Raw genomic sequence first — 42,909 nt, 5'->3', positions numbered from 1 at the left:
GACTCACCCGAGACTGACAGCGTTAACCGGCCAACAGTCCACCACGGACGGAAATTAGCCGGATAATGCACCGATAAAGACCCCGATGAAGACCTCGGCGTGGAAGATGCCCAGCAGCGCTCCGTCGTACGACCCGGCGCCGCGCTCGACCTCCAGGTAGCCGTTCCAGCCGACTAGCACGGCCGCCAGGCCGACGAAGCTGTGCAGCAGCGCGATCAGCTCGGGCATGCCGGTCATCTCGACGACACGGGCACGCCACAGTCCGATCACGCCACCGACGGCGACCGCGAGCACCAGGAGGAGGATCGACAGACCGTCGCCGACGTTCGCGACGAGCCCCACCGTGGCAGCCAGGGCGATCGACATCCCGGCGATGCCGAAGACGACACCTCGCCGGGAGGACTCGTGACGAGACAGCCCTGCCAGGCTGAGGATGAACAGCAAGGAAGCGACGATGTACGCCGCGACGGCAATGCTCTCCGCGCTCATGGGAGGTGGTCAGCCTTTCGAGAACATGCCGAGCATGCGTCGGGTGACGGCGAAGCCGCCGAAGACGTTGATGCTGGCGAGGAGGATCGCGACGACGGACAGGGAACGGATGAGGGCGTCGTCGTGGGCGATCTGCAGCATTGCACCCACGACGATGATCCCCGAGATCGCGTTGGTCACCGACATCAGGGGCGTGTGCAGCGCATGGTGCACCTTGCCAATCACGTAGTAGCCCACCACCACGGCGAGCATGAGCACGGTGACGTGCTCCGGCAGCGGGGCGGGCGCGAAGGCGTTGACGAGGAACAAGGTCGCGACACCCGCGGCCATGAGCACGGTCCGGCGCACGCGTCGGGAGAGCGCCGGGGCAGGCGGCGATGGCGTAGGAGGTGCAGCGACCGGAGCCGGCGGAGCTGCCGAGACCTGGAGGGGCGGTGGCGGCCAGGTGACCTCACCGTCCTTGACGACGGTCACCGCCCGCTGGACGGCGTCCTCCAGGTCGAGGAGCAGGTGGCCGTCCTTGCCGGGGGTGAGTAGCGCGAGCAGGTTGACCAGGTTGGTGCCGTAGAGCTGCGAGGCCTGCGTGGGCAGGCGGCCGGCCAGGTCCGTGTAGCCGATGACGGTCACACCGTTCTCGGTGACGACGACGTCCCCGGGGCGCGTGCCGGCGACGTTCCCGCCCTGGGCGGCGGCCATGTCGACGACGACGCTCCCCGGCTTCATGCGGGCCAGGACGGCCTCGGTGATGAGTCGCGGTGCGGGCCGGCCGGGGATCAGCGCGGTGGTGATGATGATGTCCGCCTCGGCTGCCTGCTCCGAGTAGATCTCGGCGGCGCGCCGGTCGTACGCCTCCGACGTGGCGCGGGCGTACCCATCGGTGCCCTGCTCCACCTCGACGTCGACCGGGAGATACTCGCCGCCGATCGACTTGACTTGGTCGGCCACCTCGGGCCGGGGGTCGGTCGCCCGGACCACCGCACCCAGGCTGCTGGCGGCGCCGATGGCGGCGAGCCCCGCCACCCCCGCGCCGGCCACGAGGACCTTGGCCGGCGGTACCTTGCCCGCCGCGGTGACCTGCCCCGTGAAGAAGCGCCCGAACGCGTGCGCCGCCTCGACGACCGCCCGGTAGCCGGCGATGTTGGCCATCGAGCTGAGCACGTCCATGGACTGGGCCCGGGAGATCCGGGGCACGGCGTCGAGCGCGAGGGCGGTGAGCCCGCGCGCGGCCAGCTTCTCCAGCAGGTCGGGTGCGAGAGCCGGGCTGAGCAGGCTGACCAGGGACGCGCCGGACCGCAGCATCGCGATCTCGGCGTCGGTGGGCGCGTTGATCTTCAGCACGACGTCGGCGGCCCAGGCGTCCGCGCGCGCACCGATCCGGGCACCCGCCTCGGCGTAGGCGGCGTCGGAGAACTGGGCGTCGGCCCCGGCCCCGCCCTCGACGACCACGTCGTACCCGAGCGCGGCCAGGCGTCGGACGGTGTCGGGCGTGGCCGCGACCCTGCGCTCCCCCGTCAGTTGCTCGGCGACGACCCCGACCAACTGGCGGTCGACCCCGACCGCCTCGGTCGGCTCGGCCTCTCGTACCTCAGGCTCAGGCTCCATGCGACGACGTCTCCTCTGAGCTGGGTTCGGCCTCGGACCAGAGCGCTGCGGAGGCGACCGGTGTCGGCGACTCCGGTGCGGCTTCTGTCCACGGCGGACGCCGGAGGCCGTCGTCGACGATGCTGTGCAAGCCCGCGACGACGGTGCCGCTGGCGCTGACGAGGTAGGGATGGTCCACCACGACGAGCCCCGCCTCGACGGCCTCGGCGAAGGACGCGACGACGCTCACGCAGACGTCCTCGTCGCCGAGCAGGTCCTGCCACTCGGCGGCGGTCCTGCTGGCGAAGATCCGCTGCAGAGCCGCGATCACCGGGGCCAGGGCGGTCGTCCGTGCCGCCAGCTCCGGGTCCAGGCCCACCAGCTCGGTGAGCCGGGCCCAGAACTTGTCCTCGAGCGCGGCGACGGCGAGGTGCCGCCCGTCGGCGGTGGCGTAGATGCGGTACCGGGGGCTGCCGCCGGTCAGCAGCTCCTGCGAACGCTCCGGCCAGCCGCCTCCCCCCTGGTGGGTGGCGACGTAGCCGTACGCCAGCACCTGCAGGTTGTGCGTCATCGAGATGTCGAGGTATGCACCCCGGCCGGTGCGGTCCCGACGCCGCAGCGCGAGCAGGATGTTGACGAGGGCGGGGTAGGTGCCGCCCGCGAGGTCGGCGATCACGGTCGGCGGCAGCGTCGGGCTGTGGTCGGCGCCCCCGACAGTGCCCAGCAGCCCGGACTCAGCGAGGTAGTTCAGGTCGTGGGCAGCACGGCCGCGCTGCCGGGACGCCTGCCCGTAGCCGGAGATCGAGCAGTAGACGACGCCGGGATTGCGCTCGCGCACGGCGTCGTAGCCGAGGCCGAGCCGGTCGGCGACCCCCGGGCGGAACTGCTCGAGCACGATGTCGGAGCGCGCGGCCAGGTCGAGGACCGCCGCGAGGTCAGCGGGGTCCTTGAGGTCGGCCGTCACCACGTTCTTGCCGCGGTTCAGCAGCGCGTAGTTGGCACTGACCGCTCCGAGGCGGGGCCGGTAGCCGCGCATCTCGTCGCCGGCGCCCGGGCGCTCGACCTTGACCACGGAGGCACCGGCCTCGTGCAGCGCCAGAGTGGTCATCGGACCGGGCAGCAGGGTCGAGAGATCGAGGACCCGGAGGCCGTCGAGCGGCAGGTCGTCGTTCATGCCATCGCCCCCGCCAGGCTGCGCGCAATCGCGCCAGCCGGGGACCAGGCTCGCAGTGACACGGCGTCTCGCAGCAGTCGCTCGGCGGGGTACTCGGCGAGGTAGCCGTAGCCCCCGTGGCACTGGAGCGCGTCGGCACACACGTCGATTGCCCGCTCCCCGGCGTCGAGGGCCGCCTCGACCACCTCGGCCAGCGTGAAACTGCCCGCGGACAGCACGTCGCCCCACGCCTGACCGGCAACCCGCGCCTGGCCGTCGAGGGACGCCCGGACCGTAGGCAGGTCCGCGATCGGCCCGCCGAACTGCACCCGGCCCGCGGCATAGGACGTCGCCTGCGCGGCTGCGGCCGTCGCCACCCCGGCTGCGGCCGCCAGGGCGCCCACCGCCAGCAGGCGTCGTACGACGCCGGTGTCGACGCCGTCGAGCGGCTCGGAGTCCTGAGGCCCCGCCGGGAGGAGCAGGGTCCGCCCTCCGTCGAAGCCGGTCGTCGGCAGCTCGCGCGCCGTGCCGTCAGGACGGATCACCGCCGCCGCACCGCCCTGCAGGACGACCACCAGGCCGAGGTCGCCGACCAGATCCACCCGCGTCCCCTCGTGGGCGGCGCCGTCGGGGTCGAGCCGGTGTCCTGCCTCGACCGCCGCCGCGCCGAGATCGCCGGCGACGATCGCGGCGAGTTGGTCCGACCGTGCCGGGTCGCCCGCGAGCGCGCCCGCCGCCGCGTGCGCCTGCACGAGGGAGACGGCGAGAGCGGCACTCCGGCTCGCGACCCGGGCGACGACGAGGCCGAGCATCGCCTCGTCGGCGCCGCCGCCCCCGGCACTCTCGGGGATCCCCAGCGACCAGAGGCCGGCGTCGGCCAGCGCCCGCCGGGTCTGCACGACCGCGGCTGCGGTCAGGGGCTGCGGCAGGTCGCCGATCACCTCGTCGACCAGGGCGAGGAGGTCGCCCTGGTCGGTGTCGCGGGTCGTCCTCACGACCAGAACCGTTCCGGATCCGGCGCCCGGCGCTCGCCGAAGGCGGCGTTCGTCTCGTGGGCCTCGTCGGTCGTCAGGTAGAGCGTCAGCAGCTGATCGTGCGCCAGGCGCGCCTGCCCGGAGACACCGTTGTGCCGCGCGGAGAAGGCCGTCTTGAGCGCACCGATGGCCATCGGGGAGCGCGAGGCGATCTCGCGCGCCACCTCGGCGGCGCGCTCCATCAGCTCCTCCGGCTCCACCACGTCGTTGACCAGGCCCATCGCGAGCGCCTGCTCGGCGGAGTACTTGCGATTGAGGTACCACATCTCCTTGGCCCGCTTCCGGCCGATCGTGTCCTCGAGGTACCAGGTCCCGTAGCCGGCGTCGAAGCTGCCGACCATCGGACCCACCTGGCGGAACACCGCGGTGCGGGACGCGACCGTGAGGTCGCAGACGGTGTGCAGGACGTTGCCGCCGCCGACCGCGAAGCCGTTCACCGCGGCGACCACGGGCTTCGTGACCGTGTCGATCGCCTGGTAGACGTCGATGATCGGGATCACCTGCGACTGGTCGAGGCTCGTCGCGTGGTCGTGCTCGCCGCCGATGCAGAAGAACTTGTCGCCGGCGCCGGTCAGGACCGCCGCCCGCAGCGCGGGGTCGAGCCGGAACCGCTGGAGCGCGTCCACGAGCTCGAGGCAGGTCTGGGCCCGGAGCTTGTTGCCGGCGTCCTGCCGGTCGATGGTGAGCGTCAGGACGGGCCCGTCCTGCGCGACGTGGATGTCGTCGTACTCGGTCATGCCTTCTCCCCCGTTCGGAAGCCCTCGCCGGACTTGTTGCCGAGCCGGCCGGCGGCCACCATCTGGTGCAGCAGCGGCGGTACGGCGTACGCCGGGTCGAGCGTCGCAGCGTAGGCGCTACCCGTCGCGTGCCGGTGGACGTCGAGGCCGATCATGTCGAGCAGCTCGAGCGGCCCGAGCTTGTAGCCGAGGCCCAGCTTCAGCGCCACGTCGATGTCCTCGGCCGTGGCGAGCTCGTCGTCGTAGGCCTGGACCACGTCGTTGAGGTAGGGCATCAACAGGTGGTTGACCAGGAACCCGGGTCGGTCCTTGACCACGACCGGGTCCTTGCCGAGCGACTGCACGAAGGCCTCGAGCCCGGTCACGACCGACTGGTCGGTGCGGACCGCGCGCACCACCTCGATCACCTTCATCAGCGGGGCCGGATTGAAGAAGTGGAGCCCGGCGAAGCGACCCGGCTCGCGGACCGACGTGGACAGGTCCGTGACCGAGAGCGCCGAGGTGTTGGTGACCACCACGGCGTCGGTCGAGACCACCTCGTCGACCGCGCGGAACAGCTCGGCCTTCGCGTCCCGCTGTTCGGTGATCGCCTCGATGACCAGGTCGGCGTCGGCGAGATCGGCGACGGTCAGGGTGCCGGTGATCCGGCCCAGCACCGCGTCGCGCTCCTCGGGGCTCGTCTTGCCCCGGGCAACGCCTTTCTCGAGGAAGTCCTCGACGAACCGGCGACCGGCGGCGACGCGGCCCTGCTCGGACTCGAGCACGGTGACCCGGACCCCGGACTGGGCGACCAGCTGCGCGATCCCGGCTCCCATGGTGCCGAAGCCGAGGACGGCGACGTGGGCGAACTCAGGCATGTCGTACCTCTCCCTGGATCTCTCAGGACCCGAACAGCGTGGTGTCGTCGTAGATGTAGAAGCCGCGCCCGGTCTTGCGACCGAGGTCGCCGGCGGCGACCATCCGCTCGACGAGTGGCGGCGGGAAGAACCGTGGCTCACGCAGCTGCTCGTAGAGCCGCGTCGCGACCTGCTGGTGGATATCGAGCCCGACGATGTCGAGCAGCCGGAACGGGCCCATCGGGTGGCCCAGCGCGCCGGTCACCGCCGTGTCGATGGACTCCTTGGTGCCGAGCCCGGACTCCAGTGCGGCGATGCACCGGTTCTCCCAGGGGATGAGGAAACGGTTGACGATGAACCCGGGCCGGTCCTTGGTGATCACGGTGGTCTTGCCCACCGTCTCCAGGAACTCGATGGTCCGGGCACGCGCCGCAGGGCTGGTGTGCAGCCCGTCGGCGACCTCGACCAGCTTCATCAGCGGGGCCGGGTTGCAGTAGTGGGTGCCGACCACTCGCTCCGGGTGGCGGGACCCCGAGGCGATCGCCGTGACCGAGAGCGTGGAGGTGTTCGTGTGGAGCAGAGTGTCCTCGGCGACGACGTCGTCGAGCCGGGCGAACAGGTCCTTCTTCAGCTGCAGGTCCTCGTAGACCGCCTCGATCACGACGCTGCTTCCCGCCAGGTCGCCGAGGTCGGTGGTCCCGGACAGGTTCTGCTTGGCCGCGGCCGCCTGGTCCTCGGTGAGCTTTCCGAGCTGCGCACTGCGGGTCAAGAACCCCTCGACCGTCGCGAGACCGCGCGCGAGACCCTCCTGGTCGACGTCGTACAGCAGCGTACGGAGTCCCGCGCGTGCCGAGACGGTCGCGATGCCCGATCCCATGGTTCCGGCGCCGACGACGGCGACCGTCCTCCCCTGGTCGACCATGTGCTCGATGTCCTTTCTGCTGGGCTGTCAGTCGGCCGATGGGGCCGAAGCGGTCCGCATGCGGGTCGCCGTGTCGCGGCCGATGAGGAGTCGCTGCACCTCGTTGGTGCCGTCGTAGATCTGGGTGACCTTCGCGTCGCGCAGGCAGCGCTCGACCTCGAGCGACCGGATGTCGCCGTACGGCCCGAGGATGCGGACCGCCTCGACGCCGGCGCGGAAGCCAAGGTCGGTGCACTGCTGCTTCATGACACCGACGTGGGCGGTGTCCGCGTCGCCGGTCTGGTCGATCTGCCGCGCGGTCGCCCACAGCAGCAGCCGGGCCTGGAGGATGCGGCCGCGCAGATCCGCCATCGCGAACGTGGTCTCCGCGGGCCAGGCCGGGCCGTGGAGGGCGTTGAGGACGTGCGCCGCACGGGCGTAGGCCGCACGCGCCAGGCCGACGCCCTGCGCGGCGGCGCTCACCCGCGACTTCACGACCGACCTCATGACGATCGCCCAGCCGCCGCCCTCGTCGCCCAGCCGGCTCCCGACAGGCACCGCGACCCGGTCGAGGAAGAGCTCTGCCGTGGTGGAGCCGTGCATGCCCAACTTGTCGAACGGGCGCCCGCGGGTCAGCCCCGGCGCCGCGCCGTCGAGGGCGAACGCCGTGATGCCGCGCCGGCCGAGCGAGCGGTCCACGGTCGCGAACAGGACCACGACGTCGGCGCGGTCGCCGCTCGTGATGAACGTCTTCGAGCCGGTGATCTCGTACGCGTCGCCGGCGCGCACCGCGGTGGTGCGCAGCCCCGAGACGTCGCTGCCGGCGTCGGGCTCGGTGATCCCCAGGGCGCCGATGACCGTGCCGTCGGCGAGGCCGGGCACGTAGCGCTCGCGGACCTCGGGCGACCCCGCCGTCATGATCGGGTACGCCGCATGCATCTGGGTCATGAACACCAGGCTGGTCGCGGCGCACGCCGCGGCGATCTCCTCCATCGCGACCGCGTAGGCGACGTGGCTGTCCCCGGACCCGCCGAGGTCGCACGGCACCAGGATGCCCAGCAGTCCGGCGCGCGCGATCGCGGCGATGCTCCCCTCGACGAACCGGTGCTCGCGGTCGGCGACCTCCGCACCCGGGGCCACGTCCGTGGCGCACAGCTCGCGAAGCGTGCGCCGGACCTCCATCTCGCGGGGCGAGAGGAGCCCGTCGGCGACCGACTCGTCGAGCACGTCGTGCAACGCGACGTACCCCACGGGGTCGGCCGCCAGGCCGGTCAGGCCGGTCATGCCGAGGGAGCCGTCCGCGGAGCGAACTGCGCGGGCCGCTTCTGCAGGAACGCACTGATGCCCTCGCCCGCCTCGGTGCCGATCGTCGCGAGGGCGGCCAGCGACGTCTCCTGGGCAAGAGCGCTGTCCAGCGCCTGGCCCTCGCCGGAGCGCACCGCCTGCAGGATGGCGGAGACGGCACGCGGACCCTTCGACGCGATCGAGTCGGCGATCGCGCGGGCCTCGTCGAACAGCCGCTCGGGTGCGACCGGAGGGACCGGGCTCAGCCCGAGCTGGTAGGCCCGGTCGGCCGTGAGCCGCTCCCCCGTCAGCATCACGTGGAGGGCGGCGGCCGACCCGATGCGCCGCGGCAGCCGCTGCGTGCCGCCGTACCCCGGGATCAGGCCGAGCCCGGACTCAGGCAGGCCGAGGGCCGCCTTCGTCGACAGCACGGGGAAGGTGCAGGCGAGGACCAGCTCGAAGCCGCCGCCGAGGGCGAGCCCGTTGACCGCGGCGATGACCGGGATCGGACCCGTCTCGAGCGACCGGAAGGTCGCCTGCCCCTCCGCGATGGCGGCCGGAGCCACATCGGCGGTGTGCCGGGAGATCTCGTCGAGGTCGGCCCCGGCGCTGAACGCGCGGTCGCCCACACCGGTGATGACGACCACCCGGCACCCGGGATCGACCGCCAGGCTGCGGTACGCCGCACGCAGTCCGCCGAGCACGCCGGAGTTCAGGGCGTTGAAGACCGCGGGCCGGTTGATGGTGATCACCGCGATCGGGCCACGCTCCACGAGGACGGGGTCGTCGGACATCAGGATCTCCCTCGCGCGTTCGTCTCCGGTGCCGGCAGCCCTGCCAGCACCTCATCGGTGTGTTCTCCGAGGCCGGGGTGGTGTCGTACGGTCGGCGGCTCGGTCGACAGCAGCCGGAACGGTGCGTGCACGCCGACCAGCCTCTCCTCGCCGGGGGTGGGCAGCAGTGCCCCGCGCGCCACGACCTGCGGGTCGATGACGACCTCGCCGAGGCTCTGCACGATCGAGGCGGGCACGTCGGCGGCCGCGAGGGTCGCGAGCCAGTCGGCGGACGAGCGGGTGCGCAGCGCCTCCTGGACCTTCTCGGCCAGCTCGGTCCGCCGCGCCCGTCGAGCGGCGTTGCCGGCCAGCCCCGGGTCGCTGCCGAGCTCCGGCAGGCCGATGGCGTCGCAGAAGCGGCGCCACATCGCGTCGGTGCCGATCGCGACGACCAGGTCGCGGTCGGCGGTCGCGAAGGTCTGGTAGACCGCCAGCACTGAGTCCGTACCGCCCGACGGCGCGGGCTCGGGCTCGCCGGCGAGGAACGACGCGAGGCGCGGAGCCATCAGCGCGAGGTCGGAGTCGAGCAGCGACACGTCGATGACGTCGCCCCGGCCGTGCGTGCCGCGGCCGACCAGGGCGGCGGCGATGGCGAGCGCCGCGCACATGCCGGTGACGACGTCCGAGAGTGCCGTCGACACGCGCTGCGGCGGGCCGCCCCGCGTCCCGGTGACCGACATCAGGCCCGAGCGCGCCTGGGCGGCCAGGTCGTAGCCCGGCAGGCTGCTCGCCGGGCCGTCGGCACCGAAGCCGGAGATGCCGCAGTACACGAGGCGCGGGTTGAGCTCGGTCAGCCGGTCGGCCCCCAGGTCCATCCGCTCGACCTTGGCGGGGTTGAGGTTGTGCAGGAAGACGTCGGCCTCGGCGATCAACGCGACCAGCGCATCGGCGCCGTCGGGGGTCCGGAGGTCGAGGCAGACCGAGCGCTTGCCGCGGTTGGCCGAGGCGAACCACGCCGACTCGCCGTCCACGAACGGCGGGCCCCAGCTGCGCGCGTCGTCACCGCCGGGCTTCTCCACCTTGATCACGTCCGCCCCGAGGTCGGCGAGGTACATCGAGCACGTCGGCCCGGCGTACGACGTCGAAAGGTCGATCACCCGCATCCCGGCCAGCGGTGGAGACGGTGGGGCGGCAGCCATGGCTCCATAATGTCGGACATTTACTGAACCTGCAACAGTCCGACATTAAGTACCCTCAGCGGACGGCGCACTGTGCCGGCGGAGGTACTCGAGGTGCTCGATGATCGCGGCCTCGCCCCCGTCGGGGTCCCGGTCGGCGATCGCCGTCAGGATGTTGCGGTGCTGCCGCACGGTCTGCCGGCCGACCTCCGGCGTGAGGGCCAGATAGTGGACCGGCTCGGTCTCGTGGTGCAGCGCCTCGACCAGCGCCGACAGCACCCGATTGCCGCTCGCCTGGGCGATGAGGGAGTGGAACTCCTCGTCGAGCTTCGGCACCTCCGGGTCGTCGACCGTGGCGGCGGTCTGCCGCTCGACGATGGTGGCCAGCTGCTGGAGATGCTCGTCGGTGCGGTTGACCGCCGCCAGCCGGACCGACGGCACCTCGAGGTACTGCCGGACCAGGGAGACCTCGGTGAACTGGATGCTGCCCAGCTCGAGCAGGTTGCGCATCGAGTCGATAATCACGGTGCCCAGCGAGCGGTGGTCGATGGTCCGCACGAAGTTGCCGCCGCGCGCACCAGGCACCTTGGCGATCAGGTGCTGGGTCGTCAGCGACCGCAGCGCCTCGCGCAGCGTGGTGCGGCTGACCGCGAACTGACGGGCCAGCTCCGCCTCGGGCGGCAGCATGTCACCGCTCTTGAGCTCGCCCGACATGATCGCCGCACGGATGCCCTCCTCGACCTGCTGGCGTGGCCGGAGCACCTTGCTTCCGATCACCTTCGGATCAGCCGGATCCTTCATCGTGCTCCGTCCCTCGGGTCGTCACCAGTTGATGAAGGAGTCCAGCTCACGCCACGACCCCTCCGCCTGTCCGAGCCGCTCGGAGGCCGGGCCGCCCACCTTCACACCGACGGTCGTCACGAGGAGGTTGCACAGCGCCAGCGTGCCGACGTTGCTCTCGAAGGCGCCGCGGGTCTCCGTCGACACGAGCATGACCGCATCGGCGAGCGGCACGATCGGCGAGACGGCGCTGTCGGTGACAAGGGCCGTCCACACGCCTGCCGAGCGCGCCTGCTGGGCGGCACGGACGACCCACCGGTCGTAGGGCCGCACCGAGAACACGATCATCACGTCGCTGCTCCGCAGGCGCGCCAGGTTGCGTCCGATGACGACGTCGTTGCCGTCCAGGAGCCAGACCTCGTCACGCAGCGCGTAGAGGTTCGTCATGAACTCGCGGGCCACGCCGGCCGCCGCCTCGCCCGCGACCACCACGAGGCGACGGTCCAGGTCGGCCATCGCGTCCGCCACCTGACCGAGGACCTCCGGATCGACGTTCTGCAGGGTCTGGTAGACGTTGAGCGTCTCCGCGGCGGCGATGTCGCTGAGGGACTCGTCGAGCGCGATGTGCTTGATCCGCGCGGACGGCGGCTCGAGGTCGCGCGAGAGCTCCTGCTGGACCGCGGCCTGCAGCGAGCTGAACCCGTCGAACCCGATCTTCACCGCCAGCCTCAGGATCGTCGACGCGCCCACACCGGCTACGGCCGCGTTCTCGGCGACGGTGCCGAACGCCACCCGCTGACGATCGGAGAGCAGCGCATCCGCCGCCTGCCGCTCGGCCGCGGTGAGGCTGGAGCTCACCTCGGCGATGCGGTCGGCGACTGTCATGGCGAACACCCTAGAGCGCCACGCCCGCGCGGGTTCACCTCGACGGCGACGGAAGACCAGTGATCGCGACGCCCGCATGGGTCTTGTTGCGGATGTTGATGCCGATCAGGACGGCGGTGATGCCCTCGACCAGGCGGCTCATCTCGAGCCTGCCGGCGTCGACGACCTGGAGGCCGTCGATGCGTCCGAGCACCGAGGCGACGTACGCCTTGTCGGCCGCGACGTCGCCACACAGCAGCGTCGCCTGGTCCAGCGGGTACGCCAGGTCCTCCAGCAGCGCCGCGCTGAGCGTGTGGAGGCCGGACACCAGTCCGACGCCCGCCGGGATCGCCGCCGCGGCCTGCTGCGCCGCCGAGCCGTGCCAGAGCCCGACCACCTGGGTCGGGCCGCCGCCGACCGCGGGCGCGAGCGGCACGGTCGTGTCCAGCACGACCTGGCCCTCGCGGAGCGCCGGCGCGATCGACTTCAGGGTCGAGACCTGTGAGGACAGCGGTACGGCGAGCACCACCAGTCGCTCCGCAGCGGTGACGGCCTCGCCGTTGACGAGCCCCATGACGTCCGCGCCCAGGACGTCGGCCCGGAGCCGGTCTGCTGCCTGCACAGCGCGCTCGGCGTCCCGCGAGCCGATCGCGAGGGACACACCGGCTGCCGCCAGCCGGACCGCCGCGCCGTACCCGAGTGCTCCGGTACCGCCGACGACGGCGACCCGCCCCTCCGTTCCCGTCACAGTGCCTCCAGCAGCGTCGCGTTCGCCTGGCCGCCGCCCTCGCACATCGTCTGCAGGCCGTAGCGCTGGCCGCTGTCGCGCAGGTGGTGGACCAGGGTGGTCATCAGCCGGGCGCCGCTGGCGCCGAGCGGGTGGCCGAGTGCGATCGCTCCGCCGAGGGGGTTGACCCGGTCCTGGTCGACGTCGAACTCCGCGCACCAGGCGAGCACGACGCTCGCGAAGGCCTCGTTGACCTCGAACGCGCCGATGTCCGTGAGCGACAGGCCGCTGCGCTCGAGCAGCCGTCGCGTCGCGGGGATCGGCCCGGTGAGCATCGGCATCGGTGGTGACCCGACGACGATGCTGGTGTGGACGCGGGCGAGGGGGCGAAGTCCGAGCTGCGCTGCTCGCTCCGAGGTGGTGATGAGCAGGGCGGCGGCGCCGTCGCTGATCTGCGAGGCGTTGCCCGCGGTGACCACGCCGTCCTCGCGGAAGGCGGACCGGAGCGAGGCCAACTGCTCGATCGAGGTGGACCGCCGGACGCCCTCGTCGACGGCGGCCCGGTCGCCCGAGCCGAGGTCGACGGCGACGGTCTGCGCGCCGAACGCACCCGCGTCGATGGCCGCCGCCGCGCGCGCGTGCGACCGGAGGCTGTACTCGTCGAGGTCGGTGCGGCCGATCCCCCACTCCCGGGCGATCTGCTCGGCGCCCACGCCCTGGTGGGGCGCCTCGGGCCCGTAGCGGGCCACGTAGCGCGGCCCGAACGGCGTGCCCCCGACCTCGCCGGCGGAGCCCATCGGGACGCGGGTCATGCTCTCGACGCCGCCGGCCACCACGACGTCGTAGTGCCCGGCGATGACGCCGGCTGCCGCGAAGCTGATCGCCTGCTGCGACGACCCGCATTGCCGATCGACGGTGGTGCCCGGCACCGACTCGGGCCACCCGGCCGACAGGACCGCAGTCCGCGCGATGTCGAAGCTCTGCTCGCCGACCTGACTGACGCATCCCCAGACGACGTCCTCGACCAGCGCGGGGTCGATCCCGGTCCGGTCCACGATCGCGCCGAGAGTGGTCGCCGACAGGTCCGCCGGATGGACCTCGGCGAGCATCCCGCCCCGTCGGCCGACCGGCGTCCGGACGGCCTCCACGATCACTGCATCCCTCATCGACATGTCTCCTCTAGCCCGGTGGGCTGTCCAGTCACAGCCCGGCCGACCGGGCGATGACTTCCTTCATGACCTCGGTGGCGCCGCCGTAGATGCGGGACACGCGGCCGTCGGTCCACGCGCGGGCGATGGCGTACTCCTGCATGTAGCCGTAGCCGCCGTGCAGCTGGACGCAGCGGTCCAGCACCCGGCCCTGCAACTCGGTGGTCCACCACTTCGCCTTCGCGGCGTCGACGGCGTCGAGCTCGCCGGCGTTGAGGTCGAGCACGCACTGGTCGACGAACGTCTGCGCGATGTCCACCTCGGTGATGAGCTCGGCGAGGGCCAGCTTGGTGCCCTGGAGCGACCCGATCGTGGCCCCGAACGCCTTGCGGCCCTTGACGTAGTCGAGGGTCAGGTCCAGCGCCGCGCCCGCCTCGGCCACGGCGGTGACCGCGATGGACATCCGCTCCTGGGGCAGCTTCCGCATCAGCTGCTGGAAGCCGGTCCCCTCCTCGCCGAGCAGGTTCGCCACCGGCACGCGCACGTCGGAGAAGGAGAGTTCGGCGGTGTCCTGGGCGTGGAGGCCCACCTTGTGCAGGTTGCGTCCGCGCTCGAAGCCCTCCATGCCGCGTTCGATCACGAGCAGGCTGACCCCCTTGTGCCGATCGGGCCCGGTGCGCACGACGGTCATCACGAGGTCGGCGTGGATGCCGTTGGTGATGAAGGTCTTGGCACCGTTGACGACGTAGCAGTCCGCGCCAGGCTCGCGGACCGCACTGGTGCGGATACCGGCCAGGTCGGAGCCCGCACCCGGCTCCGTCATCCCGACGGCCGTGATGAGCTCGCCCGTGACCAGCTGCGGTAGCCATCTCTCCTTCTGCTCGTCGTTGGTGCAGCTGAGGAAGTAGGGCAGGCAGGTGTCGTTGTGCAGACCCATGCCCATCCCCGACCCGAGGACGCCCGCGTAGGAGATCTGCTCGGCGATGACCTGGTTGAACCGGAAGTCGTCGATGCCCGCGCCGCCGTACTCCTCGGGCACCGCCATGGCCAGGAAGCCCTGCTCGCCGGCGGTGGTGAAGAGCGAGCGCGGCGTCTGCTGCGCCTCCGACCACTGCTCCGCGAACGGCACGACCTCGCGATCGAGGAAGGCACGGTACGCCGCCGCGAAGTCGAGGTGCTCCTGCTCGTAGTGCCGGCGTCTCATGCTGCCTCGCCCTTCTGGTCGTAGTCGGAGATCGCCCGGGCGAGCTCGGTCCGGTAGGTCTCGGCCGAGGTGGCCTTGACGGACTCGTAGCCGCGGACCAGGTCGGGGAGGCCCGCGATGTGCACCGCGACGTCGAATCGCTCAGCCGAGAGCCGAGCGGCGATGTCGGCCAGCACGCTCTCGAACTCCGCGATCAGGTCGCGCTCGAGGCGCCTGGTCTCGGTGCGCCCGAACGGGTCTAGCCGGGTGCCGCGCAGGCGGCGCATGCGCGCCAGCGTCAGGTACGCCGGCGTGAACCAGCGGCCGAGGCTGAGCTTGCGGTCGAGACCGCGGTCCCGCAGCACCGGTGGGTGCAGCTGCCAGGCGAAGGAGACGTCGTCGCCGAATCGGGCGCGGATGTCCTCCGCGACCGCGGGGTCGAGGCTCAGCCGGGCCACCTCGTACTCGTCCTTGTAGGCCATCAGCTTGAACAGCGAGGCCGCCGCAGCGTCGGTGAATGCGTGGCTCCCGGGCCGGAGCGCGGCCTCTGCGCGGGACACGGACTCGATCGTGCGCAGGTAGCGCGCGGCGTACGCCGCATCCTGGTAGTCGACGAGCTCGCCCGCCCGGACGGACACCAGCTCGCGACTGCCCTCGACGACCTCGACTCCGGCGAGATCGTGCCGACGCCGGGTCGGCGTCGAGCGGACCCGCTCGGCCGGCAGCAGCCGCTCGACCTCCCGGCGGCGCGAGACCCAGAGCCGGCCCAGCCGGAAGGCGTCCACGTTCGCCTGCACTGCCACCCCGTTGAGCGAGATCGCGCGCTCGATCGCCGCCGCGGCCATCGGAAGGCCCCCACGCTGGTACGCGACGCCGATCAGGAAGATGTTCCCGCCGGCCGCGCTGCCGAGCAGCCCGGCGGTGATCCGCTCGACGTCGACCCAGACGACCCGGTCCGGACCCAGCCGCTCCTCGAGCTGCTGCCGGAAGCCTTCCTCGTCCGGCCACTCCCGGCGGACGTCGGAGACCATGGCGCCGGTGGGCGTCCGCGCGGTCGACACCACCGCACGGGTGCGTCCGGGCGACATCGACGCCATCGTCGCCTCGGCGCCCGTGACGAGGACGTCGAAGCCGAGGACCAAGTCGGCCGACTCGGCGCCCGCCTTGTTGGCACCGCTGGCCTCGCCGCGCGTCATCGTCAGGTCGGAGATCACCGGACCCGCCTTCTGGCTGAGCCCGGTCTGGTCGAGGCCGGAACTCACCAGCCCGTCGAGCAGCGCGGCCGTCCCCAGGATCTGGCTCGCGGTGACGACACCGGTGCCGCCGATGCCCGGCATCCGGACGGTGTAGCCGTCGGCGCCCACCTCCGGGAGGACGACGTCGTCGAGCTGCGAGGCGAGCAGGGCGGCGACGCGGTCGTCACGACGCCTGGCCCGGCGCTCCTGCCGGGCTCGCGCCTTCGCGGGTAGGCGCACCTTCACGAACGACGGGCAGTCGCCGTGGAGGCAGGAGAAGTCGAGGTTGCACGAGTCCTGGTTGATCTGGGTCTTGCGGCCGTACTCGGTCTCGACCGGCTCGACCGAGAGGCAGTTCGACTTCGCCCCGCAGTCCCCGCAGCCCTCGCACACGCGCTCGTTGATGTAGATCCGCTCCGACGGGGTCGGGATCTTCTTGCGCTTGCGGTCGCGCCGGTTCTCCGCCGCGCACCGCTGGTCGTGGATCAGCACGGTGACGCCGTCGACCGTGCGCAGCGTCTCCTGGGCCTCGATCATCCGCGACCGGTCCCATACCTCGACACCGCGCGGCAGCCGGACGCGGCGGTAGCGGCTGCGGTCGTCGGTGGTGATCAGGACACGGCGAACGCCCTGGCGCAGGAGCACCTCGACCAGGGCCGGCACCGGGAGCGCGTTGCTCTCCGAGGGCTGCTGCCCGCCGGTCATCGCGATCGCGTCGTTGTAGAGGATCTTGTAGGTGATGTGCGAGCCCGCCGCGATCGCCGCCTGGACCGCCAGCTGCCCCGAGTGGAAGTACGTGCCGTCGCCGATGTTCTGGAACATGTGGTCGGACTCGACGTACGGCGCGATGCCGATCCACTGCGAGCCCTCGGCACCCATGTGCGTCATCGAGGAGGTCTTGCCGGTGATCTCGGGCTCCATGAACTGCGCCATGGAGTGGCAGCCGATGCCGCCGCCGACGAGCGCGTCGTCGGGGACGCGCGTGCTGGTGTTGTGGGGGCAGCCGGAGCAGAAGTACGGCGCACGCGCTGCCCCGATGACCGGGAGCAGCGCTCGCTCGGGCCGCGGTGGGCGCAGGCGCTGCGCGTCGATCCGCTGCTCCATCCGGGAGCGCAGCCTGGGGAGCAGCGTGTCCGCGTCGAGCGCTCCGCGCATCGGCAGCAGCGCGGCTCCCCGCTCGTCCGCGCGACCGACGACGACCGGCTGCTGGGCCGTGCCGTACAGCGCCTCACGGACGGCGGACTCGACGAACGCGCGCTTCTCCTCGATGACGAAGATCTCCGAGAGCCCGTGGGCGAACTCCCGGATCGTGCGCGGGTCGAGCGGATAGGGCTGGCGGACGTTGAGTACCCGGATCCCGAGCGCGGCCGCCTGCTCGAGTGTGAGCCCGAGCTTCCCGAGCGCGGTGACGAGCTCCGCGTGCTGGTGCCCGACCGCGACCAGGCCGAGCCAGGCGTCCGGCGTGCTGGCGGTGACCGGGTTCAAGCCGTTGAGGTAGCCGTAGGCCCGCGCCATCTCCACGCGCGGCCCCGAGACCTCCTCCTCGACGTCGATCGACCAGGGCGGGCACGGGATCGCGCTGAGGGTCGGGACGAAGGGCCGCCCGCGCCACTCGAGCTCCGGCACGACGATGGCCGGCGCCCCGCCGACGACAATCGAACGGGTGCCGTCGGCCACGCTCGTCACGATCCGCACGCCGGTCCACAGGCCGCTGAGTCGCGACATCGCGACCGCGTGCGGGCCGAGCTCCAGGATCTCGCCCACGTGGCCGGGGACCAGCGTCGGGACACCGAGGTCGCGCAGCGTCTGCTCCGAGGAGTTCGGGATGCTCGACGACTTGCAGGCCGGGTCGTCGCCCACGAAGGCGACGACGCCGCCGTTGCGCGAGGTCCCGATGTACTGGGCGTGCCGGATGGCGTCGCTCGCGCGGTCGAGGCCCGGCCCCTTGCCGTACCAGACCCCGACGACTCCGTCGTGGGTCGCGTCCGGGAAGGTCATCGCGGCCTGGGATCCCCACACGGCCGTCGCTGCCAGCTCCTCGTTGTGCCCCGGCACATGGGTGACCCCGCGCTCGCGCACGAGTGCGCTGTTGCGCGCCAGCTCGAGGTCGAGCCCTCCGAGCGGGCTGCCCGGGTAGCCCGAGACGAACGCCTCGGTGCGCAACGAGCCGGCGGCGTCCCGCGCGAGCTGGTCGAGGATCAGCCGGACCATCGCCTGGGTGCCGCTGAGGAACACCGCCTCCCCGACCGCGCGGTACTTCGACAACAGGTCGTAGTCGTGCTCGAGAGCGAGCTCGGTCGCCATACTCTGCCGTTCCTGCCTTTCCTCCCGGACCGCTGCGGTCCGGATCGGGCGGCCGTGGCCGCCGGTGTCCGTCAGCGGATCCGCTCGGTGAGCCAGGGCTCGGCGCCCTCGGTGACAGGACCGCGCCAGTAGCGGAAGTAGCGGTAGGCGAAGCGCCACTGCCCGTCGACCTTGACGATGTCGTCGACGTAGTAGCCCTGGAAGGTCATGTGGAACGTCGACCCGTCCATGCCCGGGCCCATCGCCATGGAGCGGACCTCGACGCGCTCGGTCGTGCCCGTGAAGACGTGGTTGGTGATCCAGTGCTGGGAGTTGATCGGACCGTCCGACGCACGGGACTTCGCGCCCATCCGGGCGACCTCGGCGGGCCCGTGGTAGACGCCGCTGGCGCCGTCGAAGACGCCGTCCTCGGCGAAGAGCGCGCCGGCGTCCTCGGGCCGGTTCATCTCCAGCGCCCAGTTGTAGCGGGCGAACAGCTCGAGGATCTCCAGACGATCCTGGGTGGTCAGCTCGAGGGGCTCAGTCATCGGCGTTCTCCTTGTCGGGTGTGGAGCGGGGCCAGGGGGCGGGGAGGTCGACCTCGGCGACGACGCGCGGGAACGCGACCATCGCCGAGTCGGGTACGACGTACCGGACGAGGTCGGCGAAGGCCTGCTCGCGCGACGTGCCGCATGGGAGGGTCACCAGGCAGTGCGTAGCGCCGGCGTCGCGGCAGCGCGCCGCCGCGGCGCGGTCCTGCTCGAGGTCGCCGGTGAGCTGCAGCTCGACGGGCGCGACCGGCCCGGTCCCGACCCGCTCGGGCACTTGGGCAACCGGGGTCACCCTGTCGACGCGCGGGAGCCCGTGCTCCGACCAGAGCGGCACGACCAGCTGCGTGGGCGGCGGCGTGACCAGGAGCCACTCGGGGGCCTGGTGCTCGGGCAACCGCCCGGGGACCCGCCACCAGGTGCCGTCGAACGTGAACGGCCGTTGCGACCCGGCGAGCACGCAGACCTGCAGCTCCTCGCGGAGCCGGTCCTCCGGGACGTCGCTCGCAGCGAAGAGCGCGACCGCCCGACCACCGGAGATGTTGTCGAGGACGTTCAGCTCCTCCACGAGCGTCACCGGGTTCTCGAGCCCCAGCTCCAGCCGGACCACCACCCGGACGTCCCGGGTGTCGACGGCCACCGCTGCGGCGGCCGCCGCCTCGGCGCCGGGCGGCGCGCTGACGACGACGAAGCCGAGGCCTGCGGCGTCGGCGCGCCGGGCCCACGCCGCGTGGTCCCCGTCGGGGAGCTCCAGACCGAATCTCACGCCGGCACCTCTTCCGTCAGCACGGGGAGTACCTGCTCGGCGAGTCGGTGCAGCTGCTCCCGAACGGCCGTCGGCGGCGCGCCCTCCAGCTTCATCCGCAGGACCGTGACCCCGACACCCGCCTCGGCGAGCTCGGCGAGGCCGTCGACAACCAGGGACGCGGACCCCACCAGCGAGGTGCGCACGACGTCGTCGGCGGCCTCCTGGAACTGCTTCGCGAAGTCGATCGTTCCGGCGTTCTCGGTGGCGGCGATGGCATAGCCGAGACCCTGGTAGAGCACGTAGCTCGACCGGACCCAGCTCTCGGCGGCTGCCCGTTCGCCCTCGTCCTCGCAGATCCACACGTTCCGCAGGGCGGCCACCTTCGGCGGCGTGCCGCCCGGCCGGCCTCCCTCCTCCCAGCCCGCCGTGTGGAGTGCCACCAGGTCGGAGACGTGCGCCACCGACATCGATCCCGGGAGGAACAGGCCGAGGCCGAGCTCACCGGCGCGCCGGACGCTCTTCTCGGCCTGCGCACCCATCCAGATCCGCACCGACCCCGACGCGACCCGGGATCTGAGCACCTCGACCGACGCCAGGTGCCGGGCCAGGCGGGTCTTCCGACTGACGGACTTCCCGTCGAACTCCGCATCGCGGTAGCCGATGCTCAGCCCGAGCTCGAGCCGTGGTCCGTGCGCCTCGACCAGCGAGGTCACCGCGGACGCCACCCGGTCGCCGTCCTGGTAGGGCAGCAGCAGCACGCCGGTGCCGAAACGCAGCGTCTCGGTCGCCGCCAGCACCGCACCGGCGGCCGTCAGCAGTGCCGGGCAGTACCCGTCGTAGTAGAAGTGGTGCTCGGACATCCACAGCGCGTCGAAGCCGAGGGCCTCGACCAGGCGCGCCTCGTCCACCAGTTCGCGGTACGCCGCCGCGTGGTGCCGCGGCGCCAGCGCGGTCGCCTGACCGGTCCACAGACCCACACCCAGCTCCACAGGTCACCTCCAGGCGATCGCCCACCCATTTCTGGAACGAACATACCAGTTTTTTTAGATCTTGGAGCATCTTTGCCTTAGACTTCACGCACTCACTCGCGGAGGACGGAAGAAGACATGCAGCTGAACCCTGTGGCGGTGAACCTCCCCCCTTCGGGGATCCGGGAGATCGTCAACCGCGTGTTCGCCATCGGATCCGATCGCCTGCTCCGGCTCGAGATCGGCGAGCCCGACTTCGCGCCGCCCCCTCATGTGGTCGCGGCGGCGCACGCGGCGGCGGACGAGCCCGTCCTGTACACGCCGAGCGTCGGCATCCTCCCGCTTCGGGAGGCCCTCGCGGCGCGCCTCACCGACCGGGTGGGGATGCCCTACGACCCGTGGCAGGTGGTGGTCAGCCAGGGCGCGATCCAGGGGATCGCAGCGTGCTTCCACGCGATCCTCACGCCCGGTGACGACGTGCTCATCCCAGACCCCGGCTACCCGAACTACGCAATGCTGGCCACCATGGTCGGCGCGCGCAACGTCCCCTACTCATTGCTGCCCGAGCACGAGTTCGCGCCGCAGGTCGAGGAGCTCGAGCGCCTGGTCACCCCGCGGACCCGGATGATCGTGATCAACTCGCCGGGGAACCCGACCGGGGCCGTGTGGCCTGCGGAGACCGTGCGCGCCGTGGTCGAGTTCGCGGCCGCGCGCGGCATCTGGGTCCTCTCCGACGAGGTCTACGACGACCTCATCTTCGAGGGCGAGCCCGCGCACGCGGCGAGGTACGCCCCGGACCATGTGATCGGCGTGTACAGCTTCTCGAAGACCTTCGCGATGACGGGGTACCGGACCGGCTACCTCGCCTGCCCGCGCCCGCTCGCCGACGTGCTCCTGGTGCTCCAGGAGCCGCTGATCTCGTGCTGCTCGGCGATCAGCCAGAAGGCGGCGCTCGCCGCGATCACCGGGCCGTGGGACACAGTGGAGGACATGCGGACCACGTACGCGCGCCGCCGCGACCTCACTCATGGCCTCCTGCAGGAGGCCGGCTTCGATGTCGTCCGTCCCCGCGGCGCCTTCTACCAGATGGTCCCGCTCGCCCCCGGCGTCGACGGCCGCCTCGCCGCTCTGGACCTCGTCGAGCGTGGACTCGCCGTCGCTCCTGGGACGGCCTTCGGGAGCACGGCCCGTTCCTCTATCCGGCTCTCGCTCGCCTCCGACGAGTCCACGATCCGCCGTGGCGTGGAGCTGCTGGCCCAGTGGTGCATCGAGACCGGTCACGGTGCCCGGCTCGGCGAGCTCGCCCTGGACCCGGCATGATCCGCGTCGGCGTCAAGGTCCCCAACGACGGAGACCTGCCCGCCACCCTCGGCCTCGGGTCGATGGCCCGGCGGGCGGAGGAGGCGGGCTTCGCCAGCGTCTGGACCACCGACCATGTGCTCCAGCCGATGGTCGTGGACTCGCCCTATCCCTTCACCAGCGACGCCCGTCCGGAGTGGGTGCCCACCACCCCGTGGTTCGACTCCCTGATCGCCCTCGCGGTGATGGCCGAGTCGACCTCCCGCGTCGAGCTCGGCCTGGGAGTGCTGGTCGCGGCGCTGCGGGACCCGGTGATCACGGCCAAGCAACTCGCCAGCATCGACGCGCTCGCAGGCGGCCGCGTCATCTGCGGGGTCGGCGCGGGCTGGATGGCCGAGGAGTACGCCGCGCTGGACATCGACTTCGCCTCGCGGGGCAAGCGCCTCGAGGAGTGGGTCGCGGTGGCCCGGGCGGTGTGGACCGGTCAGCCGGGCGTCATCGACGGCGCCTTCTACCGGCTGCCGGTCGACGCGGCGACGTACCCGGTCCCCGCGCGCGACCTCCCCGTCCTCGTCGGCGGACTGAACCCGGTGGCGCTGCGGCGAGCCGGCCGGCTCGGGGGCTGGGTCGGCCATGTGGTGTTCCCGGACTTCGACCGGGACCGGCTCGCCCAGCAGGTCGAGGCCGTCGCCCAGTCGGCGGACCGCAGCGGCGCCGGTCGGCCCCGGATCACCACGCGCATCGGCGGCTCGGCCGATCGGCCCGCCGACGTAGCCCGGGTCCTCCCGGAGTTGGCGGGCCTCGGGGTCGACGACGTCATCGTCGACGTCGCGTGGACCGACCCCGACGGTCCCGAGCGCGCCGGGGCGGCGTACTTCGGAGGATGACCGCGGCTCAGGGTCGCAGGCTGTAGCCGCCGTCGATGAGCAGGGTGGAGCCGGTGACGTACTGCGCACCGGCGACGTAGGCCACGGCGTCGGCGATCTCCTCGGGCCCGGCGAACCGGCCCAGCGGGATCCGGGCGACGATGCTCTCCATCATCTGCTCGTCCGCCTGGGCGGCGTCGCTCATCGGCGTGGCGACGTAGCCCGGGAGCACCGCATTCACGCGGATCCCGTACCGGGCGGACTCGAGCGCGGCGACCTTGGTCAGCTGGATGATCCCGGCCTTGGTGGCGCCGTACGCCCCGAAGCCGGCGACGGCGAGCGCGCCCAGCATCGAGGCCACATTGACGACGGCACCGCCCCGTCCCGACTCGCGCATCAGACGAGTCGCCACCCGCAGCCCGTGGAAGGTGCCGCCGAGGTTCGCCTGGACCATGCTCGACCAGTCCTCGTCGGTGGTCCTGGCGATGGTCACCGGCGTGAGCAGGCCGGCATTGTTGACCAGGAGGTCGAGGCCGTCCTGCTCGGCCGCGACCCGGCCGAGCACCTCGTCGACCGAGACCGGGTCCGACACGTCGCAGGTGGCGGTCGTCGTCCGGTCGCGGGCCGGGTCGAGCTCGACCGCGGCGTCGAGCAGCACCTGCTCCCGCCGGCCGAGCATGGCGACCCGGTAGCCGTCGCCGAGCAGCCGCTCCACGCAGGCGCGCCCGATGCCGGTGCCGGCGCCGGTGACCACCGCCACCGGCATCCGGTCGGCGCTCATCCGCGCACCTGGTCGATCGCGCGCCGGGGACCGTCGGGGTCGTCGAAGTCGACGTCCACCATCACGTCGGTGACCCCCACCTCGGCGAGGGCGTCGAGCAGGCGCCCGACGTCGGCCGGATCCGCGGCGTTGTACATCACCCGGGGTGAGGTCTCGTACGGCGAGCCGGCGCCGGCGGCATGCTGCCGGATCCGTTCGATGCCCGCCGGGAGCACCTCGAGCGGGTCCTCCGACGGCTTGAGCAGCGGGAGCCACCCGGCGTGGTGGCGCGCCACCCGCTTCAGGGCCAGGTCGCTCATCCCGCCGAACAGCACGGGGACGTCGCGAGCCGGCGTGGGGACCATGTGGACTGGCCGGTCGAGCCTGAAGAAGCGGCCCTCCCTCGGCTCGACGTACCCTGCCCAGGCCTCCCGGCAGATCTCGATCCACTCGTCGAGGCGGGCGCCGCGTCCCTCGGGCGAGTAGCCGAGCGCCTCGAACTCCTCGGTCAGCCAGCCCGCGCCCGCACCGAGCACGAACCTGCCGCCGGAGAGGGCGTCGATGGTCGCGATCTGCTTGGCGAGGTCCAGCGGGTTGCGCAGCCCGGGGATCAGCGTCGCGGTGCCGATCTCCACGCGCTCCGTGGACGCCGCGAGCGTCGCCGCCCAGATGAGGGCGTCGTACCAGGGGCCGGCCGGGTTCCAGACCATCTCGCCGGAGTCCGAGAACGGGTACCGGCACGAGGTCTCGGTCGGCATCAGGATGTGGTCGCTCATCCAGAGCGAGTCGAACCCGGCCTCCTCGGCCGCGCGGGCGTCCCGAACGGCGGTCAGGCCGGCCGAGCGCTCCCCGAAGTTGTCGATCTTGGCGCCGACCTTGATCTCACTGCTCGTCATCGGTGTCCTATCGCTCCCACTTCTCGAAGAACTCGACGGCCAGGGCTCCCTGCCCGTCCCACAACCGGAACCGCCGGCGCTCGAACAGCCACTGCCCGTCCCGCTTCACGCACATGTCGACGTAGTAGGCCATGAACGACATCCGGAACTCGTCGTCGTGCATGGCCGGGGCGATGCTCATCGAGACGACCTCGCACCGGTCCGCGCCGCCGTGGTAGACGGAGTTGGCCGTCCAGTGCTGGCTCCGGAAGTCGCCGTCGCCCTCCCGGGCTCCGGACACCATCGAGGCGATCTCGTCGGCACCTCGCCAGGATCCGGCGCTGCCGTCGAACTCGCCGTCCTCGACGAAGAGGGCCGCAACGGCGGCACCGTCGTTGGTGTCGAGCGCCCAGGTGTAACGCGCGAACAGCTCCTGGATGGCCAGCCGGTCCTCGACCGGCACGCCCGCCATCAGACAGCCTTCTTCCCGAGGTACGCCTCGGCCATCACCGGGTCGTTCTCGACGACGTCCGGGGTACCCTCGAGCGCGACGCTGCCCGAGGAGAGCACGTAGGCGTAGTCGGCGATCTTCAAGGCCGCGCGCGCGTTCTGTTCGACGACGAAGATGCTGACGCCGGTCTCGCGGACCTGCTCGATGATCTCGAAGCAGCGATTCACCAGCGCCGGCGCCAGGCCCATCGACGGCTCGTCCATCAGCACCAGCTCGGGCCGCTTGATCAGCGCGCGTGCGAACGCGACCATCTGCTGCTCGCCGCCGGACAGCACGCCCGCCGGCCGGTGCAGGAGCTTCTTCATCGGCGGGAAGAGCTCGAGCATCTCGCCGATGGCGGCCTGCTCGTCGATGTCGCCGCCACCCGACCAGATGCCGAGCTTGAGGTTCTCCTCGACCGTGAGCGTGGCGAAGACGCGCCGTCCCTCTGGGACGACGCCGATGCCGCGCGCCATCCGGGTCGGGGTGTCGTCGCCGGTGACCTTCTGGCCGTGCCAGTAGATGTCGCCGGAGGTCACCTTGGTGGTGCCGCAGATCGTCTTCATGCTCGTGGACTTGCCCGAAGCGTTGCCGCCCAGGAGCGCGACGACCTGGCCGGGCAGGACCCGGTAGTTCACCTCGCTCAGTGCCTGGAACTTGCCGTAGACGACACTGACACCGCGGAGCTCGAGCAGCGGCGCACCGCCGCTCGCCTCGCTAGCCAAGGAATGCCTCGACGACGACCGGGTCATTCTGGACGTTGGCGGGGGTGTCATGGGCGATCACCTTTCCGGCGTCGAGGACGTACACGTCGGAGCAGAGCTCCGTGATGACGGGCATCTTGTGCTCGACCAGGAGCATCGAGATGTTGCGTTCCGTCGAGAGCTGGCGGAGGAGCGCGGACAGCTCCTCCGTCTCGTGCGGGTTCATCCCGGCCATGGGCTCGTCGAGCAGCATCATGCTGGGATCGGTCATCAGCGCCCGGGACAGCTCGACGCGCCGACGGTTCGCATAGCTGAGCGACAGCACCTGGTGCTTGCGCCGGGGCAGCAGCCGGGTGCCGAACATCGACATCAGCTCGTGCGCCTTCTCGCGCTGCTCACGCATCTCGCGCCGGGCGGCCGGCGTCCGGAGGACGCTGGCCGCCATGCCGTGCCGGTAGCTCGAGTGGCTCCCCAGCAGGATGTTCTCCTCGACAGTCAGGGTGTCGAAGAGCCGGATGCCCTGGAAGATGCGGCCCATCCCGAGCTTCGCGCGCCCGTGCGCCTTGACCTTGCGCAGGTCCACCCCGTCGAGGGCGGCCGAGCCTTCGAAGCGGGTGCCGAGCGCACCCGACACGACGTTGATGAACGAGCTCTTGCCCGACCCGTTCGGGCCGATCAGGCCGGTGATCGCGCCTCGCCTCGCCTCGACGTCGACGGCGTCCAGAGCGGTGACGCCGCCGTACCGCACGGTCAACCCCGTGACGGAAAGTCCTTGCATGGAACTGGCCCTCACTTCTTGATCAGATTGACGATCTTCGTCTTGCCGAGCAGGCCCTGCGGGCGCACGATCATCAGGACCACGATGAAGAGGCCGCCGATGATGTCGCGGTAGTCCTGGATCGGGCGCAGCATCTCCGGGATCAAGATGATGATCACCGCGCCGATGATCGATCCGGAGACCCGTCCGAGCCCGCCGATGACGGCCATCTCGAAGATCAGGACGCTGACCTGCACGTTGAACGACGGCGGGCCGACGAAGGACAGGTTGTAGTCGAGCAGCCACCCACTCAGGCCCGCCAGGGCAGAGCCGATCCCGAAGATCGCCACCCGGGCGATGTCGGGCCGGATGCCGACCGACAGCGCAGCGGGCGTGTCGTCGCGCAGGGCCTCCACCGTCTTGCCGAAGCGGGAGGTCACGAGCACCCAGGTGACCAGGCACGCGATCGCGACGACGGCGAGGTTGACCATGTAGAAGCTCGTGCCATAGCCGACCTCCCAGCCGAACAGCGTCAGGTCCGGGATGCCGGCGAGGCCGGAGGCGCCGCCGGTGACGTCGACCCACTGGACCGCGAGGTCGATCACCATCAGGTTGAACCCGAGAGACACGATGAAGAGGTAGTCGCCGCGGATGCGCAGGGCTGGGATGCCGACGAGCACGCCGGCCACGCCGGCCACGACGACCGCGGCGAGCATGGTGATCGCGCCGTCCAGCTCCCACCGGGTCCCGAGGATCGCCGCCGTGTAGGCGCCGACGCCCATGAACGCGGCCTGGCCCATGGCCAGGAGACCGGCGTTGCCCAGGATCAGGTTCTGCCCCAGGGCAGCGGGGATGTAGACCATCGTGATCAGCGCAGCGCCGTAGAGGGCGGGCGACGGGTCCGTGTACGGGAGCACGATCACGACCAGGACAGCGGCGACACCGATGGCTGCGCCGAGCAGCTGTCCCCTCGAGAACCGGCTCTCCTCGGCGTCGACGTACGGCGTCGCAACCGCGTGGAAGCCCGTGCTGGCGTTCATCGTCGTGGAGTCCTCGGTCGTAGATGCGGGGGGGCGCGCGCTCATAGCCGGTTCGCCGTCGTGACGCCCGCGAGGCCGCTGGGCCGGAGCAGAAGGAACGCGATGAGCAGCGCGAACGTCACCGTGTTGAGCAGGGCCGAGTCGACGTAGCCGGCTACCAGGGCCTGGATCACGCCCAGCATCAGGCCGCCCCAGAAGGGACCCCAGATGCTGCCGATGCCGCCGATCACCGTGGCGGTGAACGCGTTGAGGGTACCGGCGAAGCCCATCGCCACGGAGATGCTGCCGTAGTAGCCGCCGTAGAGGATGCCGCCGACGACGCCGAGCACGGCGCCCAGCACGTACACGCCGACCACGACCCGGTTCACCGGCATACCCATCAGCTCCGCCGTGGGTAGGTCGTCGCGCACGGCGCGCATCGCGCGACCCAGGTTGGTGCGGGTGGTGAGTAGCCACAGCCCGCCCGCCATCGCCACGCCGGTGAGGAGGATGACGACCTGGAGCGGGGAGAACGTCAGTCCGAAGACCTGGAACGTCGAGTCCTGCCAGGGGAACGGCATCGGTCGCACCTGGGTGCCCCAGATGAGGCGGGCGATGTTCTCCAGCACGAGGCCGACGCCCACCGCGGTCACCGTCGGTGCCAGTCGGTTCTCGCGGACGGGCCGGTAGGCCAGTCGTTCGATGACGACGGCCGCGATCGCGCCCACCAGGACGCCGGACAGGATCCCGATCACCAGGCCCGCGCCGGTGCCGGCCACGCTCAGCGTCGTGAAGGCGCCGATCATGTAGATGTAGCCGTGGGCGAAGTTGATCTGCGCCAGGATGCCGTAGACGAGGCTGTAGCCGACCGCGAGCATCGCGTACACGAGCCCGGCGGCGACGCCGTTGGACAGCTGGGTGACCAGGAACTGCATCGGTCGGATTTCCTTTCGGTACGGGGGACCCGGGTGGGGTCGGTCGCCCGCCCCCACCCGGAGGCAGCTACTCGGCCGCCATCGCCGCGGACGTCTCCTCATCGACGACCCACTTGCCGCCCTGGAGCCGCAGCACGACGCTCGAACCGCCGATGTTGTCGCCGTTCTCGTCGAACTCGATCGGACCGGCCACGCTCTCGAAGGACACCGAGCGGATCGCCTTCATGAGGTCCTCGGTGCTGCCGTCGTTGGCTTTGACGGCCTCCTTGATCACCTGGATCGACTGCCAACCCATGGCGCCCTGCGTGCCCGGAGTCTTGCCGTACTCATCCTCGAACGCCTTCACGAACTCCGCGTTGCCTTCGGTGGGCATCTCGGGGGCGTACACCGGGATGATGTAGGCACCCTCGCCGGCGGCACCCGCCAGCTTGATGAAGTTGTCCGTCTGCACGTTGTTGTTGCTGACGATCGGGAACTCCTGGCCGCCGAACGCACGCGTGCTCTGCTTGACCGCGGTGCCCATGTCGGCGTCGTACCCACCGAGGAAGAAAGCGTCGGGGTCGGCCTGGGCGATGTTCGCCAGCAGCGGCGAGTAGTCGTTGGTCTGACCCGGGGTGTAGCTCTCCATCGCCACGGCCTCGGCGCCGTACTCCTGGGTGGCGTCCTTGACGACCTGGGCGAGGGCCTGGCCGTAGTCGTCGGCCGGGTAGAGCACACCGAGCCTCGGCAGGTCGAGAGCGACCGCGAGCTTGACCGCGTTGGCGACGGTGATGTCGTCAGCGGGGATCACCCGGTTGAAGCCCTCGTAGTCGAGGTCGGCGAGGGTCGGCGAGCTGGCCGCGGCAGCCACGATCGGCATGTTGTAGCGCTTGTAGATCGGCACCGCGGACTGCACGGCGACCGAGCACACCTGGCCGACAACAGCCGCGTAGTCGCGACTGACGACGGCGTTCGCCGCCGTCGCGCCGTCGGTCGGGGAACACTTGTCGTCGAAGGTGTCGACCTCGATCTTGCGCCCGTCGACGCCACCGTCGGCGTTGATGGTCTTGACCGCAAGATCGATGCCCTGCTGGACCTCCAAGCCGTACGACGCCGCCGAGCCGGTCAGCGGCGCGACGAGGGCGAGCTTGATGGGGCCGTCACTGCCCCCGGCGGAACCGGAATCGCCGCCGCAGGCGCTGACCGCGAGGGCCATGACCGCAGTGCCGACGAGCAGGGCGGAGCCACGCGTGGGTGTAGTCTTTTTCATGAGGGTGTCTCTCCGTATCAGTTGAGCGAGATTGACGACGCACCGCGCGAGCGGTGGATGCGGACCCGTCGTTCAGGGTCCGTATTCAGGCGGCGAGCGCCTTCACCGACTGGTCCTCCTCTCGGCGGATCTTCCGGTCCGTGTTCCGGTGCGGCTGCCACCGCACTGGAACGTGGACCCTCCCTGGTAGAGGCAAGGTCCGAGACATCTCCGAATCAGGCATGTGCGGTCCACCCTCCGTCGACGGGGAGGACGGCGCCCGACATGTGGCGCGCCGCGGTGGAGACCAGGAAGCAAATCACGTCGGCCACTTCACCCGGCTCCGCGGCACGACCGAGCGGGATGCGGGACAGGAGTGCCGGCCCGCGTTCGGGGTGCTCGATCGACGCTCGGCTCATAGGGGTGGCGATCAGACCCAGGCGCTCGGTCGTGGCGGCCTCGATTCCCGAGGCCGCGCCCGACACGATCGCCGAGCCGTGCCCCGGCACTGGCGGCATCACCGGTCCTCCGGCATCGGCAGCGAGTTCGCGAGCGCGTCGGCAACCGGCGCCTCGCCGAGGCTGACGACGGTCTCGAGACGCTGGATCCCGTCGATCGGCCACAACTGGTCGAGCATCACCTCCTGCATGTGCGCGAAGTCGCGAAGGCGCAGTTGCGCGACGAGGTCGTACTCACCGGTGACGAAGTGGAGGTCCTGGAGACCTTCGAGCCTGGCCAGATCCTTGAGCAGGTCGGTGAGCGCGACGCCGGGCGTGACGGTGATCGAGACATAGATGAGCATCGGCAGGCCCACCGCCGACCAGTCGATGGTGGCTGAGTAGCCGCGGATCACTCCGCTGCGCTCCAGCCGCGAAAGGCGCTCGGCGATCGCCGGCGCGGACATCCCGATCTTGCGGGAGAGCTCGCGCTGCGACTGCCTCGCGTCCTGACGCAGCAGCGCCAGCAGAGCGCGGTCCACTTGGTCGAGGTCGACGGCCGGGCGGGGCTTCTGGATCATGGTCGAGACGCCTGCCATATACGACTTCGGGCGCGCGGACCCCGCGACCGAACTGGGTGCTGATCGAGACGGCACAGGTGCCTCCGCTGGGGTCGGGTACGCGACGGGATTCTGTCCGAGACACCCTCTCACGTCAAATGTCCAACTTTCAGAACTTCTGTCAGATGTGATGAGATCTTTACTTTTGCGAGATGTTTCGGCGACAATGCTTCCAATCGGTCACCGATCGAGCTGATCGACCGAGCAGTTGCTCTCAGCCCCCCAGTCCGCCGGAATCAGACGGCACGACACTCCCGCGAGGACGCCCATCGCTTCGACGACCCGGACCGGGCCGGGCCGGACGAGCCCCCCCGGGAGCCGCCGTGACGCGGTCGGGGGTGGAAGTGTTCTGGTTCAGGACATCGGACCTTCGAAGGCAAAGCCAACGGATGACAAGTCCCCATGGGCCGGCCACCTGGCCTGGGCGCACGCCCCCGCTGGCGAGCGTCCGGACGTCGGCACACGGACGCTCGCTCTCGACCGAGCGCAACTCCCGACGCTGGCCGTGCTCGTCCACCGCGGCAGAAAGCCAGGCACTTACCACCAGCGGCATGACGTGACCCGGAGAGCGGTACGGCGGTCACGGGGCCAACTTCGCGACCAACCCCTCGACCCGGCGGCGGATCTCGTCGCGGATCGACCGCACGGCCTCGATGCCCTGGCCGGCCGGATCGTCGAGGACGCAGTCCTCGTAGCGCTTGCCGGGGGAAGAACGGGCACTCGTCGCCGCAGCCCATCGTGACGACGACGTCGGCCTCGCGGACCGCCGACTCCGACAGTAGCCTCGGCTGCCCGGCGGCGATGTCGATCCCGTCCTCGGCCATCGCCGCGACGGCGACCGGGTTCACCCGGTCGGCCGGCTGGGAGCCGGCGGAGAGGACCTCGACCCGGTCACCGGCGAGGCGCTGAAGGTAGCCGGCCGCCATCTGCGAGCGGCCGGCGTTGTGAACGCAGACGAAGAGCACGGTCGGGCGGGACATCACGCCTCCTGCGGAGCGGGGTGGAGCAGCACCACCAGCGCAGCCCCCAGGGCGCCGCCGATCAACTGCATGAGGACGAAGGCGGGGACCGAGGCCGGTGCGATGCCGGCGAAGGTGTCCGACAGCGTGCGCGCCAGCATGACGGCCGGGTTCGCGAAGCTCGTCGAGCTGGTGAACCAGTACGCCGCCGCGATGTAGCCGCCCACGGCGAACGCGGCGGTCTCGACGCGGGGCGAGCGCAGCGTGCCGAACACGACCAGCACGAGCCCGAGCGTCGCCACGACCTCGGCGAGCAGCTGCCCGGAACCGCCGCGCCCGGTGCCGGAGATCGAGACCGCGTCGAGGTCGAACATCAGGTTCGCGACGACCGCGCCGAGCACGCCGCCGACCACTTGCGCCACCACCAGCGCGCCCGCGGTGACCGAGTCGATCCGGCCGAGGACGCGTTCAACCAGCGTCACGACCGGGTTGAACGACGCCGAGACCGGCTGAAGGGCCAGGATCAGCGCGACCGGCACGGCGCCGGTGGCGAGGCTGTTCTCGAGCAACTGCAGACCCGCGTCGTCGGGCGAGAGCCGTCGCGCGGCGATGCCGGAGCCGACGACGGCCGCCACGAGGAATGCCGTGCCGACCAGCTCAGCCGCCGCCCGGCGTACGAGCGGAGCGGTCACGCGGTCGTAGACCCCGACACGCGCTCCTCCCGGCCCAGGAGGCCGGCCTCGTGCAGCAGCTTGAGGTGGTGGCTGATCGTCGTCTGCGAGAGGTCGAACGCGTCGTTGAGCTCGCAGACGCAGGCCTCCCCGTCCGCGTGCGAGACCACCAGCGACAGCCGGCGGAGCCGGGCCGGGTCCGCGATCGCCTTCACCATCCTGGCCGACCAACTGCCACGGGACGAGCTTGCACATCCGCTGTGAGGTTGCTGGATGGATCCCCGGTTGGCCGGTGATCCCTGACGTTGTCAGGGGTTGCAACGCCTGACAACGTCAGGCTTCCCCGGCTGACCGGGGATCCATCCAGGTCCCCGTTCACGCCAACGAGAGGAAGAGCCGCTCCAGCTTCTTCGCGTCGAGGCCGTCGAGCCCCTCCTCGGAGGCGAGGCAGTGCTGCAGGCCGGACGCGACGATGGCGAACCCGGCCTTGTCGAGGGCCTTGGAGACGGCCGCCAGCTGGGTGACGACCTTCTCGCAGTCCTGGCCCTCCTCGAGCAGCCGCAGCACCCCGGCCAGCTGGCCCTGCGCGCGCTTGATGCGGTTGATGACCGGGGTCATCTCGGCGGGGTCCAGATCCATCGCTACTCCTTCTTCGCAGGGTCGCGGTCCAGCACGGCGAGGGTCGCGACGAGCCGCTCTCGCGCGTCGGCGACCACGGCGTCGAGCGCCGCGTCGTCCGCGATGCGGGTCATCGCGGACGGGTCGAACGCCTCCACGACCGTAGCGCTCGCCCCCTGGGCGCGGACCACGACATTGCACGGCAGCACGGCGGCGATCGCGGGGGACGCCTGGATGGCCTGGTACGCGAGCTGAGGCCGGCAGGCGCCGAGGATGACCTGAGGTGGCAGGTCGACGTCGAGCTTGTCCTTCAGCGTGGCCGCCAGGTCGATCTCCGTGATGATGCCGAACCCGTTCGCGGCGAGCGCCTCGCGGGTGGCCTTCAACGCCTCCGGGAACGGAGCGTCCAGGACGGTGGCGAGGGTGAAGTTGCCGGTCATGAGGGTGACTCCCTGTCTCTGTCAGCCGTGGGAGAACTGGATGTCGGGCAGGAGGCGCCGCAACCAGGTCGGGCAGGCCCAGGCGGCGCGGCCGGTCAGCCGCAGCAGCACCGGTAGCAGGACCAGGCGGACGAGGAACGCGTCGAGGAGGACGGCGAGGCCCAGGACGACGCCCATCTCCTTGGGCGGCAGCGGACCGGAGAGCGCGAAGGTGAAGAACACCGCGACCATGACCGCGCCGGCCGCGAAGATCACCCGGCCGGAGTGCGCCAGCGAGCCGACCATCGCCTCGCGCGCGTCGCCCGACCTCTCCCAGTGCTCCTTGGCCGAGGCGAGCAGGAAGACGGTGTAGTCCATCGCGATGGCGAATATCATCGCGAAGAAGAACACCGGCGCCCACGCATCGAGGAATCCCTGGGACTCGAACCCGAGGAGCCCGGCCCCCCATCCGTCCTGGAACACCAGCCGAGCCACCCCGAACGCCGCGGCGGTGGAGAGCAGGCTGACCAGGGTCCCGAGCAGCGCGATGAGCGGCGCCTGGAGCGCGAACAGCAGCAGGAGGAACCCGAGCGCCAGGACGACACCGATGACCAGCGGCGTCGAGGTGTCGAGCTGGGCCTTGAGGTCGAGGTTCTCGACCGCGGCGCCGCCGATCTTGGCCGAGCTCGGCAGGTCGGCACGCAGCCGGTCGACGGTCGCGCCGAGGGCGGGGTCGGACGGGTCGACCTTCGGGACGGCCTGGATGAGCGCCAGGTCGCTGCCATCGGCTGCCGGGACCGCGGGCATGGCGCCGGCGATGCCCGGGTCCTCGCCCAGGACGGCGGCAGCGGCCGGGGCGTCTCCCGCGGAGGTGATGACGGTCAGGGTGCCGGGTGCCCCGTCGCCGAAGGCGGCCTGCACCCGGTCGTACCCGACACGCGCGCTCGCGTCGTCGGGCAGCACCTTGATGGACGGCATCGCCGTGTTCAGGCCCAGGACCGGCGCCGCGAGCGCCGCCAGCACCACGAGCGAACCGAGGCCGTACGCGACCGGCCGACGCCACAGCCGCTGGCCCCAGGCCGCGAACCTCGGGGACCGGTGCTCACCGGTGTGCACCCACGGCAGAGCGAGCTTGTCGATGCGCCCGTCGAGCTTGACCAGCACCAGCGGGAGCAGTGTCAGCGTCGCGGCGAGGACGAACAGCACCGAGAGCATGATGCCGCCCGCCATGGACCGGAACGCGGGCGAGGGCACCAGCATCACCGCCGAGAGCGAGATGAGCACCGTGAGCCCGGAGAGCAGGACGGCCTTGCCCGCGGTGTCCATCGTCTCGGCAACCGCTTCGCGTGCGGTCTCGTGGGCACCCATCCGGGCGGCGCGAAACCGGACGACGAGGAACAGGGCGTAGTCGATGCCTAGCGCGAGGGCGAACATCATCGCGAAGTTCATCGCCCAGATGGAGACCGGGACCAGCTCGTTGATGAGCACCAACGACCCGGCGGAGGCGACCAGGCCGGCCAGGGTGAGCAGCAGCGGCAGCCCCGCGGCGACGAGCGCGCCGAAGGCGAGCACGAGAATGGCCAGGGTCACCGGCCACGAGATCATCTCGGACTTCAGCATCGCCGACAGGTTGGCCTCGTTGAAGTCCGACCACAGCATCGAGGCGCCCGTCGCGGACACCTCGACCCCGCCGCCGGAGAGCTCCTCCAACGGGCCCTTCAGGTCGGTCGCGGCGCGCACCATGTCATTGGTGTCCGCGGCGGCGCCGGCAACCAGTACGGCGGTCCTCCCGTCCGCGGAGAGCGTGGCGCCGGCCTGCGGCGCGATCACGCCGGCGATGCGGTCGTCGGCGCTCAGGATGCGGGTCGCCTCGGCGATCACCTGCGCTCCACGCCCGGCATCGACCGGGCCGGAGCCGCTGTGCACGACGACCTGGATCGCGGAGCTGGACGAGCCGCCGAAGTGCTCGCGGGCGAGCTCGCGAGCCGCGACCGACTCCGAGCCCGCCGCCTGCCAGCCCGCACCGGACAGATTCGCCTCGACGCGGGGCGCGAAGAGGCCCAGCCCGACGACGACGAGCAGCCAGACGGCCGTGGTCAGTCTGGCGTGGTCGGTCACCCAGAGGCCGATGCGGCCCAGTCGGCCGACCGACCACGGCACATCGCCGGGGTTCCGGGGCCGGCGCTCGACGGGGCCGGTTCGCGCGGTCGTCATCTCGGTCTCCTCACGACGGGGTCTCCAGATACCCTAGGGGGTATCTGGAGACAGACCAAGACACCCCGGGCGATCGGGCTCCGCCCTAGCCCTCGAGCGTCCGCTTCGACCGGGCCGGCGAGCGCGGAGCAGAGGACGCCATCGACCAGGGGACTTGGCCGGACCGAGCACAGGGATCTCGTCGCGTTCGGCTGCGGTCAGGACTGCGCCGAGAGTCAGCGGCGCGCACCTGTCGCAGTTGTCGTCACACTGCTGCCGACTCGGCGACGATCGCCTGCGCCAGGATTCCGAGTCCCTCGCGCAGCAGTCCCTCCTCGATGACGAGCGGCGGGAGCAGGCGAACGACGTTGCGGTGCGGGCCAGAGTTCATGACGATCACCCCCTGCTGGTGACAACTCGCGATCACCCGGCCGCACAGCTCGGTGCCCGGCCGCCCATCCGCGTCGAGGAGCTCGACTGCCATCATCGCTCCGCGTCCGCGCACCTCGGCGACGGTCGGGTGGCTCCGGACAAGCGGTTCAAGGATCTCCCGAACGATGGTGCCGATCTTGACGGCGTTGTCGAGCAGCCCGTCCGCCTCGATCGTCTCGAGTGCGCCGAGGGCTGCTTCGCAGGCGACCGGATTCCCTCCGTAGGTGCCACCGAGACCGCCGGGTCCGACCTGGTCCATCAGCTCCTTGCGTGCGGTGATCGCCGAGAGCGGCATTCCGCCGGCCACGCCCTTGGCGACGGTCACGATGTCGGGGACGACATCCTCGTGCTCGATGGCGAACCACGTCCCCGTCCGTCCGATGCCGCTCTGTACCTCGTCCGCGACGAGCAGGATTCCGTTGCGACGAGCGAACTCGGCGAGCGCGCCGAGGTAGCCAGGAGCCGGCACGACGAACCCGCCCTCGCCGGCGATGGGCTCTGCGACGATCGCGGCCACCTGCGCCGCGCCGACGAGTGTCTGGATGGCTTCGATGGTGCGAGCGGCAGCTGCGGGGCCGTCCAGGCCGTCGCGCAGCGGGTTGGACGCGGGTACGCGGTAGACCTCGGAAGCGAATGGCCCGAAGCCCTGCTTGAAGGGGGCGGACCGTGCGGTCATCGCAAGAGTCAGGTTGGTCCGACCGTGGTAGGCGTTGTCCAGAGTGACCACGGCCTGTCGACCAGTGGCCACTCGGGCGACCTTCACCGCGTTCTCGACAGCCTCGGAGCCGGAGTTGAACAGGACCGTGGACTTCGCGTGGTCGCCGGGGGTCAACTCGTTGAGGCGCTCGCAGACCGCGACGTAGCTCTCGTAGGGCGAGACCATGAAGCAGGTGTGGGTCGCGAGAGCGACCTGCTCCCGTACCGCGTCGACGACGCGGGGAGCCGAGACTCCGACGGTCGTGACGCCGATCCCGGCAGCCAGGTCGATGAACTGGTTTCCGTCGACATCGGCCACCACCCCGCCGGCGGCCTCGGCCATGTAGATCGTCAGGAGCGACGCGACGCCGCGCCCGACATGGGCGTCGCGCCGGGCCGCGAGCTCGCGGGACTTCGGTCCCGGGATCGCGGTCTTGAGGATGCGCTGCTGCTCCATGGTGGCTCCGTGATCTCTAGAAGGGCGTGACGTCACCAGGTGACGGCGATGTACTTGGTCTCGAGGAACTCGGTGATGCCGTGTCGCCCGCCCTCGCGGCCGACACCGCTCTGCTTCATGCCGCCGAACGGGGCAGCAGGGTCTGAGAGGAGTCCGCTGTTGATGCCGACCATCCCCGCGTCGATCCGCTCGGCGATGCGGAGCGCGCGGCTCAGGTCCCCGCTGTAGACGTAGGCCGCCAGGCCCATGTCGGTTCCGTTCGCAAGGGCGATCGCCTCCGACTCCGACTCGAAGGCGACCACGGGTGCAGCAGGCGCGAACATCTCGTGCTGCAAGACGGCGGCATGGGGATCTACGTCGACCAGCAACCGCGGCGCGAAGTAGTACCCGCCGCCGGGTGCCGATCCACACGAGACCTCGCGCGCACCGTCGGCCAGTGCGGCAGCGACAGCGGCGTTCACGCTCTCGAGCGCCTGCCTGCTGGCCAGCGGACCCACGTCGACGCTGGGGTCGGACCCGGGTCCGATCTTCATCGACGACAGGGCCGACCCGAGCCGCTGCACGAACTCGTCGTGCACGGAACGGTGGACCAGGAAGCGGTTCGCAGCCGTGCACGCCTCGGCGTTGTGGCGCATCTTCGCCACGACCGCGCCCGCGACGGCGGCATCGAGGTCTGCGTCCTCGAACACCACGAACGGAGCGTTGCCACCCAGCTCCATCGAGCACTTCAGGACGCGTGAGCTCGCCTGTGCCAGGAGTTGCCGTCCGACGGCGGTGGAACCGGTGAACGAGAGAGCGCGGACGGGCCCATCGGCGATCAGGTCTCCGACGACCTCGACGTCACGGGTGGTCGGGATGACGTTGATGACGCCGGCCGGCACTCCGACCTTCTCCGCGACCTGCGCGATCAGTAGTGCCGTGAGAGGCGTCTGGAACGACGGCTTGACGACGACCGTGCACCCCGCGGCGAGTGCCGGCGCGATCTTGCGGGTGACCATGGCGGCAGGCAGGTTCCAGGGGGTCATGAGAAGGGAGACACCGACCGGTTCGGAGATCTCGATGATCCGACGTACCCCGCTCGGAGACATCGTGAGGTGGCCCGGCAACCGCACTGCCTCCTCGCCGTACCAACGGAAGAACTCCGCCGCGTAGGCGACCTCCGCGCGCGCGTCTGCCATGGGCTTGCCGTTCTCGGCAACGATCAGCTCTGCCGCAAGATCGGTGAGCGCAGTGAGCTCGTCGAACATCGCTCGCAGGAGCTCTGCCCGCTCTCGGGGAGCAGCCCGGCGCCAGTCCTCGGCGGCGTCCTGTGCTGCGGCAGCTGCCGCCCGGCCGTCCTCGACCGTGGCGTTGGCGACCGTCGCCAGCACCTCTCCCGTGGCCGGGTCCTCGACGTCGAACCGATCGCCGGAGGTGCTCGGCAGCCAGTTGCCACCGATGTAGAGGTCCGTGGCGGTCACTACTGGCGCGCCTGTGGGATTGGCAGTCATGACGTCCCTTCGTCTCGGGCGGTGTCTCGCAGTTCGTTGTCAGCGCCAAGGCGTGGCACGAGTCCCGGCTCGGCGGCTCGGCCGTCGAAGAGCAGCGGGAGATGCGGGAGGGCTGGGTACGTGCCGGCCGGCCGCTCGAGGCGGTCGTCGACCATCGGCGCGAAGAGGCCACGATGTGCGAGATGGGGACAGTTGCGGACCTCGTCGACGGTCTGCACGATCCCGGAAGGCTGCCCGGCGCGTCGGAGCGCCTCGACGGCCTGCTCGCGAGTCTTGTCGGCCGCCCACGACTCGAATGCGGGAACGACGAGGTCCTTCATGCGGTCTGCTCGTTTGAGCACGGTGTCCAGAGCCGGGTCGGACACGAGTTCGGGCCGACCCATGGCGGCGCAGCAACGCGACCACATCTCGTCGGTCGGGATGACGATCGAGATCCAGCCACCATCGCCGGCGCGGAAGGCCCCGACCGGACTGAAGCGGTCGATGCCGCGGGTGGGGACTTCGCCCGTGAACTCGTGGAGCGTCAGTGGGCGCTCGAGGAAGGCGGCGCCGATGTCGTACATCGCTGCGTCGATGTGCGTGCCCTGCCCGGTGCGGCCTCGCTGGACCAGTGCAGCAAGGATCCCGAGGGCGGCGTGGATGCCGGCCAGGAGGTCCATCGTGCCCATCGGGGCGAGATCGGGCGGCCCGTCGGCGGTGGGCCCGATGAGGCTGCTGAGTCCGCTCATTGCCTGGATCACGGAGTCGAAAGCGGGCCATTCGGCGTACGGTCCGCCGGACACTCCGAAGCCCGAGATCTCGCAGATGATCAGGCTGGGGAACTCCTCTCGGAGCGTCTCGACGCCGAAGCCCATGCGCTCCAGGGAGCCTGGGCGGTTGTTGCAGACGAATGCGTCCGCGGTCGCGAGGAGCTCCCGGAGGATGGTCTTGTCGTCCGGGCTTCCGAGGTCCAGCTCGACGGAGCGCTTGCCGCGGTTGTAGGACGCGAATCCACCGGAGACGTAGTCGTCCGCGGGCCCGAGCCGCGGCTCATAGGTACGCCTGGGGTCGCCGGCACCGGGTCGCTCCACCTTGATCACCTCGGCGCCGGCGTCAGCCAAGATCGCGGTGCAGTGGGGTCCGGCGATGAACTGCTCGAGCGAGACGACGCGGATGCCTTCGAGGAGTCGGAGTCCACTCATCAGTCTGCTTCCTGGACGTCGTTGCGTGCGGTCTTGACGAGGACGACGGGGCGCCAGTCCAGGACATCGGCGGGGAGGGCGCGGGCGTTGGCGGTCGATGCCCGTGCGGCGACGACCACCTGGAACCCGATGACGGACGCGTGCTCGTCGACGGGGTGGCGGTCGACCTCCTCGACGGAGAAGTCGAGGGTGTCGCCTTCGAAGACGGGTGAGAGGTGGTCACAGCTGCGCCACCCCAGGACGGTGATGAGACCCGGCACCAGGCGGGCCAACGAGGCTTGGGCCAGTCCGATGGCGTGACCGCCGTACACGAGACGCCGACCGTCGATCCCGAGGCCCGAGTCCCGGTGCGCGGCGGCCTGGTTCTGGGTCAGCCGAACCAGCTCCAACGCGCTGCTCACCGTGTCGGAGAGCGGGTCCCGGGTCGCGCCGTTCCGGCCGGGGTAGGTCGTTGGGAACAACGAGAAGTCCCAGCTCGACGGCACGAACCGGAGGTACTCCCACAGGGGTCGATCGGCTTCCGCAGCTCCTACGGTCCCCGCCTCGACGACCTGATCCGGGTCACGGCACGGGATCAGGGCGAGTCGTGAGAACTGCGCAACTGTCCGGTCGTCCTGATCCACCGTCTCCATCCGGAGCAGCACCTTGCCGCGCCGTGCGCGAGGGCCGGCCTTCGTCAGCTCGAGGGCTGCGGGGGTCACCCTGGTGGTGAGGGTGTCGCCGAGATGCACTTGGCGGTGGAGCGCCACGTCTCGGTAGAAGAGATTGGCGATCACCCGCCGTGTCGCGACGGTCGACTGCCCGATCGCGACCTGGAGAACCAGGCCCGGGTTCGCCAGTCGACGCAAGCGAGCCGTGACGGCGGCGGAATCCACGGCGCTCAGCGGCAGTCGCATCGAGTCCCCGGTGATGCCCTGGTAGGCAGCGGCCAATCCCTCGTCGATGGTGATCGACGGCGCAACCTCGAGAGGCTGACCGATGGTGAAGTCATCGGCAAGAGGTCCATCGAGTCTCACTCGGAAACGCTCCGATCCTGGCCGTTGGCGGCGAGGATGGTGCGCGCCCGATCGACTACGGGCTTGTCGACCATGTGCCCGTCCACGCGCACGGCACCCGCGTCGACATCGCCGATCGACTCCAGGACGCGCTCGGCCCATGCGACCTGCTCGTCCGACGGCCCGAACGCCGAGTTGACCCGGTCGAGTTGGCCAGGGTGGATGCACAGCTTGCCGGCGAATCCCAGGCTGCGGTCGCGGAGGACTTCTCGAGCGAGCTCGTCCCCGTCCTCGAGTGACGTGCTGGGGCCCGCCAGGGCCCACGCCCGACCGCTGGCTGCGGCGTTGACGATGCGACTGCTCGCCCAGGTCAGGTCACCGACGTGCCAGCCCCCCGCAGAGCTGAGATCGGCGACATAGTCGACCGTTCCGAACATCAGACCCACCACGGCGGGGTGGACGGCGATGTCGCGGGCCTCTTCGACGCCCTGCGCGGTCTCGACCAACGCGATCAACGGGCACGTGACGAGGCCGGCGACCGAGGCGATCGAGGCTGCGGTGCTCTTCGGGACGACGACGGCTGCGAGGTCCAGCCCATCGGCGAGAAACGCTCGCAGGTCGCGCCGGCCAACCCCGGTGAGGGGGTCGTTGATGCGTACCGTCAGCGGGGCCCGCCCGGACTCGACCTTGACGAATTCGAGCGCCAGGGTGCGAGCAGTGTCCTTGTCGGCCGGCGCGACACCGTCTTCGAGATCCACCATCAGCGCCGCGACCGGCCGGCGCAGCGCGGACTCGAGGAGTCGGGGCTTGCTCGCGGGTACGGCGAGCAGCGACCGCGGCGGGACCATCGCCTTGCGCCGATCGCCATGCGGGATTCGGTTGAATCCCGCGAGAGCGCGCCCCATCACGGGTAGAGCCCGCGCTGGAGGTGAGCCTGAGCGACCCTCTCGACGGCCAGAGAGGTCGCGGCCCTGCGAAGCGACAGACCCCGGCCCGATGCGAACTCGCCGACCCGGCTCCAGACGTCGGTCATGCGCTCCGCCAGACGCGACTCCACCTCGGCCTCGGACCACCAGTACGACTGGTTCGCCTGCACCCACTCGAAGTACGACACGATCACGCCGCCGGCGTTCGCCAGGATGTCGGGTACGACCAGGGTGCCGTTCGCCTGGAGGATCTGGTCGGCATCGGCGGTGGTCGGGCCGTTCGCGCCCTCCACCACGATGCGCGCACGAACTCGACTCGCGTTGGCGGAGTTGATCACCGACTCGACTGCCGCAGGTACCAGCACGTCGACGTCGAGTTCGAGGAGTTCCTCGTTCGACGTGGCGTCCGCCAACGGGAACCCGGCGACCGTCCCGTTGTCGTCGACGAACCTCTCCAGGGCGGCCATGTCGAGGCCGCTACCGGAGTGGACCGCGCCGTACTGGTCACTGACGGCGACCACGCGTACGCCGGCCTCGGCGAGGAACCGTGCTGCGCCGCGACCGACCTTCCCGAACCCTTGGACGGCGGCGGTCGAGGTCTCGAGATCGAGTCCACGGCTCGTCATTGCCGCGAGGGCCACGTGGACCACGCCGCGAGAGGTTGCGCTGGCTCGTCCCTGGGATCCACCGAGGCTCAGCGGCTTGCCGGTGGCGACGCCGAGAACCGTGTAGCCCTTGCCCACCGAGTAGGTGTCCATGAGCCAAGCCATGGTCTGCTCATCGGTGCCGATGTCGGGAGCGGGAATGTCGCGCGTCGGTCCCAGGATGGGCGAGATCTCGCTCGTGTAGCGGCGGGTAACGCGCTCCAGCTCGGTCACCGAGTACTCCTGCGGGTAGATGCAGACACCTCCCTTGGCGCCACCGTACGGGACGTCCGCCAGCGCGCACTTCCAGGTCATCCACATCGCGAGCGCGCGAACCTCGTCCAGGGACACGTCCGGGCTGAACCGCAGCCCGCCCTTGGCCGGCCCCCTCGAGAAGTTGTGCTGGACGCGATGACCCGTGAACAGCTCGACGCTCCCGTCGTCGCGGCGAAGCGGGATGCTGACCGTGATCTCCCGGCGCGGTGTGGCAAGCATCCGGTGGATGCCCTGGCTGTAGCCGAGGAACTCGACAGCATCTGCGAGCTGGGCCTGCGCGTCGTCGAGTGGCGTCGCCGTGACGGCAGGGGCTGCGGCAAGTTGGGTCATCGTGGGTCCTCGCGGATGAACCGGCGGAAACGTCGTCGGCGCCGCCAGAGGTGGCGATCGCCGTTGCGATGACGCTAGGCGTCGAACCACACTCACCGCACCGCCGTTCTGCATATTTTTGGCTCTTGTGACGCATCCGTGGGTGGTTGAGCGCGCCTTGGAGTGAGAACACGCCGTTCCTG

General features: G+C 70.9%; 42 protein-coding genes and 1 pseudogene. 2 read left to right on the top strand and 41 right to left on the bottom strand.

Annotated elements, in window-relative coordinates; all coding sequences use genetic code 11:
- Window positions 1-54 precede the first annotated feature (54 nt).
- The 19 genes from ACYVKX_RS12370 to ACYVKX_RS12280 form a co-directional block, all read right to left on the bottom strand.
- A complete protein-coding gene (locus tag ACYVKX_RS12370) occupies window positions 55-489 on the bottom strand; it encodes an NAD(P)(+) transhydrogenase (Re/Si-specific) subunit beta (protein ID WP_460832642.1) in 435 nt (144 codons plus the stop codon).
- Between the two features lie 9 nt (window positions 490-498).
- Window positions 499-2,091, bottom strand: coding sequence for a Re/Si-specific NAD(P)(+) transhydrogenase subunit alpha (locus ACYVKX_RS12365; protein ID WP_460832639.1), 1,593 nt, complete (start codon window positions 2,089-2,091; stop codon window positions 499-501).
- A complete protein-coding gene (locus tag ACYVKX_RS12360) occupies window positions 2,081-3,244 on the bottom strand; it encodes a CaiB/BaiF CoA transferase family protein (RefSeq protein ID WP_460832636.1) in 1,164 nt (387 codons plus the stop codon). The genes ACYVKX_RS12365 and ACYVKX_RS12360 overlap by 11 nt, the downstream gene beginning before the upstream one ends.
- On the bottom strand, window positions 3,241-4,218 hold the full coding sequence (locus ACYVKX_RS12355) for an acyl-CoA dehydrogenase family protein (protein WP_460832634.1): 978 nt from the start codon (window positions 4,216-4,218) through the stop codon (window positions 3,241-3,243). Before ACYVKX_RS12355 ends, ACYVKX_RS12360 begins: the two co-directional genes overlap by 4 nt.
- A complete protein-coding gene (locus ACYVKX_RS12350; RefSeq protein ID WP_460832631.1) occupies window positions 4,215-4,994 on the bottom strand; it encodes an enoyl-CoA hydratase-related protein in 780 nt (259 codons plus the stop codon). The genes ACYVKX_RS12355 and ACYVKX_RS12350 overlap by 4 nt, the downstream gene beginning before the upstream one ends.
- Complete coding sequence (locus ACYVKX_RS12345) at window positions 4,991-5,851, bottom strand: 3-hydroxyacyl-CoA dehydrogenase family protein (RefSeq protein WP_460832629.1); 861 nt, start codon at window positions 5,849-5,851, stop codon at window positions 4,991-4,993. Before ACYVKX_RS12345 ends, ACYVKX_RS12350 begins: the two co-directional genes overlap by 4 nt.
- 22 nt (window positions 5,852-5,873) lie before the next feature.
- Window positions 5,874-6,752: a 3-hydroxyacyl-CoA dehydrogenase family protein gene (locus ACYVKX_RS12340; RefSeq protein WP_460832627.1), complete on the bottom strand. Its 879-nt coding sequence runs from the start codon at window positions 6,750-6,752 to the stop codon at window positions 5,874-5,876.
- 27 nt (window positions 6,753-6,779) lie between these two features.
- Window positions 6,780-8,015 carry an acyl-CoA dehydrogenase family protein gene (locus tag ACYVKX_RS12335; protein ID WP_460832625.1) on the bottom strand — a complete coding sequence of 412 codons (1,236 nt, stop codon included), beginning with the start codon at window positions 8,013-8,015 and terminating at the stop codon, window positions 6,780-6,782.
- The gene (locus ACYVKX_RS12330) at window positions 8,012-8,809 is read right to left on the bottom strand and encodes an enoyl-CoA hydratase/isomerase family protein (protein ID WP_460832623.1); all 798 of its coding nucleotides are present in this window, start codon (window positions 8,807-8,809) and stop codon (window positions 8,012-8,014) included. Before ACYVKX_RS12330 ends, ACYVKX_RS12335 begins: the two co-directional genes overlap by 4 nt.
- The gene (locus tag ACYVKX_RS12325) at window positions 8,809-9,987 is read right to left on the bottom strand and encodes a CaiB/BaiF CoA transferase family protein (protein WP_460832621.1); all 1,179 of its coding nucleotides are present in this window, start codon (window positions 9,985-9,987) and stop codon (window positions 8,809-8,811) included. The genes ACYVKX_RS12330 and ACYVKX_RS12325 overlap by 1 nt, the downstream gene beginning before the upstream one ends.
- 45 nt (window positions 9,988-10,032) lie before the next feature.
- The gene (locus tag ACYVKX_RS12320) at window positions 10,033-10,743 is read right to left on the bottom strand and encodes a FadR/GntR family transcriptional regulator (protein WP_460832619.1); all 711 of its coding nucleotides are present in this window, start codon (window positions 10,741-10,743) and stop codon (window positions 10,033-10,035) included.
- Window positions 10,744-10,788: 45 nt separating this feature from the next.
- Window positions 10,789-11,631: a MurR/RpiR family transcriptional regulator gene (locus tag ACYVKX_RS12315; RefSeq protein WP_460832617.1), complete on the bottom strand. Its 843-nt coding sequence runs from the start codon at window positions 11,629-11,631 to the stop codon at window positions 10,789-10,791.
- 34 nt (window positions 11,632-11,665) lie between these two features.
- On the bottom strand, window positions 11,666-12,358 hold the full coding sequence (gene npdG / locus ACYVKX_RS12310) for an NADPH-dependent F420 reductase (RefSeq protein WP_460832615.1): 693 nt from the start codon (window positions 12,356-12,358) through the stop codon (window positions 11,666-11,668).
- Entirely contained in the window at window positions 12,355-13,503 is a 1,149-nt protein-coding gene (locus ACYVKX_RS12305) for a thiolase family protein (protein WP_460832613.1), read from the bottom strand. The genes npdG and ACYVKX_RS12305 overlap by 4 nt, the downstream gene beginning before the upstream one ends.
- Before the next feature lie 34 nt (window positions 13,504-13,537).
- Window positions 13,538-14,689, bottom strand: coding sequence for an acyl-CoA dehydrogenase family protein (locus ACYVKX_RS12300; protein WP_460832611.1), 1,152 nt, complete (start codon window positions 14,687-14,689; stop codon window positions 13,538-13,540).
- On the bottom strand, window positions 14,686-18,207 hold the full coding sequence (locus tag ACYVKX_RS12295) for an indolepyruvate ferredoxin oxidoreductase family protein (protein ID WP_460832609.1): 3,522 nt from the start codon (window positions 18,205-18,207) through the stop codon (window positions 14,686-14,688). Before ACYVKX_RS12295 ends, ACYVKX_RS12300 begins: the two co-directional genes overlap by 4 nt.
- 71 nt (window positions 18,208-18,278) lie before the next feature.
- Window positions 18,279-18,734: a nuclear transport factor 2 family protein gene (locus ACYVKX_RS12290; RefSeq protein ID WP_460832607.1), complete on the bottom strand. Its 456-nt coding sequence runs from the start codon at window positions 18,732-18,734 to the stop codon at window positions 18,279-18,281.
- Window positions 18,727-19,500, bottom strand: a complete 774-nt coding sequence (locus ACYVKX_RS12285) for a hypothetical protein (protein WP_460832605.1) — start codon at window positions 19,498-19,500, stop codon at window positions 18,727-18,729. Before ACYVKX_RS12285 ends, ACYVKX_RS12290 begins: the two co-directional genes overlap by 8 nt.
- A complete protein-coding gene (locus tag ACYVKX_RS12280; protein WP_460832603.1) occupies window positions 19,497-20,459 on the bottom strand; it encodes an LLM class flavin-dependent oxidoreductase in 963 nt (320 codons plus the stop codon). Before ACYVKX_RS12280 ends, ACYVKX_RS12285 begins: the two co-directional genes overlap by 4 nt.
- 150 nt (window positions 20,460-20,609) lie before the next feature.
- On the opposite strand from ACYVKX_RS12280, the gene ACYVKX_RS12275 reads away from it, so the two are divergent.
- Both ACYVKX_RS12275 and ACYVKX_RS12270 read left to right on the top strand, forming a co-directional pair.
- A complete protein-coding gene (locus ACYVKX_RS12275) occupies window positions 20,610-21,770 on the top strand; it encodes a pyridoxal phosphate-dependent aminotransferase (protein WP_460832601.1) in 1,161 nt (386 codons plus the stop codon).
- Window positions 21,767-22,636, top strand: a complete 870-nt coding sequence (locus ACYVKX_RS12270) for a TIGR03619 family F420-dependent LLM class oxidoreductase (protein ID WP_460832598.1) — start codon at window positions 21,767-21,769, stop codon at window positions 22,634-22,636. The genes ACYVKX_RS12275 and ACYVKX_RS12270 overlap by 4 nt, the downstream gene beginning before the upstream one ends.
- A gap of 7 nt (window positions 22,637-22,643) precedes the next feature.
- Here the strand turns inward: ACYVKX_RS12270 and ACYVKX_RS12265 are convergent, their stop codons facing one another.
- The 22 genes and pseudogenes from ACYVKX_RS12265 to ACYVKX_RS12160 all read right to left on the bottom strand — a co-directional run bounded on the left by ACYVKX_RS12265 (window position 22,644) and on the right by ACYVKX_RS12160 (window position 42,727).
- A complete protein-coding gene (locus tag ACYVKX_RS12265; RefSeq protein WP_460832596.1) occupies window positions 22,644-23,396 on the bottom strand; it encodes an SDR family NAD(P)-dependent oxidoreductase in 753 nt (250 codons plus the stop codon).
- Window positions 23,393-24,271: a TIGR03619 family F420-dependent LLM class oxidoreductase gene (locus ACYVKX_RS12260; protein WP_460832593.1), complete on the bottom strand. Its 879-nt coding sequence runs from the start codon at window positions 24,269-24,271 to the stop codon at window positions 23,393-23,395. The genes ACYVKX_RS12265 and ACYVKX_RS12260 overlap by 4 nt, the downstream gene beginning before the upstream one ends.
- A gap of 7 nt (window positions 24,272-24,278) precedes the next feature.
- Window positions 24,279-24,722, bottom strand: a complete 444-nt coding sequence (locus tag ACYVKX_RS12255) for a nuclear transport factor 2 family protein (protein WP_460832591.1) — start codon at window positions 24,720-24,722, stop codon at window positions 24,279-24,281.
- Entirely contained in the window at window positions 24,722-25,465 is a 744-nt protein-coding gene (locus ACYVKX_RS12250) for an ABC transporter ATP-binding protein (RefSeq protein ID WP_460832588.1), read from the bottom strand. Before ACYVKX_RS12250 ends, ACYVKX_RS12255 begins: the two co-directional genes overlap by 1 nt.
- Window positions 25,458-26,222 carry an ABC transporter ATP-binding protein gene (locus ACYVKX_RS12245; RefSeq protein ID WP_460832586.1) on the bottom strand — a complete coding sequence of 255 codons (765 nt, stop codon included), beginning with the start codon at window positions 26,220-26,222 and terminating at the stop codon, window positions 25,458-25,460. The genes ACYVKX_RS12250 and ACYVKX_RS12245 overlap by 8 nt, the downstream gene beginning before the upstream one ends.
- An 11-nt stretch (window positions 26,223-26,233) precedes the next feature.
- A complete protein-coding gene (locus ACYVKX_RS12240) occupies window positions 26,234-27,241 on the bottom strand; it encodes a branched-chain amino acid ABC transporter permease (protein ID WP_460832583.1) in 1,008 nt (335 codons plus the stop codon).
- A 41-nt stretch (window positions 27,242-27,282) separates the two neighbouring features.
- Window positions 27,283-28,155: a branched-chain amino acid ABC transporter permease gene (locus ACYVKX_RS12235; RefSeq protein WP_460832580.1), complete on the bottom strand. Its 873-nt coding sequence runs from the start codon at window positions 28,153-28,155 to the stop codon at window positions 27,283-27,285.
- A 67-nt stretch (window positions 28,156-28,222) separates the two neighbouring features.
- Window positions 28,223-29,350, bottom strand: a complete 1,128-nt coding sequence (locus ACYVKX_RS12230) for a branched-chain amino acid ABC transporter substrate-binding protein (protein ID WP_460832577.1) — start codon at window positions 29,348-29,350, stop codon at window positions 28,223-28,225.
- A 269-nt stretch (window positions 29,351-29,619) separates the two neighbouring features.
- Window positions 29,620-29,901 (bottom strand): SDR family oxidoreductase, encoded by a 282-nt coding sequence (locus tag ACYVKX_RS12225; RefSeq protein ID WP_460832575.1) that lies wholly within the window; start codon window positions 29,899-29,901, stop codon window positions 29,620-29,622.
- On the bottom strand, window positions 29,901-30,401 hold the full coding sequence (locus ACYVKX_RS12220; RefSeq protein WP_460832573.1) for an Lrp/AsnC family transcriptional regulator: 501 nt from the start codon (window positions 30,399-30,401) through the stop codon (window positions 29,901-29,903). Before ACYVKX_RS12220 ends, ACYVKX_RS12225 begins: the two co-directional genes overlap by 1 nt.
- A gap of 619 nt (window positions 30,402-31,020) precedes the next feature.
- Window positions 31,021-31,420: pseudogene (locus ACYVKX_RS12215) on the bottom strand (arsenate reductase ArsC).
- On the bottom strand, window positions 31,420-32,091 hold the full coding sequence (locus ACYVKX_RS12210; protein ID WP_460832571.1) for an aquaporin: 672 nt from the start codon (window positions 32,089-32,091) through the stop codon (window positions 31,420-31,422). Before ACYVKX_RS12210 ends, ACYVKX_RS12215 begins: the two are co-directional and overlap by 1 nt.
- Entirely contained in the window at window positions 32,088-32,288 is a 201-nt protein-coding gene (locus ACYVKX_RS12205) for an ArsR/SmtB family transcription factor (RefSeq protein ID WP_460832567.1), read from the bottom strand. Before ACYVKX_RS12205 ends, ACYVKX_RS12210 begins: the two co-directional genes overlap by 4 nt.
- A 157-nt stretch (window positions 32,289-32,445) precedes the next feature.
- On the bottom strand, window positions 32,446-32,709 hold the full coding sequence (locus ACYVKX_RS12200; RefSeq protein WP_460832562.1) for a metal-sensitive transcriptional regulator: 264 nt from the start codon (window positions 32,707-32,709) through the stop codon (window positions 32,446-32,448).
- A 2-nt stretch (window positions 32,710-32,711) separates the two neighbouring features.
- Window positions 32,712-33,128 (bottom strand): DUF302 domain-containing protein, encoded by a 417-nt coding sequence (locus tag ACYVKX_RS12195; protein ID WP_460832560.1) that lies wholly within the window; start codon window positions 33,126-33,128, stop codon window positions 32,712-32,714.
- A gap of 21 nt (window positions 33,129-33,149) precedes the next feature.
- The gene (locus ACYVKX_RS12190; RefSeq protein ID WP_460832558.1) at window positions 33,150-35,321 is read right to left on the bottom strand and encodes an MMPL family transporter; all 2,172 of its coding nucleotides are present in this window, start codon (window positions 35,319-35,321) and stop codon (window positions 33,150-33,152) included.
- 244 nt (window positions 35,322-35,565) lie between these two features.
- On the bottom strand, window positions 35,566-36,885 hold the full coding sequence (locus tag ACYVKX_RS12185) for a 4-aminobutyrate--2-oxoglutarate transaminase (RefSeq protein WP_460832556.1): 1,320 nt from the start codon (window positions 36,883-36,885) through the stop codon (window positions 35,566-35,568).
- Between the two features lie 32 nt (window positions 36,886-36,917).
- A complete protein-coding gene (locus ACYVKX_RS12180) occupies window positions 36,918-38,345 on the bottom strand; it encodes an NAD-dependent succinate-semialdehyde dehydrogenase (protein WP_460832552.1) in 1,428 nt (475 codons plus the stop codon).
- A 26-nt stretch (window positions 38,346-38,371) separates the two neighbouring features.
- Window positions 38,372-39,556 carry a CaiB/BaiF CoA transferase family protein gene (locus ACYVKX_RS12175; protein ID WP_460832550.1) on the bottom strand — a complete coding sequence of 395 codons (1,185 nt, stop codon included), beginning with the start codon at window positions 39,554-39,556 and terminating at the stop codon, window positions 38,372-38,374.
- On the bottom strand, window positions 39,556-40,572 hold the full coding sequence (locus ACYVKX_RS12170; RefSeq protein WP_460832548.1) for an acyl dehydratase: 1,017 nt from the start codon (window positions 40,570-40,572) through the stop codon (window positions 39,556-39,558). The genes ACYVKX_RS12175 and ACYVKX_RS12170 overlap by 1 nt, the downstream gene beginning before the upstream one ends.
- Window positions 40,569-41,399, bottom strand: a complete 831-nt coding sequence (locus ACYVKX_RS12165; protein ID WP_460832545.1) for an HpcH/HpaI aldolase/citrate lyase family protein — start codon at window positions 41,397-41,399, stop codon at window positions 40,569-40,571. The genes ACYVKX_RS12170 and ACYVKX_RS12165 overlap by 4 nt, the downstream gene beginning before the upstream one ends.
- A gap of 56 nt (window positions 41,400-41,455) precedes the next feature.
- Window positions 41,456-42,727, bottom strand: a complete 1,272-nt coding sequence (locus ACYVKX_RS12160; protein ID WP_460832542.1) for a Glu/Leu/Phe/Val family dehydrogenase — start codon at window positions 42,725-42,727, stop codon at window positions 41,456-41,458.
- Window positions 42,728-42,909: the final 182 nt, after the last annotated feature.

This window comes from Nocardioides hungaricus (assembly GCF_054782915.1).
The sequence above is the reverse complement of the archived record's forward strand: the minus strand, read 5'-3'. Positions and strand labels throughout refer to the sequence as shown.

Excerpts from the sequence above, each read along its gene's own strand:
- ACYVKX_RS12370 (WP_460832642.1), bottom strand. The coding sequence starts at position 489 with ATGAGCGCGGAGAGCATTGCCGTCGCGGCGTACATCGTCGCTTCCTTG.
- ACYVKX_RS12365 (WP_460832639.1), bottom strand. The coding sequence starts at position 2,091 with ATGGAGCCTGAGCCTGAGGTACGAGAGGCCGAGCCGACCGAGGCGGTC.
- ACYVKX_RS12360 (WP_460832636.1), bottom strand. The coding sequence starts at position 3,244 with ATGAACGACGACCTGCCGCTCGACGGCCTCCGGGTCCTCGATCTCTCG.
- ACYVKX_RS12350 (WP_460832631.1), bottom strand. The coding sequence starts at position 4,994 with ATGACCGAGTACGACGACATCCACGTCGCGCAGGACGGGCCCGTCCTG.
- ACYVKX_RS12345 (WP_460832629.1), bottom strand. The coding sequence starts at position 5,851 with ATGCCTGAGTTCGCCCACGTCGCCGTCCTCGGCTTCGGCACCATGGGA.
- ACYVKX_RS12340 (WP_460832627.1), bottom strand. The coding sequence starts at position 6,752 with ATGGTCGACCAGGGGAGGACGGTCGCCGTCGTCGGCGCCGGAACCATG.
- ACYVKX_RS12335 (WP_460832625.1), bottom strand. The coding sequence starts at position 8,015 with ATGACCGGCCTGACCGGCCTGGCGGCCGACCCCGTGGGGTACGTCGCG.
- ACYVKX_RS12330 (WP_460832623.1), bottom strand. The coding sequence starts at position 8,809 with ATGTCCGACGACCCCGTCCTCGTGGAGCGTGGCCCGATCGCGGTGATC.
- ACYVKX_RS12325 (WP_460832621.1), bottom strand. The coding sequence starts at position 9,987 with ATGGCTGCCGCCCCACCGTCTCCACCGCTGGCCGGGATGCGGGTGATC.
- ACYVKX_RS12315 (WP_460832617.1), bottom strand. The coding sequence starts at position 11,631 with ATGACAGTCGCCGACCGCATCGCCGAGGTGAGCTCCAGCCTCACCGCG.
- ACYVKX_RS12305 (WP_460832613.1), bottom strand. The coding sequence starts at position 13,503 with ATGAGGGATGCAGTGATCGTGGAGGCCGTCCGGACGCCGGTCGGCCGA.
- ACYVKX_RS12300 (WP_460832611.1), bottom strand. The coding sequence starts at position 14,689 with ATGAGACGCCGGCACTACGAGCAGGAGCACCTCGACTTCGCGGCGGCG.
- ACYVKX_RS12295 (WP_460832609.1), bottom strand. The coding sequence starts at position 18,207 with ATGGCGACCGAGCTCGCTCTCGAGCACGACTACGACCTGTTGTCGAAG.
- ACYVKX_RS12290 (WP_460832607.1), bottom strand. The coding sequence starts at position 18,734 with ATGACTGAGCCCCTCGAGCTGACCACCCAGGATCGTCTGGAGATCCTC.
- ACYVKX_RS12270 (WP_460832598.1), top strand. The coding sequence starts at position 21,767 with ATGATCCGCGTCGGCGTCAAGGTCCCCAACGACGGAGACCTGCCCGCC.
- ACYVKX_RS12265 (WP_460832596.1), bottom strand. The coding sequence starts at position 23,396 with ATGAGCGCCGACCGGATGCCGGTGGCGGTGGTCACCGGCGCCGGCACC.
- ACYVKX_RS12260 (WP_460832593.1), bottom strand. The coding sequence starts at position 24,271 with ATGACGAGCAGTGAGATCAAGGTCGGCGCCAAGATCGACAACTTCGGG.
- ACYVKX_RS12255 (WP_460832591.1), bottom strand. The coding sequence starts at position 24,722 with ATGGCGGGCGTGCCGGTCGAGGACCGGCTGGCCATCCAGGAGCTGTTC.
- ACYVKX_RS12245 (WP_460832586.1), bottom strand. The coding sequence starts at position 26,222 with ATGCAAGGACTTTCCGTCACGGGGTTGACCGTGCGGTACGGCGGCGTC.
- ACYVKX_RS12240 (WP_460832583.1), bottom strand. The coding sequence starts at position 27,241 with ATGAACGCCAGCACGGGCTTCCACGCGGTTGCGACGCCGTACGTCGAC.
- ACYVKX_RS12235 (WP_460832580.1), bottom strand. The coding sequence starts at position 28,155 with ATGCAGTTCCTGGTCACCCAGCTGTCCAACGGCGTCGCCGCCGGGCTC.
- ACYVKX_RS12230 (WP_460832577.1), bottom strand. The coding sequence starts at position 29,350 with ATGGCCCTCGCGGTCAGCGCCTGCGGCGGCGATTCCGGTTCCGCCGGG.
- ACYVKX_RS12225 (WP_460832575.1), bottom strand. The coding sequence starts at position 29,901 with ATGCCGCCAGTGCCGGGGCACGGCTCGGCGATCGTGTCGGGCGCGGCC.
- ACYVKX_RS12220 (WP_460832573.1), bottom strand. The coding sequence starts at position 30,401 with ATGATCCAGAAGCCCCGCCCGGCCGTCGACCTCGACCAAGTGGACCGC.
- ACYVKX_RS12205 (WP_460832567.1), bottom strand. The coding sequence starts at position 32,288 with ATGGTGAAGGCGATCGCGGACCCGGCCCGGCTCCGCCGGCTGTCGCTG.
- ACYVKX_RS12200 (WP_460832562.1), bottom strand. The coding sequence starts at position 32,709 with ATGGATCTGGACCCCGCCGAGATGACCCCGGTCATCAACCGCATCAAG.
- ACYVKX_RS12195 (WP_460832560.1), bottom strand. The coding sequence starts at position 33,128 with ATGACCGGCAACTTCACCCTCGCCACCGTCCTGGACGCTCCGTTCCCG.
- ACYVKX_RS12190 (WP_460832558.1), bottom strand. The coding sequence starts at position 35,321 with ATGACGACCGCGCGAACCGGCCCCGTCGAGCGCCGGCCCCGGAACCCC.
- ACYVKX_RS12185 (WP_460832556.1), bottom strand. The coding sequence starts at position 36,885 with ATGGAGCAGCAGCGCATCCTCAAGACCGCGATCCCGGGACCGAAGTCC.
- ACYVKX_RS12175 (WP_460832550.1), bottom strand. The coding sequence starts at position 39,556 with ATGAGTGGACTCCGACTCCTCGAAGGCATCCGCGTCGTCTCGCTCGAG.
- ACYVKX_RS12165 (WP_460832545.1), bottom strand. The coding sequence starts at position 41,399 with ATGGTCCCGCCGCGGTCGCTGCTCGCCGTACCCGCGAGCAAGCCCCGA.
- ACYVKX_RS12160 (WP_460832542.1), bottom strand. The coding sequence starts at position 42,727 with ATGACCCAACTTGCCGCAGCCCCTGCCGTCACGGCGACGCCACTCGAC.